This is a genomic window from uncultured Endozoicomonas sp., from assembly GCF_947495845.1.
Taxonomy (GTDB): domain Bacteria; phylum Pseudomonadota; class Gammaproteobacteria; order Pseudomonadales; family Endozoicomonadaceae; genus Endozoicomonas.
The window spans coordinates 1-57671 of record NZ_CANMAO010000026.1; the positions used below are offsets into that span (position 1 = coordinate 1).

At 44.6% G+C, this 57671-nt stretch carries 40 protein-coding genes (1 of these 40 running past the window's edge); 17 read left to right on the forward strand and 23 right to left on the reverse strand.

Features of this window, described 5'->3' with window-relative positions:
* Positions 1 to 92 precede the first annotated feature (92 nt).
* From Q1B11_RS15495 to Q1B11_RS15520, 6 genes are all read left to right on the forward strand, one after another.
* Entirely contained in the window at positions 93 to 638 is a 546-nt protein-coding gene (locus tag Q1B11_RS15495; protein ID WP_299734227.1) for a TIGR00730 family Rossman fold protein, read from the forward strand.
* Positions 635 to 1237 (forward strand): YqiA/YcfP family alpha/beta fold hydrolase, encoded by a 603-nt coding sequence (locus Q1B11_RS15500; RefSeq protein ID WP_299734228.1) that lies wholly within the window; start codon positions 635 to 637, stop codon positions 1235 to 1237. The genes Q1B11_RS15495 and Q1B11_RS15500 overlap by 4 nt, the downstream gene beginning before the upstream one ends.
* Positions 1238 to 1306: 69 nt before the next feature.
* A complete protein-coding gene (parE, locus tag Q1B11_RS15505) occupies positions 1307 to 3199 on the forward strand; it encodes a DNA topoisomerase IV subunit B (protein WP_299734229.1) in 1893 nt (630 codons plus the stop codon).
* Positions 3200 to 3338: 139 nt separating this feature from the next.
* Entirely contained in the window at positions 3339 to 3980 is a 642-nt protein-coding gene (locus Q1B11_RS15510; RefSeq protein WP_299734230.1) for a Tn7 transposase TnsA N-terminal domain-containing protein, read from the forward strand.
* Positions 3977 to 5980 carry a transposase family protein gene (locus Q1B11_RS15515; RefSeq protein WP_299734231.1) on the forward strand — a complete coding sequence of 668 codons (2004 nt, stop codon included), beginning with the start codon at positions 3977 to 3979 and terminating at the stop codon, positions 5978 to 5980. Before Q1B11_RS15510 ends, Q1B11_RS15515 begins: the two co-directional genes overlap by 4 nt.
* Complete coding sequence (locus Q1B11_RS15520) at positions 5970 to 6959, forward strand: TniB family NTP-binding protein (RefSeq protein ID WP_299734232.1); 990 nt, start codon at positions 5970 to 5972, stop codon at positions 6957 to 6959. Before Q1B11_RS15515 ends, Q1B11_RS15520 begins: the two co-directional genes overlap by 11 nt.
* Before the next feature lie 146 nt (positions 6960 to 7105).
* Here the strand turns inward: Q1B11_RS15520 and Q1B11_RS15525 are convergent, their stop codons facing one another.
* The 14 genes from Q1B11_RS15525 to Q1B11_RS15585 all read right to left on the reverse strand — a co-directional run bounded on the left by Q1B11_RS15525 (position 7106) and on the right by Q1B11_RS15585 (position 31816).
* Positions 7106 to 8236, reverse strand: a complete 1131-nt coding sequence (locus Q1B11_RS15525) for a TniQ family protein (RefSeq protein WP_299734233.1) — start codon at positions 8234 to 8236, stop codon at positions 7106 to 7108.
* A 6-nt stretch (positions 8237 to 8242) separates the two neighbouring features.
* Positions 8243 to 10054, reverse strand: coding sequence for a TniQ family protein (locus Q1B11_RS15530; protein WP_299734234.1), 1812 nt, complete (start codon positions 10052 to 10054; stop codon positions 8243 to 8245).
* A gap of 251 nt (positions 10055 to 10305) precedes the next feature.
* Complete coding sequence (locus Q1B11_RS15535; RefSeq protein ID WP_299734235.1) at positions 10306 to 20619, reverse strand: calcium-binding protein; 10314 nt, start codon at positions 20617 to 20619, stop codon at positions 10306 to 10308.
* 5 nt (positions 20620 to 20624) lie between these two features.
* Entirely contained in the window at positions 20625 to 21128 is a 504-nt protein-coding gene (locus Q1B11_RS15540) for a hypothetical protein (protein ID WP_299734236.1), read from the reverse strand.
* 1 nt (position 21129) lies between these two features.
* Positions 21130 to 21534: a hypothetical protein gene (locus tag Q1B11_RS15545; protein ID WP_299734237.1), complete on the reverse strand. Its 405-nt coding sequence runs from the start codon at positions 21532 to 21534 to the stop codon at positions 21130 to 21132.
* A 60-nt stretch (positions 21535 to 21594) separates the two neighbouring features.
* On the reverse strand, positions 21595 to 21735 hold the full coding sequence (locus tag Q1B11_RS15550; protein ID WP_299734238.1) for a hypothetical protein: 141 nt from the start codon (positions 21733 to 21735) through the stop codon (positions 21595 to 21597).
* Entirely contained in the window at positions 21728 to 22210 is a 483-nt protein-coding gene (locus Q1B11_RS15555; RefSeq protein ID WP_299734239.1) for a hypothetical protein, read from the reverse strand. Before Q1B11_RS15555 ends, Q1B11_RS15550 begins: the two co-directional genes overlap by 8 nt.
* Entirely contained in the window at positions 22200 to 23618 is a 1419-nt protein-coding gene (locus Q1B11_RS15560) for an HlyD family type I secretion periplasmic adaptor subunit (RefSeq protein WP_299734240.1), read from the reverse strand. The genes Q1B11_RS15555 and Q1B11_RS15560 overlap by 11 nt, the downstream gene beginning before the upstream one ends.
* A gap of 1 nt (position 23619) precedes the next feature.
* Positions 23620 to 25755, reverse strand: coding sequence for a type I secretion system permease/ATPase (locus Q1B11_RS15565; protein WP_299734241.1), 2136 nt, complete (start codon positions 25753 to 25755; stop codon positions 23620 to 23622).
* Between the two features lie 528 nt (positions 25756 to 26283).
* Positions 26284 to 26730, reverse strand: a complete 447-nt coding sequence (locus tag Q1B11_RS20465) for a Mov34/MPN/PAD-1 family protein (protein WP_366139479.1) — start codon at positions 26728 to 26730, stop codon at positions 26284 to 26286.
* Positions 26718 to 28382 carry an E2/UBC family protein gene (locus tag Q1B11_RS15570; protein WP_299734242.1) on the reverse strand — a complete coding sequence of 555 codons (1665 nt, stop codon included), beginning with the start codon at positions 28380 to 28382 and terminating at the stop codon, positions 26718 to 26720. The genes Q1B11_RS20465 and Q1B11_RS15570 overlap by 13 nt, the downstream gene beginning before the upstream one ends.
* Positions 28383 to 28403: 21 nt before the next feature.
* Positions 28404 to 29606: a CBASS cGAMP synthase gene (locus tag Q1B11_RS15575; RefSeq protein WP_299734243.1), complete on the reverse strand. Its 1203-nt coding sequence runs from the start codon at positions 29604 to 29606 to the stop codon at positions 28404 to 28406.
* Between the two features lie 13 nt (positions 29607 to 29619).
* Complete coding sequence (locus tag Q1B11_RS15580) at positions 29620 to 30651, reverse strand: CBASS cGAMP-activated phospholipase (RefSeq protein ID WP_299734244.1); 1032 nt, start codon at positions 30649 to 30651, stop codon at positions 29620 to 29622.
* An 85-nt stretch (positions 30652 to 30736) separates the two neighbouring features.
* The gene (locus Q1B11_RS15585) at positions 30737 to 31816 is read right to left on the reverse strand and encodes a WYL domain-containing protein (RefSeq protein ID WP_299734245.1); all 1080 of its coding nucleotides are present in this window, start codon (positions 31814 to 31816) and stop codon (positions 30737 to 30739) included.
* 157 nt (positions 31817 to 31973) lie between these two features.
* Between Q1B11_RS15585 and Q1B11_RS15590 the strand changes: the two genes are divergently transcribed.
* The 4 genes from Q1B11_RS15590 to Q1B11_RS15605 are packed head-to-tail and all read left to right on the forward strand — an operon-like array spanning position 31974 to position 37757.
* A complete protein-coding gene (locus Q1B11_RS15590; RefSeq protein WP_299734246.1) occupies positions 31974 to 32801 on the forward strand; it encodes a Wadjet anti-phage system protein JetD domain-containing protein in 828 nt (275 codons plus the stop codon).
* A complete protein-coding gene (locus Q1B11_RS15595) occupies positions 32788 to 35769 on the forward strand; it encodes a hypothetical protein (protein WP_299734247.1) in 2982 nt (993 codons plus the stop codon). The genes Q1B11_RS15590 and Q1B11_RS15595 overlap by 14 nt, the downstream gene beginning before the upstream one ends.
* Positions 35766 to 37211 carry a hypothetical protein gene (locus Q1B11_RS15600; RefSeq protein ID WP_299734248.1) on the forward strand — a complete coding sequence of 482 codons (1446 nt, stop codon included), beginning with the start codon at positions 35766 to 35768 and terminating at the stop codon, positions 37209 to 37211. Before Q1B11_RS15595 ends, Q1B11_RS15600 begins: the two co-directional genes overlap by 4 nt.
* The gene (locus tag Q1B11_RS15605; RefSeq protein WP_299734249.1) at positions 37212 to 37757 is read left to right on the forward strand and encodes a hypothetical protein; all 546 of its coding nucleotides are present in this window, start codon (positions 37212 to 37214) and stop codon (positions 37755 to 37757) included.
* Positions 37758 to 37850: 93 nt separating this feature from the next.
* Here Q1B11_RS15605 and Q1B11_RS15610 read toward each other — a convergent pair whose 3' ends face one another.
* The gene (locus Q1B11_RS15610) at positions 37851 to 38087 is read right to left on the reverse strand and encodes a hypothetical protein (protein ID WP_299734250.1); all 237 of its coding nucleotides are present in this window, start codon (positions 38085 to 38087) and stop codon (positions 37851 to 37853) included.
* 664 nt (positions 38088 to 38751) lie between these two features.
* Here Q1B11_RS15610 and Q1B11_RS15615 point away from each other — a divergent pair.
* Both Q1B11_RS15615 and Q1B11_RS15620 read left to right on the forward strand, forming a co-directional pair.
* Positions 38752 to 43551: a protein kinase gene (locus tag Q1B11_RS15615; RefSeq protein WP_299734251.1), complete on the forward strand. Its 4800-nt coding sequence runs from the start codon at positions 38752 to 38754 to the stop codon at positions 43549 to 43551.
* Between the two features lie 340 nt (positions 43552 to 43891).
* Positions 43892 to 44755, forward strand: a complete 864-nt coding sequence (locus tag Q1B11_RS15620; protein ID WP_299734252.1) for a tetratricopeptide repeat protein — start codon at positions 43892 to 43894, stop codon at positions 44753 to 44755.
* Between the two features lie 45 nt (positions 44756 to 44800).
* Here the strand turns inward: Q1B11_RS15620 and Q1B11_RS15625 are convergent, their stop codons facing one another.
* The 4 genes from Q1B11_RS15625 to Q1B11_RS15640 form a co-directional block, all read right to left on the reverse strand.
* Positions 44801 to 45049 carry a YfhL family 4Fe-4S dicluster ferredoxin gene (locus Q1B11_RS15625; RefSeq protein WP_067516754.1) on the reverse strand — a complete coding sequence of 83 codons (249 nt, stop codon included), beginning with the start codon at positions 45047 to 45049 and terminating at the stop codon, positions 44801 to 44803.
* A gap of 45 nt (positions 45050 to 45094) precedes the next feature.
* A complete protein-coding gene (gene coaD / locus Q1B11_RS15630) occupies positions 45095 to 45577 on the reverse strand; it encodes a pantetheine-phosphate adenylyltransferase (RefSeq protein ID WP_299734253.1) in 483 nt (160 codons plus the stop codon).
* 232 nt (positions 45578 to 45809) lie between these two features.
* The gene (locus Q1B11_RS15635) at positions 45810 to 46679 is read right to left on the reverse strand and encodes a hypothetical protein (RefSeq protein ID WP_299734254.1); all 870 of its coding nucleotides are present in this window, start codon (positions 46677 to 46679) and stop codon (positions 45810 to 45812) included.
* 289 nt (positions 46680 to 46968) lie between these two features.
* A complete protein-coding gene (locus Q1B11_RS15640) occupies positions 46969 to 48426 on the reverse strand; it encodes a coniferyl aldehyde dehydrogenase (RefSeq protein ID WP_299734255.1) in 1458 nt (485 codons plus the stop codon).
* 114 nt (positions 48427 to 48540) lie between these two features.
* Here Q1B11_RS15640 and Q1B11_RS15645 point away from each other — a divergent pair, with 114 nt between their 5' ends.
* Positions 48541 to 49194, forward strand: coding sequence for a TetR/AcrR family transcriptional regulator (locus tag Q1B11_RS15645; RefSeq protein ID WP_299734256.1), 654 nt, complete (start codon positions 48541 to 48543; stop codon positions 49192 to 49194).
* A 166-nt stretch (positions 49195 to 49360) separates the two neighbouring features.
* On the opposite strand, the gene Q1B11_RS15650 is transcribed toward Q1B11_RS15645, so the two are convergent.
* The 3 genes from Q1B11_RS15650 to rsmD form a co-directional block, all read right to left on the reverse strand.
* A complete protein-coding gene (locus tag Q1B11_RS15650) occupies positions 49361 to 50308 on the reverse strand; it encodes a hypothetical protein (RefSeq protein ID WP_299734257.1) in 948 nt (315 codons plus the stop codon).
* A 161-nt stretch (positions 50309 to 50469) separates the two neighbouring features.
* Positions 50470 to 51564 carry a malate dehydrogenase gene (locus Q1B11_RS15655; protein ID WP_299734258.1) on the reverse strand — a complete coding sequence of 365 codons (1095 nt, stop codon included), beginning with the start codon at positions 51562 to 51564 and terminating at the stop codon, positions 50470 to 50472.
* A 248-nt stretch (positions 51565 to 51812) separates the two neighbouring features.
* Positions 51813 to 52421 (reverse strand): 16S rRNA (guanine(966)-N(2))-methyltransferase RsmD, encoded by a 609-nt coding sequence (gene rsmD, locus Q1B11_RS15660; RefSeq protein ID WP_299734259.1) that lies wholly within the window; start codon positions 52419 to 52421, stop codon positions 51813 to 51815.
* Between the two features lie 183 nt (positions 52422 to 52604).
* Here rsmD and Q1B11_RS15665 point away from each other — a divergent pair, with 183 nt between their 5' ends.
* Complete coding sequence (locus Q1B11_RS15665) at positions 52605 to 54074, forward strand: hypothetical protein (RefSeq protein WP_299734260.1); 1470 nt, start codon at positions 52605 to 52607, stop codon at positions 54072 to 54074.
* A 274-nt stretch (positions 54075 to 54348) separates the two neighbouring features.
* The gene (locus Q1B11_RS15670) at positions 54349 to 56001 is read left to right on the forward strand and encodes a hypothetical protein (RefSeq protein WP_299734261.1); all 1653 of its coding nucleotides are present in this window, start codon (positions 54349 to 54351) and stop codon (positions 55999 to 56001) included.
* Positions 56002 to 56030: 29 nt separating this feature from the next.
* Here Q1B11_RS15670 and Q1B11_RS15675 read toward each other — a convergent pair whose 3' ends face one another.
* On the reverse strand, positions 56031 to 56222 hold the full coding sequence (locus Q1B11_RS15675; protein WP_299734262.1) for a hypothetical protein: 192 nt from the start codon (positions 56220 to 56222) through the stop codon (positions 56031 to 56033).
* A 164-nt stretch (positions 56223 to 56386) separates the two neighbouring features.
* Between Q1B11_RS15675 and ftsY the strand changes: the two genes are divergently transcribed.
* Both ftsY and ftsE read left to right on the forward strand, forming a co-directional pair.
* On the forward strand, positions 56387 to 57631 hold the full coding sequence (gene ftsY, locus Q1B11_RS15680; RefSeq protein WP_299734263.1) for a signal recognition particle-docking protein FtsY: 1245 nt from the start codon (positions 56387 to 56389) through the stop codon (positions 57629 to 57631).
* A 37-nt stretch (positions 57632 to 57668) separates the two neighbouring features.
* Positions 57669 to 57671, forward strand: partial view of a cell division ATP-binding protein FtsE gene (gene ftsE / locus Q1B11_RS15685; protein ID WP_299734264.1) — the beginning only. 666 nt of this gene lie beyond the right edge of the window; 3 of the gene's 669 nt are visible here — the first part of the coding sequence; the start codon lies at positions 57669 to 57671; the stop codon falls past the right edge of the window.

Genomic DNA, 57671 nt, shown 5'->3' on the forward strand with positions numbered 1-57671 from the left:
TATCAGAAATTGATCGCTGGTGCTTTTTTTCATTAAATCAGTTCATTTTTTACCCACAGATATCCCTGAAGAGCCAAAAATAGGAAGAATATATGAAGTCAGTAGCAATATTCTGCGGTTCCCAATCAGGACGACAGGACAGATACCGTCAAGCGGCTGAAGACCTGGTGGATGCTTTGATGGAGAGAGATATTTCTATTGTTTACGGTGGTGGTAATGTCGGGTTGATGGGTATTGTTGCGGACAGAGCAATGGCAAAAGGCGGTCATGTTATTGGCGTTATTCCCAATGCATTGGTAGAGATGGAAAGAGCTCATAATGGCATTAGTGAGCTGATCCATGTGGACAATATGAGTGATCGCAAACAGAAGATGTGTGAATTGGCGGACAGTTTTATCACCCTGTCCGGTGGTACAGGGAGTATGGATGAGTTATTTCAGGAGCTGACCCACAGGCAGGTGGGTTACCACAGTAAAACTTGTGCAATATTGAATACCGGAGGCTATTACAATCATTTGCTGGCTTGGCTTCAAAACGCTGTGGACGAAGGGTTTATTGATAAAGCGCGTTATGATCAGCTTATCGTTGAAGCGTCGCCGGAAGATCTGATCAGCCGGATGATAGAGAGCAAACAATGAAGCCATTATTGGTTTATCTTCATGGCTTGAACAGTTCATCACAATCCCTTAAAGCGATTCAAACGACAGAGTACGTTAAAAAGTCAGCGCTTGATCTGGAATTATGGATACCCGATCTACCCATCTTCCCATCCGATATTGTCCAGTGTTTGCAGAATCGTGTGACGCCATCGATTAATCAGCGTGATATCTACATTATGGGCAGCTCGCTTGGTGGCTTTCTGGGTACTTGGTTACAGAGTTGGTTAATTGAACAAGGGCATGAGCAGAAGCTCAGGCTCGTTTTGGTAAATCCGGCAGTGGTGCCTCATGAGCGCTTCGACGACTATTTGGGGCCGCAGAAAAACTTTCATACCGGTGAGGAATGGGTGATGACTGAAGGCTATGTTGAGCAACTGGTGCAGTTGGAAGTAAATAAACTGCCAGCTCCACAAGATACGCTTCTTCTGGTACAGACTGGAGATGAAACTCTGGATTACCGGCAGGCCGTTCATAAATACCAGCAATGTCGAGCTATAGTTCAGGAAGGCGGCAGCCATGGGTTTGATGATTTTGAAAAAATGTTGCCAGAGATCTTCGATTTTCTGACATCCGTTTGAACAAATCCCCCGGCTTTCGTTACACTCTCATCTTTCACCCTTTTTATCCGACCCTGTCAGCAAGGACTCATGGTTAAGAACGATTACAATGCCGAGGCGATTGAAGTCCTCAGTGGCCTCGACCCGGTGCGTAAACGCCCCGGTATGTACACCGATACCACTCGGCCGAATCATCTCGCCCAGGAAATCATCGACAACAGTGTGGATGAAGCTCTGGCAGGGTTTGCCTCTCAGGTAAAGGTCACTCTTCACAAAGATCAGTCCCTCGAAGTGGTGGACGATGGTCGGGGTATGCCGACGGATATTCATCCTGAACACGGCATCTCGGGCATTGAATTGATTCTGACCCGTCTTCACGCCGGCGGTAAGTTTTCCAACAAAAACTACCAGTTCTCCGGTGGTCTGCACGGTGTGGGTGTCTCCGTTGTGAACGCATTATCCACACGCCTGGAAGTGACGGTGCGTCGTGGTGGTGTTATCTCCGCCATGAGTTTCAAAGATGGCTACAAAGATGAAGAGCTGCGTGAAACCGGCACTTGCGGTCGTCGCAACACAGGAACCACCGTTCGCTTCTGGCCCGATGCCAGCTATTTTGATTCTCCTCGATTCTCTGTACCCCGATTAATGCACATCCTTCGTGCCAAAGCAGTACTTTGCCCTGGCCTTAAGGTGGAGTTTGATGACCAGATTTCCGGCGATGTGACTGAGTGGTACTACGAAGATGGTCTGAACGATTATCTTAAAAGTTCTACCCATGGTTACAGTGTACTGCCTTCCGAACCGTTTACCGGCACGCTAAAGGGTGAAAGCGAAGCGGTAGACTGGGCGGTGCAATGGTTGCCAGAAGGGGGCGAACTGCTCACCGAAAGTTACGTAAACCTTATCCCAACCCCCATGGGCGGAACGCACGTCAATGGCTTAAGAACCGGTTTGCTGGAAGCCATTCGGGAGTTCTGTGAATTCCGTAACCTGCTGCCCCGTGGTGTAAAGCTTGGCCCGGATGATCTCTGGGAAAACTGCGCCTACGTGCTCTCGGCCAAACTGGCTGACCCACAATTCTCGGGTCAGACGAAAGAACGACTGTCTTCCAGAGAGTGTGCCGGTTTTGTTTCCGGCGTAGCCAAAGATGCGTTTAGCCTCTGGTTGAACCAGCACACAGCGCAAGGTGAGCTGCTGGCTGAGTTGTGCATTAACAATGCTCAGAAACGCATGCGCAAAGCCAAAAAAGTGGCTCGTAAAAAGGTAACCCAAGGTCCGGCGCTGCCCGGTAAACTGGCAGACTGCTCGAGTCAGGATCTGGCGAGAACTGAACTGTTTCTGGTGGAAGGTGACTCCGCTGGTGGCTCAGCAAAACAGGCGCGCGATCGTGAGCATCAGGCCATCATGCCTTTGCGCGGTAAAATCCTGAACAGCTGGGAAGTGGATTCTTCTGAAGTACTGGCTTCTCAGGAAATACATGATATTTCTGTAGCGCTGGGTGTTGATCCAGCATCCGATAACCTTGAAGGTTTGCGCTACGGTAAAATTTGCATCCTTGCTGATGCGGACTCTGATGGCCTTCACATCGCAACACTGCTTTGTGCCCTTTTTGTACAGCACTTCCGCCCACTGGTGGAAAAAGGGCATATCTACGTTGCCATGCCACCGCTCTATCGAATTGATATTGGGAAAGAAGTCTTCTACGCTCTTGATGAAGCGGAAAAAGATGGAATTCTTGAGCGCATCAAGGCTGAGAAAAAGAAAGGCAAAATCAACGTACAGCGTTTCAAAGGGTTGGGTGAAATGAATCCGCTCCAACTGCGTGAAACGACCATGTCTGCTGATACCCGCCGCTTGGTTCAGTTAACTCTGGATGATGAGTTGGAAACTACTCAGCGAATGGATATGCTGCTGGCTAAAAAGCGAAGTGGAGATCGTAAAACCTGGCTGGAATCCAGAGGTAATCTGGTTGAAATTGCCTGATGATCTTTTAAAAATAAAATGACATTTATTAAAAAAAGATTGTCATTTGTTAAAAAAAGATTGTCATTTGTTAAAAATAAAGTGACAGGACTATTGTATAGGTCCATACTTCGCTCTAAACGGTACGTGGGTGCGAAGTATGCGACCAGGACAGTATGCCGATAAAAAAAGAGATCTACGCAAGCAAAAGGGAAAAAGCATAACAACATTCCCTAGTAAGCGTAAGATACCATTCCTTACTGAGAGTCCACTTGAGGCTGACTTCTGTTATCACTTGGATTATGACCTTGATGTGATCAGTTATGAGCCTCAGCCACTGGGCTTTTACTACCTTTTTGAGGGGAAAGTCTGCTTATATACGCCGGATTTTCTTGTTCATGACAAAACCGGATTCCATTACTACGAAGTTAAGTATAAAAAATATACGCAATCGAAATACTTTTCATCAGGTAGATTTGATGCGTGTGTAGAACAAGCTAGAGCTCTTGGGAAGTCCCTGTCAATAATTACAGAGGATTACATATATCAAAAGCCAAAATATAATAATTTAAATGTTCTTCATCAATACTTTGGTATGCAAGATATACCTTCTGAATTCATCAATAAGCTTAAAACTGAACTGCTTTCGGGAAATAAGAAAATAGAAAGTCTTTTAGATATTGAAGATCGAGGCTGTCAGTTAGGTTATATCTATCAACTTATAGCAGAAGGTTTTATAAAAACAGATATCCAGAATAAAGAATTGTCTATCGACGCTGTTGTCTCAATGGGGGGAGTATGAGACCAATTAAAAAAGGGATGAAGCTGAAAATTCAGACTAATGGCAATGAGTCACTAGTTATGATTGAGTCAGTAAATGGATCTAAGATACATCTTATTGATCTATATCTTGGGATGAAGTCTATTTATAGCTATAGTGAGCTGGCAGAATTAATTGATAAAGATATAGCGAGTTATGTCTTTACCGACGAAGATGAAAGTGAGATCAATAAAATTGGTAATGTTGACTTTATGTCATTGCCAGGGAGGTATAAAAAAGAAGCAAAAAGGCGCCTAGAATACATAGAACAAATAAAGGAAGATAGTATATCCGTATTTACAGAGAGTAAAATTCTTCCTTCTATCAAAAAAGTATCTCAAAGGCTAGAAGAAAAACCTCCTAGTTGGAGGACAGTAATCAGATGGATTAACTCATACAATAAAGCAGGTCAAAGCATAAGAGGATTGATTCCTAATTTTCACAGAATAGGAAGAGAAAAAGGACGCTTTAACAATTCGGAGGAAAAATTCATTGATGATGCTATTGAATCGTATAAAAAAATGGAAAGGCCTTCAATCAAAACAGTATATTGTAATCTTAAAGCTACTATTGAAAATCATAATCAAGAGGTCACAACTACACAAGAGTTGAAAGTTCCCTCATACCATACTTTCTACAGTCGAGTTAAGAGAATGGCACCCTTTGAATTATCTCAGGCCCGTGAAGGAAAGCTAATTACCCGAGCAGTTTTTAGAGAAAGGCAAGGCTATAAGAAAACCACAAGAATACTGGAGCGGGCAGAAATAGACCATACCAAGCTTGATTTGTTTGTTGTTGATGATGACAATGATATCCCACTAGGAAGGCCGATTATTACATCCATTATTGATCACTATTCACGTTCAGTTCTAGGGTTTAATATCGGTTTTGAAGCAGCTGATCATGTCTCTGTAATAAAAGCACTTAAACATGCGATTTCTACAAAATCATATATAAGAAAAATTTATCCTAAAATAATAAACGATTGGCCAGTTTATGGTAAGCCAGCAAGGCTGGTTACAGATAGAGGGAAAGAGTTTGAAAGTGCTTCCATGGATGATATATGCCTTGATCTAGGCATAGTACTACAGAGGAATCCTGCAAAGATGCCATGGTATAAAGCAAGGATAGAGTCTCACTTTAATGTTATCAATAGAGAATTGCTTGATGACATTCCTGGAAAAACCTTTTCTAGCATTCAAGATAAAAAAGAATATGATCCTGTAAAAAATGCAACGATTAGGTTTTCAAAGTTTATAGAATTGTTTCATATTTGGGTAGTAGATATATATCAACAAACGCCTAGAGCTGAAAGTACACTTGTGCCTGATAAATGGTGGAGGGATTCTGCTGAAAAATACCCGCCTATACCAGTATCTTTTAAAAAACTCGATGTTCTTATTTCACTGCCTGGAAAGAGGAAGATACAAAAATACGGGATTAAGCGTGATAATATAATCTATGATTCTAAAGAGCTTTTTGACTATCGATGTAAATATGGATTTGTTGAAGTTAAAATAAAATATAATCCTGATGATCTGGGTAAAATATTTGTTCTCAATGAGAATGATGGCTCGTTTTTTGAAGCACGAGCTGTTGATTTTGAGTATGCTGATGGCCTTAGTGTTTATCAACACAAGAAAATAAAGGAGCATCGGAAAAAAGAAATAGATAGTTGTATTAATCCTGTAAATCTTGCTAAATCTAAAAAAATAATGCAAGAAATAGTTGCTGGAGAATTGTTTCATAAGAAAACGAAGGCTAGATATCAGGCGAGCCGATTTGCAAAAAAAACTCAAACAGAAACTATTTCGAAAGTTAAGATAGAAAAAGAGGCGAAAAAGAAGAAGGATAAAAAAATAGAAAATAAGAGTAAAAAGACAAGTAAGAGAAGTGATGCAGGAAGTGCCTCTTTCGCTCCTAAAGATGACATTCAGGGGTGGGGGGATAATATCAAACTAGGGGGTTCAGATGAATTCTGATATTGAAAGTAAACTCGGAGATCTTGAGAATTTATTTATTGGCACTCCATATTTGCAAGAGATTATTGATGATATTGAAGACTTTAGAAAATTTGCAAGGTTGAATAATTATAAAACAGAACCGGATAGTATACTTATTACAGGGGCATCAGGTTCAGGAAAGACTTGGCTAATAAATGAAATAATTAGATTAAATCCAAGAATTGAGGAAGGCGATAGAACAAAAATTCAAGTTCTCAGTTCATCAATACCTAAGGCTAAAAGTGCTAAGCCTGTAGTGCAGACACTATTAAGCGATATAGGTGACCCACTCCAGGGAAAAGGAGATACTATTTCCGGCTTAACAAGTAGACTAGATACACTGATAAGGAATACAGGTACAGAATTAATTATCATTGACGAATTTCAACACTGCCTTGAAACTGATTCAAAAAAAGTTATTCATGCTATTGGTGACTGGGTTAAGACTTTAATCAACTTAAGTAAGAGGCCAGTAATTTTATTTGGTATGCCATGGTCAGATATTATTCTAGAAACCAATGTTCAGTTGGCAAGGAGATTTTGTATACATCATAAAATGCCAAGTTATGGTGTTAATAATTTTTCAGATTTTCAATGCTTTCTTTATGCTGTTGACAGGAAATTACCGTTTCCAAAAATATCTGGCCTAGCCGATAAGGATCTAGCTTTTCGATTGTTGTGTAGTACAGAGGGTAATATTGGAAAGCTTATGAAGAATGTTATAAAAAAAGCAGCAAGAAAAGCGATCATATACAAGTTTGATAGTATACCAAGGGAATATCTTGAAGATGCAGTTGGTAAGTATTGTGGCTACTTAAAGAATGATAACCCAATGCTTCTTCCAATCGATCAAATTAAATTTGAAGACAATGACAGTTTTGATCTTTATCCAAATAGTAAAATAATTTTTTCAAAGTCTAAAAGCATTAAAGGTAGCTTCTACTATTCAGATATATAGTGTGCTGGAGTGATTTACTAAAGATCATGTGTATAAGTAACGATCTGATCTGTAGTGTAGTAACCAAGAGGTAATATGACAACTCTGTTGTTAACTGTTTTTTTACTATTAGGTTGGGTTTATATTTTATATAAGTCTCCATAAAATTAATCTAAGTAGTTTATCTTTTCATAAATTGGTTTTGTTGTAATCTTGCCGCAGAAAAATCTTCTATCATCTATATGCTTTTGAATATAAAGCTTGTCTTTCGACTCTAGGTGGCTGGTCTTGATGTTTTCAGATGTGCATAAAAGATAAAGTGCTTTGATGTTTAAATCATCCTTTTTCCCAAAAAAAAGTCTGGTGTGTATTGATTCTTTGGATATGTCGGGAAAAATATTTCGTGCGAAATCTTCAGTAATATTTTTGTTTAATTTTCTTTTTATGAATCCAATCTCATTATAGTCAAAATCTTGTAAAAATGATCGTGTGAATTCTTCAACTGGAAGGCTTTTATGTTTTATTAGAATGTAGTCAAATGGGCGTATTAAGTATGAATATATTTTGACCAATGCATGATCTTCCTTGTAATCCAAGGAGGTTAAGTCTGATAGCAGTCGTCTCAATCCCTGTTTTGGGTTAATTATAATTTTTTTTGAAAATTGCTCGCTATCATAAGAAAGTATGTGCTGTTCTGAGGCTCTTTTTAAGGATATGGCTAAATTCTTAATTTGTCTTGCTAACATTCGATTTAGCATGAATAGTTCATGTATTTGAAATCTTCCAAATAACTCAATCTCAATATCGCTAAATGATTTTAAGATAGCCTGGTTGTATAAGCTATCAATGCTTTCCATTGACCGGCTTTTCCTTATATTCTGAACATTGGTTTTAAGTTTGATTGCTTGTGAGTTGATATCAGTTAAGTATTCATAATCTGTTAAATGCACTGGGCAAAATTTAAAAGCTTCCAGATGACTATGTATATGGTTATAACCTGTGCTTTCTATACATGCAGGGCAATAACGTAATAAAATTTTTTTACTTTTTGGTTTTAAGCTTTCATGCAAAAACATTGATTTTATATCATGCTTCTGAAGCTGCATCGAATTCTGCAAGAAGGAAACTATCTCCTGATCTTTTACCCAAATTAATCTATCAGATATGAATGGATTTTTTTTATATATATGCCAGTACAGAAGACCTATATTTTTCAATCCATTCAACTCTGCAACTCTTCGAAGATACCAGAGTATACTTTCATTCTGATAGCATCTTGGCCGGACAAGAAACTGCATACTTCTTTACCTTTTGTAGAGATTGACAGAGCCCCCATCGATCTTACCTCCCGATACCAAAGTCATGTAGCCAGTATTTTTAGATTCATAAAGGGTACCAGCTGCTCTTTGGGTGTAATATTTTTTTAAAAATGATTTTAAGCTTCTTTTATTGATTAATTTTACAGGTCTCTTGTTTCCAGTTAATTGACACATATCAAAATCTATGTAGCCTTTTTTCATCCATAAATAAATGGCATTTATGTTTACATTTAATACCCTTGCGAGCTCTCTGGGTTTGTATGCGTTAGTCTTATTCGAAAACCTTTCTGGCATAATCGGCAATGCTTGTTTGATTGATAAAGGTTGCTTTTTGTTGTTAATGAATTTATATTTTATTTTTCCATTCATCATTGATGAAATTGTATCGCATAGAGTAAGGCCAGTGAAATAATAATTCTTGATTACTTTTTCATAAGAGTAATCTTGTGGGAACTCTATATTTTTTTTTGAGTTTCTATTTAACTTTTTAATTAATTTCTCGATATCATTTTTAACAAAGAGATAGTCTCTAGTGTTTTTGGAACGAGTTATAATAGCTTTTATTAGGCCAGCTTCTACAAGATCTTTTAAGGTTTTTCTTTTTATTTCAAGTAAACTACAGGTTTCTGAAAATGTTAGTTTTTCTTTCAAATTCTTCTTCAGAATTCTCAATTCTTCTGTTTTATATAACGCACTGCCGTTCTTGGTGGTAGTTTTACTGATAAGGAGGTTGTCCTCATATGTATCAATCATTGCTAATGTACAATCTAAATAATTTGCGGATTGAATTTTTGTTTGGTAATTAAGATTTTCAGTGTCGATGTATATTTTTTCTGTATTACTCATGATTCGATCTTTCCAATTATTGATAATGTAGTTATCAAATTCATTGCTAAGTATTTTTTTCCATGGTGCTTCAGGAGCTTTCTTTATCAATGTATACAAATCACGAAAGCATTTCATTATCCCACTAGAGCCTTTAGATGACATGGGGTTTTTTGCATAGTAATCAAGTAATTCGTAATATCCATTTGGCCATCTTTCTAAAATGCTCCAACCTTTCAAGAAGAAATTTGATAGTTCTTTATTTGTCCAGCTTTGAATAGAAGGTTTTCCTGAGGATAGCTCCTTCTCATTATTTTTAGATCTGAATTTCCATAGAGACAACCAATACAGTAGGGTTAGGAAATCACTACTATTCAGCATTTCAAGTTCTTGATGAAGCAGGTAAGAACTATCATTTTTCCAGCTGATTATTTTTTTAGACATCTTTAGACTTTGTTGCGTAACAGGCCTTCCTAAATAAAGGTGTATTTTTTCTTTATCTTGGAATTGATCCAAATCTCCACGATACCAATTCAATCTTGTTGTTTTATCGCTATTTTCATCAATCAAGTTACACCTATGCTCTGGACATGCTGTAATTGCAGCTATATTCCATATAGCCCGTGCGTATCCATAGTCTCTTATACATCCGGGGCATATCCTTGGATGATGAAACCTAACTAGTTGTGCAGGTATTTCTATATCATCAATTATATATGAATCACTTCTTGGCCTGTGTGTGAAGCAAAGCTGTTTTATAACACATACTGGCAAATTCAGACTTTTGGCTATTGCTTTTACTTCAGCCTTTCCTGTAAAAATATTTTTAGCCGCAAGGCGGTTATTCTTCATTCCACCCCCGGCAATACTAATGACAGTTGAAGGGGACTTCAGGCCATTTCCTCCTGCCACACGTATCAGGTAACTGATCAGGCATTCATCTTCAAAGGGGAGCGGTCGGTAGAGTAGCATTCCTTGCCCTCTCGAATGTATTTGGTTTTAGCTTTTTTCAAAACCAGAAGTCCCACATCATCTTCTCATTGTCGTAACCTTTGCTCCCAACTGTATACAATAGATTTATAAAAAAGAGTTTAAAACGTAAAGAGCAGCAGTTTAGCCAGCTACTGGCATACTGTAAGTATGTACTTCTTCATCCCAAAGCAAAAGGCAGCACTAGTTACCCAGTACTGCCTTCATTTAAGCATTAATATAAGTTATGGATCTCAACTCCCTGTTGATTGCCAGTTCGCTGCAATCACCGGAGTGACCTGCTGACGAACATCCTGCGACAGTTGCGCCTCTCCGGCTGGAGGGGCATCAAATCCGGCCATGGCGTTGACCAGGTTTTCTACCTTATTAGCCAGCAGAACAGCATCACCGGTGCGGATTTCATCGAGCTTCTGGGCATCATTGCTGAACCAGTCCTGCACCGTGATCTGATCATCGGAGCCGATAACATCAATCAGAAGATCATCACCGGTGCGAGTGAACCAGAGGTTTTCCTCTTCAATGCCCGACAGTTGCAGTACATCCTGATCTGCGTCTGAATTGGAGAGGTTGTTAATGGTGTCAGCGCCACCACCGATACCGAAGTGATAGGTATCATTACCATCACCACCCATCAGGTAGTCATTGCCGCCGTTCCCCTGCAGGTGATCATCACCGGCACCACCATCCAGCATTTCAGCGTCGGAAGAACCAAGAATGATTTGATCACCCGCCTGCCCATTCAGAACCGTGGCGTAAGCCCGTTCGTCCGGCACACCCTGGTAGTCCGGTGAACCATTGGTATCGGGGTTGCTACCACCAAAAGCACCAAAGATCTGATCTGCTGTGATTTGACCGCCGGCTGCGAAACGGATGGTATCCACCACGTTGTCGCCACCGAGGAACCAGTCTTTCAAGGTGACCTGATCAGTGCCGCCTTGAATTTTCAGAATCAGATCCGTACCAAAACGACTCAGCCCAGAGGCGACCTGGTTGAAGCTGATCCCTTCAAACAGCAAGGTATCTGCACCACCGCCAGCATTATCGATCACATCCTGACCATCGCCAGCAGCAAATACGTAAGTGTCGTTACCACGACCACCTTTCAAAGTATCGTTACCTGCCTGCCCCGTCAGAGTGTCGTGACCATTGCCACCTTCCAGCAGATCATCACCGGCATCACCAGATAGTTGGTCGTCGCCGTTAAATCCACGGAGATGATCCGCAGCGGTAGTGCCTGCCAATGAACCATCGGCGCTAGCCGTACCATCCACGGTATTCAGCGTGCTTTCAGAAGGTGTAGGAATCGCCAGCCCAAAGGCGCCAAAGATTTGTGCAGCACTTAGCTGTCCACCGGTTTCAAAGGTGAAGGTATCAATCAGATGCTCTCCACCCAGGAAGAACTTCTTCAAGGTAATCTGATCAGGACCGCCATTCACCTTGAGAATCAGGTCATCACCCGACTTGGACAAACCTGAAGCCACCTGGTTAAAGGTAATACCGTTCACAAAGTGTACGGTGTCGGTACCGCCACCCGTGCTATCGACCACATCCTGACCGCTGGAGAAGTGATAGGTATCATCACCAGCACCACCTATCAGACGATCGTCGCCTGCACCGCCAATCAACGTGTCGTTTCCGGCACCGCCCAGCAGCACCTCATTGGCAGAGGTGCCTGTGATGACATCGTCACCGCCTAAACCCGGCACCGTTGGCTCGCCAGTCTCTCCACCCTGGTTGTTCTCTTCACCAGTCTCTTCACCAGAATTGCCACCGGTTTCACCACCGTTACCAGTATCCGGCGTGCCGGTCTCTCCGCCATTACCATTTTCACCACCCGTCTCACCGGTACTGCCATCACCACCATCAGGCAGGGCTGTCAGTAACGATTCAAAGCGGGAAGCCGGTATGGCGTAACCACCGTCAGAAGGTTGCACATAGCTGATGGCTTTCTCACCACCCAGGAAGTGATCTTTCACCCGCAGTTGTTGCTGCAGATCGTTATCCAGCAGTATGACTAGGTCATTGCCGTCTTTATGGAAACTGATCTGGTCACGACTAATGCCGCCGTTGAACAGCACCCAGTCAGAGCCACCTCCGGTAGCATCGATGGTATCTACACCATCACCGGCTTTATAATAGTAGTGGTCGTCGCCAGCACCGCCATCCAGCGTGTCGTTACCGTCTTCCCCGTTGATCACGTCGTTGCCGGCACCACCCATCAGAGTGTCATCACCGGAGTTCTGACCAGAGCCATTACCTCCAATCAGGCGATCATTTCCATCGCCGCCTTCAAGCCGGTCATTGCCCGACATTCCGAACAAGGTGTCATCGCCACCTTCACCCAGAATCTTGTCACGGTTAGCGCTACCCACTAAACGCTCACCGTCGTCCTTGCCTTTCACTACGGAATCAAAGTCCGGATCGCTGCCACCTTCAACCAACTGATTGATCTTGTCGGTGTTGATCATAAAACCACCGTCCGGCTGCACAGCATCCAGCGCCCAGTCACCACCCAGGAAGTGGTTCTGCACACGAATGGACTGACCTTCCTGATCTTTAACCGCGATCAATAGGTCATCGCCATCACGGCTGAAGTCCAGAGATTCCAGGGTTGCACCGCCCTGAAGTAACAGCAGCCCTTGTCCGCCACGGTTATCAATCACATCCGCGCCATCGCCTATAGCCCAGAGGTAGGTATCCTGACCAGCGCCGCCTATCAGGGTATCATTACCCCCTTCTCCGCGGAGTTGGTCATTGCCCTCACCACCGAGCAGCGTGTCGTCCCCGGCACCGGCATCCATGTAGTCGTTATCCGCACCGCCTTCCATGCGATCATTGCCTTCTCCGCCAAACAGCTTGTCTTCGCCAGACTGCCCAAGCAGTGTATCGTCACCACTGCCGCCGGAGAGGGAGTCACCACCCAGGCCGCCTTCCAGATAGTCGGTACCTTCTTTACCCTGCAGGTTATCGTTGCCATCGCCTCCAAATAGACGATCATCGCCGCTTTCACCGTCGAGATAGTCATCACCGGCATCGCCATGAATTTCATCATTACCGGCACGACCCCAGACTTTATCGTCTCCGGCACCGGCATGGATTTCGTCGTGATGATCCCGATAACCAAACAGCTTCTGATCGTCTCCATCGGTTCCAAACGTCACCACCTGCTCTTCCAGGTCGGCATCGGACAGGATGGTGCCATCGGCAAACTCAAAGCTGTTGATCTTGAAATGTTCGGTGGGTTCCTGGAACCAGTTCTCGATGGTGATCTGGTCACTGCCATTGCTGTGGCTGATGATCATATGGTCACCACGGCGAGCGTAGGAAAGATCGCTGGCGGCAATGCCTTCACCAAAACGCAACCTATCAAACGACGCATCGCGATTGGTATAAGCTTCACCCGGACGCCGCTCAATCACACGGTCAGCACCGTCACCCAGATTGAACAGGTACAGGTCATCGGTGAAGCCACCATAAATAGTGTCGTCACCTGCGCCACCTTCCAGGGTACTCAGAACACCTCTTTCCCAAGGCTGGCTGTTCACAATCAGGGTATCATTACCTACATCCCCCTTCAGGGTACTGCCACTCTGGCCGGTGATCACATCCTGACCGTCGCCACCCACTAAAAGACCACTGCCTTCCAGAGTGTCGTCACCCTCGTTACCAAACAGATCACCACGGCCAGATAATTTGTCATTACCTTCACCACCACGCAGGGTGTTATTACCAGTGTGGTCGGTGAGCACATCATCGCCAGTGCCGCCATGCAGTGTGTCATCGCCCCAGTCACCGTTCAGCGTGTCGTTGCCACCGTCACCAAAGAGCTGGTCATCGCCGTCGCCACCGCTGAGGTCGTCATTCTGATCACCACCAAGAAGCTGATCATTGCCATCCTGGCCGAGCAGGGTATCGACACCTTCACCACCTTCCAGGCGGTCATCGTCATCTCCACCTTCAAGACGGTCATCGTCCTGACCACCCAACAGAACATCCCGACCGCTTTCACCATAAAGCGTATCGGCTCCGCCACCGCCGTCGATCTGATCATGGCCTCCCTGACCATGAACCACATCATCTCCACCCAACGAGGTGATCGCATCATTCTCAGCATGGGCAAGAATCTGATCATCAGCTTCAGTGCCTTTGACCGACTGAACCAGAATGTCGTCTGTATTCCAGCGGGTACCGTTGGCAAATGTGATGACATTAATGGCACCAAGGCTGACAACACCCGCCTGGTCGGTAAAGTGGTTGAGGACACGAACACTGTCATTACTGTCCGCATGACGGGTAATGAGCAGATCATCGCCCTGTCGGCGAAGTAACACATCATCGTCGTTCAGATCTTCAAAGATCAGGGTATCGATGCCGGCACTGTCTTCAATAACGTCGCTGCCATCACCGGCTGCAAAATGATAGGTGTCATCACCAACGCCACCTTCCAGTCGGTCATTGCCAGTACCACCACGCAAACTGTCATTACCGGCATTACCCACCAGAGTATCGTTACCAGCGTCACCGGAAAGCACATCGTTTGTCGTATAACCACGGAGCAGGTTATCGCCACCATCGCCAAGCAGTGCTTTATCCAGTAGGAGCTCTTTGTTCCAGACAGTGCCATCAGCAAACGTCACTGTATCCAGAGCGTATCTGGAATGCCCTTCATCCTGGAAGAACCGGGAAACAGTCACCTGATCAGTCTCGCCGTAACTGAGCAACAGATCATCACCAGCCCTTGATACCGCAACACGGTCCGGTGAAACACTCTCTGCAAAGCGAATAGTATCTGTGCCGTCACTATCGTAATTATGAATCACATCCTGCCCATCTCCTGCAGCAAAATGATAAGTGTCAGCACCTTCACCACCTGTCAGGGTGTCATTACCCAAGCCACCGGTTAGTTGATCATCACCGGCTTCGCCTTCAAGGGCATCGTCACCGCCATCACCAGAAAGTATGTCATTACCAAAACCGCCCTGAAGACGATCCTGGCCTTCACCACCACTGATAACGTCATCTCCGTCATAACCCAGCACATGGTCATTACCATCGAGAGCAGCCACCTGATTCACCAGATTATTGCCCTCAATCACATCATCAAGGCCGGTGCCTTCCAGTGTTTTTAGGTTAATCGCTGTTTTATCGAGAACCTGTGTAATGTTTTCAGAGCCAACCAGCGTCAGACCGCTCTTTGGCAAATCATTGTCAAAGAAATACTTGAGCGTCACTTTGTCTTCAGGGCTGTCGCGGAAGGACAAAGTCAGGTCATCATCCACCCGGCGGAAAGTGATCTGATCCAGATCAAGACCTGTCAGCAATAATCGAGTCTGATCCTGATAGTTATCTCGAATCTCATCCTTTCCATCACCCTTGGCAAAGTAGTAATCATCAGCCCCATGGTCGCCACTCAGAGTGTCATTTCCCTTGCCCCCTGTCAGTGAATCGTTACCATAACCACCGTAGAGCCGGTCATTACCGGCACCACCGGTTAACTGGTCATCATTCTGGCCACCATCAAGGTAATCGTCCCCTTCGCCGCCCAAAAGCTGGTCATTGCCGGCATCACCATAGAGAGAATCATCATTCTGGCCACCATCAAGATGATCATTACCAGCACGGCCGTAAAGAGAATCTTCACCCTCTCCACCTTCAAGATGATCATTCCCAGACTCACCATCAAGGTAATCCTGACCTGCACTGCCTTCTAAGTGATCATCACCTGTGCCACCATAGAGATGGTCATCACCCTCTTCACCCGTCAGGCGATCATTGCCTCCCTTACCATAAATACGATCATCACCAAGGCCGCCAGTGAGCTCATCGATAGTTTCATAGCCATAAAGCGTGTCATCACTGTCGGTGCTCTGCTGAACCAGCGATTTCACGGTAGCAATATCCCATTGCTCACCACCGGCAAACTCAATGACATCCAGAGCATAACCACCGACGGCGTCCCGACTGAAATAATCACTGACCGTGATAACATCACCGGTTTCACTGAACGTCAGCAACAAATCATCCTGTGAACGGGTTGCTCTCAAGGCATCGGGGGCAATACCTTCCTTAAAGCGCAACACATCATGGCGACCTTCACTGAGGTCATGGTTATTAATAGTGATGTTGCCATCACCGGCACCGTATAGATAGACGTCACTGCCAATACCACCATCCAATCGGTCTGTACCTGCACCTCCGTCAAGAACATCGTCACCAGCACCACCAAATAACTGATCATCGCCGCCAAGGCCGCTCAGTTGATCATTGGAGCTGTCATAGCCACGAATAATGTCGTTACCCTGTGTAGGCAACAGTACTTTTTGTTTAACCGTTTCAATATCCCAGTGGGTACCGTCAGCAAATAGAATGGTGTCAACGGCATAGTTACTGGTGACATCATTGTTAAAGTAATATTTGACCCGAATTGACTGACTATCGCCGTCTATCTTGATCAACAGGTCATTATTCTGTCGATGCACTGAGGTATTTTCTGGCAGAATTCCTTCACCCAGCTCGATCAGATCGACATCATCACCCAGGCTGGCTTCAGTGATCGTATCAAAGCCATCTCCCTTGGCAATGCGATAAGTATCATTACCAGAACCACCCTGAAGAGTGTCACCAGCGCTTCCACCTACCAGAACATCATCACCACTGCCACCGTAGAGCTGGTCACTTCCACCATCCCCAATAAGCTGATCATTGCCGTTCTGCCCATAAAGGCGATCAATACCTTCTCCGCCGGTCAGGGTATCCTGTCCATCTCCGCCATATACCGTATCGTTGCCTTCACCGCCCTCTACAGTGTCGCTGCCTGCCCCGGCATGAATAACATCATTGCCCTTCAGGCCACTCAGTTGATCATCCGATGCATACCCCCAAAGTTCATCATTCCCGTCTGTTGCCAGAAGTACTTTGGCTTTGATGGTTTCAACATCCCATTGTGTTCCATCAGCAAAATCAATCGTGTCAACCGCGTAATTGGTGCTCCCATCACTGTTAAAATAGTTGCGAACCCGAACTATCTGGTCGTCTGCTATGTGCAATAAAAGATCAGTATTCTGTCGTCGAGCCACCACACTCTCCGGTGAAATCCCTTCACCCAATTGAATGCGATCCGTATCACTGCCACGCCAATATTCGGTAATGGTGTCGTGTCCATCTCCTTTGGCAATCACATAGGTGTCGTTGTCTGCACCGCCTTCCAGGCGATCATCACCAAGACCACCACTTAGCGAGTCATTTCCACTGCCGCCATACAGTTGGTCTGAACCATCATCACCGGCCAGTCGATCATTACCATTTTCACCATAAAGGCGATCAATACCGCTGGCACCGTCCAAAATATCCTGTCCGTCACCGCCATAAACGGTATCGTTTCCTGCTCCCGCATCAACAGAATCATTACCACTCTGGGCACGAATTACATCATCCCCTGCCAGACCAGAAAGAGTATCGTCCGAGCCATAACCCCAAAGCTCATCATTGCTATCGGTAGGAACAATTACCTTGCTCTTGATGGTTTCGATATCCCATTGGGTACCATCGGCAAACTCAATGGTGTCCACGGCATAGTTCGTGGCAGCATCGCTGTTAAAGTAGTTATTGACCCGAATAGATTGACCATCGCCGTCTATAGAAATCAGCAAGTGCTGACCATGACGATGAACCGAGGTATGTTCTGGCAATATACCGTCACCCAGGAGAATACGATCAGAGTCATTTCCGCTGCGGTTTTCGGTGATAATGTCCTGCCCATCGCCCTTGGCAATCACATAGGTGTCGTTGCCGGCACCGCCCTGTAATTGATCATTCCCGGCGCCACCAACCAGCCGGTCATCACCACTGTAGCCATAGAGCGCATCATTCCCCTCTAAGCCCGTGAGTTCATCGCTGCTGTTGTTATAGCCTCGAATGACATCATTCTGCTCAGAACCTTTAAGAACCACCGCCTTAACATCATCGATACTCCAGGCAGTACCATCCGCAAACTCGATCAGTTGCAAGACATATTCACTGGCAGCGTGATTTTTAAAATAACGTTCAACCCGAATGCTGTCAGTTTCTGAAGTGTTCAGAATCAGGTCATCATTCTCACGAATAACCTCGACAGATTCAGCATTAATGGTGTCATTAAACCGGATACGGTCAACCCTGCCGCTGCCATTGTCGTAGTTATGAATCACATCCAGACCATGGCCGGCACTGAACAGGTAGGTGTCATTACCCAGACCACCGTTCAGCTCATCATTACCTTCACCTCCAATCAGTTCATCGTTACCCGCATCACCGGAGAGTGTGTCATTACCTGTTTCACCGGCAATCACGTCATCGCCGTGGAAGCCGTACATCTGGTCGTCGCCCGCTTTGCCAGCCAGCTCATCAGCCAGCCCCGTACCAAAAATCAGGTCATTCTCTTCCGTAGACTCTGATACCAGTGAAGCAAGAATTTCCGCCTGATTGAGTACAGTACCATCAGCCAGCTCTACCGCTTCAATCGCCCCTTCTTTTAACGTACCATCGAAATCAAAGTAGTTATCCAGTTGAATTTCATCGCCGGTATATTGACCTTCACTGTCTTTCAGTTTGATCCACACCGTGGTCAGGTTGCGGCTGAACTCAAGATTCTCCCGGTTCACACCTGCACGGAAGACGATCTTGTCGTTGCCGGCACTGTCGTATATGCGATCTTTACCGTCACCTTTATCAAAGAAATAGCTATCATCACCAGCACCACCAAATAAACGGTCATCGCCGCCTTTACCGTAAAGCACTTCATTACCACTGCCTGTGGTCAGATAGTCATTGCCGGCAGTACCCACCGCATTTTTGCTATCCAGTAAGGCAGCCATCACCGGCGAAGTCACGGATACACGGTTCAGAGAATCTTCAACACCACGGGCAAGCTCAGGGGAATAACTGCCCAGTCTGCGAGCCATATTGGCCAGTTCAACGATCCTGTCATCACTGGTGCCCAGCAGTCCGGTCAGGTGTTCTTCAAATCCTGTCCAGTCTGGCACAAAGCTTTCACTGGCCTCATCGTACTTCAGAGTAATGGCATCAAAAGCACTTTTATAATGACTCTGAGCCAACAGTTGCGATTCAACAAAGGAAGCAAACCGGTTAAATTGCTCAATCAAAACCGGTGCAGCACGGCCATGGGGGTTCGGGTCTTTCTCACCCCAGCACCAGGTACCGACATAGGGGGTGCCGGTCAGCTTCTCCAATGTTTCCAGCTGGCGGGCATCCATCACATGGCCGTAAACTTTGGTCGGGTCACGGCTATAAGGATCAATATCACTGACACCGGCCCATTGATAAATGATCGGCTCCAGCAATTTCTGCCGCTCTCCCGCATCCTCAGTATTGATGTATTGAGTCACCAATGCCTGCAGAGTTTCATCGGAAGCCATGGCCACCTGCAAATCTGGCAGCTCTCCATAACCGACAGCATTGGGAAGTGCCTTGAGCTCATCACTTAACTCAATATCGCCTACATAACGGGTACGTGCCGGGTCAACCTTGAACCATACGTCAGTCGCCGTTCCTTCACTGCCATCCTCTCGGGTAAAGCTGCCAGTTTCGCGGTGTTCATTACCAGCGGCGTCTTTGGTTTTACCAGCAGCGTATTCGGTATTAATGGCAGCTACACCAGCATCCGCCATAGACAGCAACTCATCACTGTCTACCACGCCATTACTGTTGGCATCTTTCCAGACTTGAAGTGTCGCCCAGGCATCATCGGACTGGTTAAGAACACCATCACCATTGCTATCAAGATCCTTAAGGGCTTCAAATCCATTTGCCGCTTTTTCACCATTACTGAGTGTCGTCTGGTTGCCAAAAAGCTCGGTGCCATTGGAAATCTGGCCATCTTCGTTTCGATCGATCACCAGGAGGCCATCGTCTTGGCCAACCCAACCGGTTTTTTCTGCCAGCAGGTTGCCATCGTGATCGAAGTAAACGCCTTCTGACTCATTGATGGTTTCTACACCATCGCCGTCTAAATCAAGGATAATTGGGGAGGTGAGGTTTTCAGCTCCATTGAAAGTAGGGGTTTCAAAAATGGAGTCAAATAGACCCAAAAATCGTTGGAACGCCCCTGATGCATACATCTCATCATAAGCACTTGTTAATGAATCAAAGATATACGTACCGCCCTCAGGCCTCACAAGTGAATATACTCCTAAAGCTACACCGGCAATTGTTGCTATCAAAGCTGCAGCGCCAGCGCCTGCGGCTAAAGCAGCCCCGCCTAAACCTGCTAAGCCTAGGCCTAAAACATCCTGGATAGTATTATCACTAACGTAGCCTTGGTCTATTTCCCCCTTTAGTTTTTCAGCCACGATGCCTGCTTGTATAGCTTGGGCTGCTGGAAGGCCTTTGCCGGCAAGTTGTGACATAGAGTCTAAGGCACCATATAAGTCAGCTGCGGCGTCCAAAGCCTTGCCATCTGAGTAGTTTTCAGCAGCTTTTGCTATTGAAATACCAGATGCTTTTCCATTAATAATATTAATAGCCGCTTTTGTATTACTTAAATTTGCCATGATAGTTACCTACTTTTTTTTAAACACAAAATTAACAGAAGAGATAAAAACAAAGCACTCAAAAACCAATTCAGGAACGAGACCGGCTTCATGTACTCTTTAATCATCATTTCTTTGTTGATAACAGGTTTAGAATTTAAAAAAATCTGACTTATAAATAATTCCTGTGTTATCAAATTTGACATTAAATACTCGATACAGACACTATCTCCTTTCTTGATCTTAATCTCAGAAAGTGGAGAATGAATATATTTATCACCAACCTTGAAGACTTCAGCTGAACCATTAACCCCCATTACCTTCATTCTCCACGTAGCTATACTCAGCCCCGGCTCACTAAAATGATAGCTTTGTACATTTCCACATATTTTTTTAACCCCTAGCAGGTCACCTTCCTTTCTAAGACTTTTCTCCACGCATGAAGAGAAAAAAATAACAAAGAAAACAATAAGTAGAGATGAGAAATATCTCCTCCCTTTAGACATAGGTACTGATAACACTAAACTCATGTCATACTCCTTTTTTAAATTTTCCCACACACAATTCGATTAATTGAAACAGAATGAGTGTTAAGCAAAATACGTAGACTGAGAACCCAAATTCACGAACACCTCCATCAAAGTAGTTGTCATGAGATATGAAAACTACATAATAAACTCCCAAGCTTGCAGCAAGGGCATGCCAAAAATAATTCATTAAAACCTTATCAATGACATAATCAAAGGAGCCTGCCTCTCGCAGCTCTCTTGAATAAAAGAACTTTCTGACAGCTACTACAAAAAAACCAATAGAAAACATCAATATCAAATCAATGAATTTCTTATCCAAACTAAGGAGTACATAAATGTTATCAGAGAGAAAGAACTTAACCCCCCAGAACCCAAGCATATAAATTAAAAAGAAAAATAACTCCATACTCACTCCAAAAAAAATAGCCAACTATACATTTAGTGACACACCTAAAACCTATTTCTGTCACACCGCACTATTAAAATCTTGTTCAGTTGCTTTATCCGCAATTACAGTTAAAACAGAAGATAAACCACTAGCAGTTTCACCCCAATATTTGTCAAAGTGATTTTGAAATCTTCCATTATGGCCTGATGAATTACTCATTTATTTCTCCTTTCACTTTACTAAAGGTTATTGACAAAAATATCGTTACAAGACTTAAAGAAACGAATATAAGTAGGACTGCTCCAACCCAATCCATCATCTGAGTTACTCGTTGTAATAACTTTGTATACATACCCTGCTCAGTCAGTGGTATTAGTCCAATGCCAGCAAGAAAAAAACATGGAACTAGCAGAAAAAAAATAACTCTTTTCTCTATAGATAGTGGTGGGTCTACGATGACTTGATGTCTAATCATAAAAAAAATTATTGGAAGTGAAACAATATAAAAAGCTACAGACCAACAAAATTTTTCATTGTTGCTGATATAAGTTTGAAAATCACTTAATAATGATACGGTGAAAACACTGAACCCTTGTTCACTAGAGAACAAAGTGGAAAACAATATTCCACTGACAAACCAGAAGAACAAAATTATTGCACTTCCTTTTTTCAGCACTATTTGTTTACCTTTCACGAATACTCTCCTGCTTAAACCTCAACAGCGGACTCAAAAAATACTCAATCAGTCGTCTTTGCCCGGTTTTGATCTCTACCGCCACACTCATTCCGGGTGCCAGGTTCACCTTACGGCTTTCTACCTGCATCCATTCTTTTTCAATTTGCACATTGGCAAGATATCTCAGCCCTAACTGCTCATCGGGCACGGCATCGTTGGAGACAGTGATTAACGTGCCATCGATCAAACCATATTTGGTGAAGTTAAAGGTGTCGATTTTCACTTCGGCACTTTGGCCTTCGTGAACAAAACCGATGTCTTTGTTCAGTATCCAGGCTTCCACTTCCATCTTCGCTTCGGCGGGGACGATCTGCATCAGTGCCTGTGCCGGTTGTACAACGCCACCAATGGTATGCACTTGCAATTGTTGTACTGTGCCATCGATGGGTGAGGTAATCTGTTGCTGGTCGTGCAACTCTGCTGCTTTGATTCGTTCCTGTTCCAGAGTGTCCAGCTGACGGCGCAGTTGTTCCTGTTGATCGAGGCTTTCCCTGCGTGTCTGGGCGTGGAGGCTGGCCAGCTGGTGTTGCAACGCTTCTGCCTCTGCACCCAGTTGGTTGACGGCGGCGGTTTGCGCCTTGATATCTTCTTCCAGCTCGATGCGCTGTTGTTCCAGCTCCAGGTATTGCACTTTGGAGCCGTAACTTTTGTCGTAAAGGGCTTTTAGCGACTGGGTGCGCTCTTCAATAATGGGGAGTACCCGTTTGAGTTTATTCACTTGAGCGACAATGGTTTGTTGTTCGGCACGTTTGCTTTTTTCCTGGCTGATTAGGGCGTTTGCCGAGGTTTTGTAATCTTCGATTTGTTGGAGTAATAACTGCTGTTCGAAGGTTTGTGCTTCTGTATCCAGGGAGATATGCATTCCCACGGGGAGCCCAAAAGGTCTTGAAACCATGGCAACGAGGTCGGAGGAGTGATGATCAAGATAAGCCACAAACGCCTGCTGCCTGGCGAGCTGCAGACTCAAGGCGGTAATTTCCTGCTGCAACCGAACACTCTCTGCTTCGGTGACTGTGCCCACCAGAGTAATCAGTGCATCACCGGCTTTGACCTCATCGCCTTCGTGCACATGAATGGCCTGCACCTCACCAATCACAATGGGCTGAATGGTTTTCACCCGTTCGCCCGGTATGATTTTGCCTTGCGCCGTAGCCACGATATCGATTTTTCCAAAACAGGCCCAGAGAATAGCGATCACAAACAGCGCAATAATGACTTTAACAATCACACGGCTTGCCGGGCTGGCGGGGGTATCTTCCACTTCCAAAGCCGCCGGCATAAACTGACGGCGAGTGTTGTCCAATGCTTCAGGTCGCTCGGTTCGGCTCAGCAGTGCTTTGGAGGCTTTTGAGAACAGTGATGTCATTTTATACTGCCTCCCGCAAACCATGCTGATGGGCATTCAATCTTGCATAATGACCACCTTGTTTGACCAACTGATCGTGACTGCCTTCTTCGACAATACGCCCTTTATCCATCACGATAATGCGGTTGGCATCCCGCACCGTGGAAAGACGGTGGGCAATAATAAAGACCGTTCGACCCTGGCTGATTTTTTTCATGTTCTGCTGGATGATGTGTTCCGATTCGTAATCCAGGGCACTGGTGGCTTCATCAAAAATCAGGATTTTCGGATTGGTGAGCAACGCACGGGCAATAGCAATGCGCTGTTTCTGTCCGCCGGAAAGCGAGCTGCCTTGTTCACCCACATTGGTGTCGTAACCTTCGGGCAATTCCAGGATAAAATCATGGGCACCGGAGAGTTTCGCCGCTGCCATCACCCGTTCGATGGATGCACCCGGATCGGCCAGGGCAATGTTGTCCCGCACCGATCGGTTGAACAGGAAATTTTCCTGCAACACCACACCCACTTGTCGGCGTAACCAGGCGGGTTCGACCAGTGCCAGGTCAACACCATCCACCAATAGACGACCAGACTCAGGTACATACAATCGCTGAACCAGTTTGGTCAGCGTACTTTTACCCGAGCCAGAACGACCCACAATACCGATCACTTGCCCGGGGTTGACCGTGAGCGATACACCATTAAGTACAGCAGGCCGATCGGGCTGATAACGGAAGGTCACGTGTTCAAAACGTACCTGACCTTTCAATGCAGGTAATGTGGTTCGGTTCGGATCGTGCCCCGGTTCGGTAGGGGTATTCAGTACATCACCCAATCGTTGCACCGAAATGCCGGCCTGCTGGAAATCCTGCCAGAGCTGCACCAGTTTCAGGATCGGCGCACTCACCCGGCCGGCAATCATATTAAAAGCGATCAGCATACCCACGGACATCTCACCATTGATGACCAATGTGGCACCGACCCACAACGTCAGCACCGTGACGACTTTATTGATTAACCCGGCAAACTGGCTGGCAATATTGCCAAGGTTCATGGCCCTGAAGGAGGCAGACACATAAGCCGCCAGCTGATCTTCCCAGTGCCGCTGCATCTGGGGTTCTACGGCAGAGCTTTTGATGGTTTCTATACCGGTGACGGACTCCACCAGGAAGGATTGATTTTCGGCACCGCGTTTGAATTTCTCATTCAGCCGCGCACGGAGAATCGGGGTGACGATTAAAGAGAGCAGGATATAAAACGGAATGGAACCCAACACGATCCAGGTCAACGTTGGGCTGTAAAAATACATCACGACGAAAAAGACGACGGTGAATAACAGGTCGATACACAATGTCAGGGCAGAGCCGGTAATAAACTCCCGAATGGTGTCCAGTTCCCGCACTCGGGCCACCGTATCGCCCACTCTACGAGTCTGAAAGAATGCAATGGGTAAGCGCAGTAAGTGATTGAACAACCGAGAGCCAAGCACCACATCGACTCTGTTGGTGGTGTGACTGAATACGTAATTCCGTAGGCCGTTCAGAACAATATCAAAGAATGAGAGTACCAACAGGCCAAATGCCAATACGTCCAGCGTCGTTAATGCCTGATTAACCAGCACCTTGTCGATAATCACCTGAAAGAACAGTGGGGTGATCAGGGCGAACAGTTGAATAAAGAAGGAAGCCAGCAATACTTCAGAAAGTAACTTCTTATGCTTCAGCAAAGCGGGAATAAACCAGCTGAAATCAAACTTGGCAAAACTGCTCGGCAGTAAAGAACGTTTTGTGAATAACAGCACATCACCAGAGAGTAAGGTTTCCAGCACATCCAACGATACCGCCTCGGGAGACTGTTTCAACGGGCTTTGAATCAGAGCCTTCCCTTCATGCACCCGGGCAATGATGAAGTAGCTGCCATCCACCTGTCGTGCAATCGCCGGCAACGGCAGGTCCACCAGCTGATCCATCGTCACCTTGATTTTTCTGGCTTTCAGCTTCAGGGATTTCGCCGCCCGAAGCATGGCAGTATCGTCCAGCGCGGCATCAGCACGACCAAACTGGTGATGCAATTGTTCAGCCTCTGCCGCTACGCCATGAAATTTAGCCAGCATCACCAGGCAATGAATACCGGTATCGGTTAATTGGGTTTGATTCACTACAACGACTGTCCAAGTACTTAGCTTTATTCGTGGACACCGTGCCATTCATCCGAAAGCACGATTGAGTAGAGGCAGCCTGAAGCACTAGCACATTTGCAGAGCATAACAAACCCACCAGAATCAGATCACTGAATCCAGAAAACAGGTAATTAAGCCATTAAAATATAGCGGTAGCCCCTCAGACTTGAAGGGGTTGTTTAGATATAGGCGTTACGGCCACGCACATAGGCCATCATTGCTGGTATCATCCCATAAAACCTTGTCAGTATGTTTTTGAGAATGGTTGTTATTTTGTGATCGAGTTCGCATTTAAACAGCTGTTTTATTAGCTGTCAATGGTCGCTTATTGATCATTGTCAATTAAGTTCAGGATTAAAGAAAAGCCAGTAGAAGCAACATCGCTGCCTATGAGTGGCGGGCTCGCCATGTTAAATAGTGAGTGCAGTGTCATTTAGAGGTTTTGTATATTCTCAGCTACCCTAGCAAGGCAATAAAGTAATTTACAGAAAATCTTCTTCATGACCACTATTCTTCCAACAATAGACAGCTATTTCTTACTTGAACATATAGTCTGCCGCGACCAACGATAACAAACGATAGTGGACGGTTATACTTCGATTGAATGACCTTCCATTCCCTGCAGTCAGTCAGAGATGGCGAGGGAATTTCTTCAGGGTGTGTATGCCATTCACCCAGATAACAGATTTTCTGCTGTGATGAGTTATGAAGAGCCTGTGCCAACATCATGTGGTGACGATCTTTTCGCAAAAACGAGAATCTGCTTTGCTTGTCTTCTGGCATTGGGGCGGTGCATTTGATGATTTCTAAATGAGGGTCCCTCCAGTAGCCAAGCATTAGCCCTCCGGATTCAGGTCCCTCAACTTGACAGTGACTTTGAAAAAAAGCCAGCACATCAGATGACATAAGCACCATATGGGGGGACTTCAAATTGTAGAATGCTAAATCCCGCATACTGGACACCCTTTGACTTGTGACAGTTTCTTGTTCGGAAATACTCTCGTCGTCGCTTTTAAAGCCATGGATTTAAAGGTGTAACGAGTATCCCCCTGTAACCATTCGTACAACATGTCCAAACAAAGTGCGGCAGCATGATTCGGTGCTGAAGGAAGGTAAGGTTGAAAAGACTCCCCACATGCATAACTCCTTCTCACTTGAACAGTATCATTACGCAGGGGAAATCTGGGCTGGCCGTCAGGCAGTCTCAGACAACGGTAACAAGCACCACCTTTTTGGTTCCACAAACCTCGAACGGATTCTCCATGTCCTTCTATCCAGATGTGCAATAAAGAAGTATCTTTTATAGATAGGTTTTGCTGAACCCATCTTCGATTTAACTGCTCTGAAAACCCTTCAAAGCCTGTGGCATCGATAATGAGATGGTATTTATCAAAGGCTTCTGTTTCAGACCAGTTATATTGTTTCGCTACAACATCTATGCTTGGAAACTCCTGACTGAGTTTATGTGCACAAGCTGATGACTTTGTGCAATAAAGGTAGCCGGCGTCGAGATAGTGGCGACCCAAATTGCTTGCATCCAAAACACCGTTATCAAAAATGGTTAGTCTTCCACCTCCAACACCAGCACCACACTGAGCAAGCAGCCTCAACAAACCACTTCCAATTGTGCCTGCACCGATGATGGCAATACGTTTTCCCATAAATGATGCGCTGGAGGGTAGGTTTCTACTTACAATATGTTGCTGATGTGCTCTTCTCAATGAGACTTTTTCAAACCGGAGTAGTCGTTTTGAGTTTTGAATCCGCTTTCGATAGTGGGTGGGCGGAAGGTTTTTCAGTTCATGAAATAGTTTTTCCTGCAGCAGAGTTAAAATAAAACCCCATTCACCAGCCTCTGAGCTGAAAATTACGCCTAGTGTTCTCTTTCTGTTTTCCTTCATGGATAGAGCGTTGAGAAGTCTGTCATAGAGGCTTTGGTCATTCGTTTTGAGCCAGCTCAGAAAACCGGGCCATGTCTCGATTGACCAGCTAACCCTATCTTCCCATGGAATGACAGGCTCTTTATTCAGTTTAAAACACAAGCATGAATGGTGATTGATATCTGTCTCGCATCCCCATACTTTGAGCATCCTGTTGATGTCTGCTGCACCGCCGACGAGTATCTCCTCTCGTTGATTATTCAACCTGTCGTAAAACACAGCTGTCACAAGTTTATAGGAATGACTACTCGTCACTCCTGATACCAGGGAGCCGTACATTTTTGCGCCCCAATACGCAAGAAACTCCCTGGGGACATCGTTATCCAGATTGCCATTCAGTATGTGAGTTAATGTATCTGCAGCTTTGGCAAGAAGAGATCTAATGACCTTGACAGGCTTGGAAGGATCAAGATAAACCTCCTCACGCTCCAAATAGCAAAGCTCTCCATCGCTCGATACATGGGGTAAAGGTTTTTGAAATGCTTTTGGGCGATCATCAAGCAAATAAATTTTAGGAGCCTGAATAAAGTCACAGTCTTCGAGCTTGATGCAAATGGGTACCTGTAAATTTTTTACTGGTAAATACCCCTCAAAGGCGAAAGCAGTCCTGGAACCAGCTTGCCTTTGAAAGCCCAGCCCTGAAAGCTCCCGACTGATCTTTAACAATGAGTTATCCGTGTTCAAACTTCACCCGGAGCGTACGTTTGAGGGAATAACGTTGTCAGTAATACTTAATGCGGGTGTATTTCTGATTTGCTCAACTCTACTTTCCGAATCTCTTACGGGTTCAATCCAGTCAGGCCTGTCGGGAACTCGATCACCAAACAACTCTTGCATCAACATCACCGACTCATCCGGGGATCCTGCACCATCGATAGTGTCAGTAAGCTTACTTTTAAGCGTGTTTACTTCCCGTATGACCTCTTCGAGGTTCTCTTGTCCTCTTGGATATACCACTTCAAGCTGTTGATCATCGCCTCTCGTCGTTGGGTTGGTCACTTCTCTAATGCTGTCAGACAGCTTTTTCACCACTTCCAATAAGGCGTAGTCATCCCTCTCTCTATCCTTCAAAACAGGGTATGCATCTGCAGCACAGATCATCAATGCAATTGATGAGGGGCCTCCAGATGGCCAAGTGTTGTCCCGCCAGGCTTTCAGGTAACGACATAATCGGCGTAATCTTTCTCCTTTGGTAACGACCTCATCATGAAACCAGTCACTGATAGCCATTGGGTCGGAGGCACGCCACTCAGCCCCCCTGATGGCCAACCACACCTGATCCTCATCGAGTCTTGTGAGTTTTCTACTTTCAAGTGAGGTGTATGAATCCATGACAGACTCATTGAGTGTCCAGCTACGAGCAGAAGCGTTCAAAGCAACCAATTCGCGGTATCTGTCATCAGGAATCGCGTATAGAGGTACATCAATGTGAGCTCTGTCAGACAATATTACTCTGGAACAAGTAGCTTTCTTTGAAAATACCCATCCCTGACTTTTTGCCAATGCTTTTAATGCACCATCGACAACATCAAACATAAACTGATTTGCCAGAGTAGGACTGCCGTTAACAACGGACATTGGTAAATACACACCATCATCAAGGTCGATCTCCTGTCCGGGCTGACAAGGTGCATTCAGAGTTCGATACGCAAATGAACCTTGCGTAAAAAACTTGGGTTTTATATTTTGAATATTTTCCAACTCATCTTCGGCTACTTGTTGTGAGAGGTAGTTTCGGGCTTGGTGAAACGCCTCCCTAATAGCTTTTCGAACCTGTTTTCTGGCCGCCAAAAGCATCGTTTCCTCAGAAGGTTTGATATTCAGACGATGAAGGAACCGGTCTTTCTCCGGAGTTTTTTTGTAATAGATCGGCGATGTGTTTTTATTCAAGGTTGCTACTCCCTCAGCATTTTTGGTTAAAGAACTCTGGAGCTGCTGCACAATGATCGAGCATCTCCCGTAACTTATGGTTAGCAAGGTGCTTCTGCCCAGAGATTGAAGCCATTCCGAGTAAGGTTTTAGTGGATGCTTCAGTCACCTTATCAAGATCTATGTTACGACTCTGATCTACTGTAATTTCCTCATCAATATGGATGTACCTATCATTTCCCAGCTTTTGCTGGAGCATGTTATTCGTTATGCCTTCCTGACATGCCATCATCAGATCAATCAACTTTGGTCCCCACTGCCAAAGCCCTTTATTGGGTGTCAAACTTTGGTCTGCCCGGCTTATAGAAGACAGTGTTCCAATAGATAGGAGATGTATTTCTTTCTCAATAGCGGAAGGTATATTGATCTCAGCTTCATGACAGGCGTACAAGCCTGGAGCATTGCCCACCAATCCACCGTCAACATAGATTTGATTGTTAAATTCATAGTTGGGGAAATAGACCGGTGCTGCACTTGTTGCCATAGCCACATCCACCAGTTTGCGTAAACCATCCTGATCGTACTCTGGATTATGCTGTGTCTTAAAAAACTGGCCCAGACCTTTTGTCCAATTCGCAGATGTAATTAATACTCGCGTACTGAGATCATTGATGGTCTTATCACCAACCACTTCAAAAATGGTTTCTTTAAGTGGCTCAGACTGATATTTGGCTCCCATGAGTCCATGGCTGTAACTGAATTTATGGCCTGAACATTTCCAGACGAGTTTCTCCATAAATTGAAAAGGCTTAAAAGAGAAAGAAGGGAAGATCTTAGATCCATTCTTTTCAAGTAATTTAACCAATTGTTCGCCAGTTACTCCGGATGCCAGTGCTAGCCCAAGAATTCCTCCAATACTTGTCCCGGCAATCAAATCAAACGAGGCTGCAAGTGGTTTGCCGGAACGTTGTTCCAGCATATCAATAACCTTTGCCGTATATAGTCCCCGGTAACCTCCTCCGGAAAGGGACAGTATTTGAAATCGCTGAGCATCATTATTATTCATCGCGACCTCCATTTGTCTGCGAATATTTACCATTGGGGCAGTAATCTGAGATTTAATGCTCTCAGTACTATGTATTAGTGGATGATCATTTTTCGAAAATGACTTTCAACTCATTCAAACCATTGACGGACAACTGTCTTAAAACCGAAGCAACCGCTTGATCAAAACTAAAGTGCTTTCTTTTAAATTTCAGAGATACAACACCATTTGACTCAGATAACACCCCATCATTACATCCTGACTGAAAAACCCTATCTTCCAGATGGCTGGTGATTTTATCTACACCGCATAGAACAACAGTAAAGTTGAAATCAGTGACCTCATACCCTGGTGCAATCGTCAACGAAGGCACGTCCTGCAGCTCTTGCCTGTTTATCAGGGCAAATGGGTATTGGATAGGTTCCAACAAGCCCGCGCCAGAGCAGTCAACACGCCACTCTGCAAGCAGGTAACCAGCAAAGCCTGAAATCACTGAGAAGTTCTTCACTCCTCCTCGCGGTAGGTCATGGTCACGTTCGACACTTTCCTTAGATGAGTGATTAGGGTGAGCACCTATCGTTAATATAATTTCTTTTGACCACTCTTCATCAACTGACAAATGAATAGGCTGTGGGAGTTTCTCAAGTTTTGAAGATATAACCCTGGTCAGTTTTAAGGTAATAAAACGGTGACGATCAATTTCATAGACACGGACATAGCGAAAACCGCTCGCAGCAAAAAGGGCAACAGGTATCACAATACGTTCCAACCCATTACGACCAGCGGTTTGGTATAAAAGTCGAACAGGTTCTTTTAACGACAACGCTCGGGTAATCGGAGCGATGACATCAGCATCAAGAGCCGGATATGACATAGGCTGGGTATATCCAAAATTAGGCCTGTCAACCCATTGCTGAACAAGGGAACTGGTCAGTAGGTCCAGTATTACTTCAGGGTTATGATCAAATTTCGGGCTGTACTCTTCACTTGCCCAGTAACCTTCTCTACCTCGCCCCAATACACAGCTGGAGTCTTGCAGAGTTCCGAGGAAAGAGGATATATCCCGGCTGGCTGTAGCTACCCCTACTCCAAAGACTGATACCAGGTCACTACGGGATAGACGCCCCGTGAAATACAGCATCTGATCAATGAAGACATGCCGTGGACAGTCTTTAGCAGAACTCATTAATAGCTACTCCACAACTCATTATTTCAACCTTTCAGCTTTTGAGTTTTTAAGGTAACACGCAATTACTTAACTATCAAATGATAGTCTTTGTTGTTTTTATTTGTATCAATTGATACGATTATTTCGTTACCAATACTTTGGTGGTCATTTACGCATGAGTCAAAAGATTGCTTCCATGCTGAATCAGGTTGCAAACGGAGAGCCCATAAGGTGGATAACTCTGGTTAGAGCTTTTGTGAAGGAAGGCTTTCAGCCACCGGATATAGAAAAAATACTTGTGCCTGTAATGCGTAGAGGATTAACGCAAGTGACCATCGTTGAGCAGTTAGAGTTTGATGCTTTAAGGCGTCATTACCCGCTGAAAAATCTCAGTTCTAAAGCAACAGCAGCCTTATCGGGTAACACTCACGACGCAAGGAATCGTTCATCCCTATTGAATGTATCCCTACCAGGTAATGAATTTCCTGTATGTGCAATAGCCTTGAGTAGAGAGGGCTGGACTTACCCTTTCGAAGATGGAGAGTTTGCGCACGATGCAGTGATTATCGAAAATCTGGAAAATTTTCTATTCAGCAAAAAGACACGCCATTTTATTGCTCAAGCGTGCTCCTTTCATTTTAGCGATCCGCTAGTACTGATTTGGGGAGGAGGTCGTGCAGCGGAAAAAGAAGAACATCTTGAATTTCTCCAACGCTTTCATCGGGTGCATGTGTTGCCTGATTTGGACTTCGAAGGGTTGGCTATTGCATCGCGGCTGTCAAAAAAGCTGAATAACTTTGGTGAGTTTCTTTTGCCGGTTTACATCGATTTTTATATATCGATGTCATCTCGACATATGTCGCCTGAAGAGGCTGAAAAGCTTCAAAAACTGGCACTGAGGGAGCCGGATCTTTCGAACATTATCAGCAAACTTGTTAATGCAGAAGTCACCATTGAGCAGGAACTCTATCTTTTGGAACCATGCGACTATGACCACATTTGATGCTTTTGCGGATGCTAAAGAATACCGCTTCAATAAGATTGTGCTTGTTCACTCTGCCAGTGCTGCGTATATCGAGTTACCCATTGATACCTCATGTGCCATTTTGGGCGGAAATAATAATGGCAAAACCAGTTTACTTCATGCGTTCCTGCTTTTTCTGCTGCCAGAAGTAAACTTCAATGAGTGTGAGAAAAAGTTTGGGTTTCAATCCAATGGGCAAGTACACACAGGTATTGATTCGTTTAACTATTACTTTCCTTCTCGAGATAGCTACATCATTCTTGAGGCTACTAACCCAAAACATACTTTTTGTATCGTACTGCATCAAAGTAAGGAGCAGCTGGGGTATGGGCGTATTGCGGTAGCGAAACCGTATGCAGAAATAGAGCACCTATTTTGGGATAAGCAGAGTCCTGCCAATGGTGGAGAGGGTGCTCCGTGCTTTGATATTGGCTTCGCTGATGTTCAAAAGGCGCTATTGGATTTGGGTGGGGCAAAGCAGACCCAGCGCAGTGATTTGCGGGAACAGCTTTATAATCGGGTGCAAGTCGGGCGAAGTGATACTCAGTACTGTCTGGTTCCGCTGGGTAATGTGTCGGATTCGTCTATCGCAGCTCTTAAAACATTGCTGCAGTTATCAGCAGGTCTTCTTCCAAAGGGCAATGGTTTAGCAAAAGCAGTAGCCAGTGTTATCAGTAGTTCCATGAGTTCATCTAAGGATAAATCTGAGATTGACTTTGAACGCATACAGGAAGAGCGGGAGGAGTTGAGAGATAAACAGGATCACATCCAGAAACTGAAAAATAATAAACTAACGTGGGATGATCTGACTTCGGAGCGTGAAAAGTACAGGGCACTGAAAACCAAAGTGACCAATGATCTGAGTACGTTATTTCAGAAAGCTCTTAACCAGCAAGCATATCACCGTGCAGTAATTACTGAAAATGGTGAGCGGCTTCAAAGTATCGGTGCTGAAGCGGAGCGCCTGAGAGAGGAAAAGAGGCCTATTGTTGCTACTTTGGAAAAAGTCAAAAGTGACTTTGGTGTCATCACCGGACAGATAAAGGTAGTTGAAGAGCAAGTCAAAAGGGCCGAGGACTCAATAGCATCAACCACACCAGTAGCTCAAAGTAGCCATCATCAGGCAATCATTAAATATCTGGCTCAGTATCAGAAGGATTGTGAGGAGCGGCTTGATGATCTTCAGAATATCGACAGCGCTCGCTCCCGCCTCCAGGCCAACCTCAATAGACAAAAAGCAATAAATACTCGAATAGGGCAACTCGAGGCTCTTCTTACAACGGATAAAAGCTTGCTGGACGAACTGGATAGTCGAACGAGCGGGCTCATCTACTCCATCAATACCAATTTTGGCAATGTTCCAGCCCTTAAAAATGCAGAAGTTATCGAAGCTTGTCAGCATTTTGCTTCTGCTCTTGGTCGTGAAAATGAACAACTGACTGTTGGTGGTGCTGCAATACCAAATACATATTTCGCAGAACACAATGCAGAAGCTATCCGATTAAAGCGACAGGAGGAAATAAAGACTCTGGATAAGGAGTACGAGCAGCTAAAGCAGCAAATAACCAAAGATAAGCGCTTTCTTCAGGGCAGTGAAGCGGATCAGAATAATGAGCGCAGGGAAATTGAAGAAGAAATTCAGGGTGCCAAAGCTGATATTTCCAGCATTTACAGCTTTGAGGAAAACTCAAAAAAACTACAGGCTAATAGAGAAGAGCTGGAGTTGCTGACTCTGAATAGGGATGAACTGACAGTACAGATTGAAGCACTTGACGACGCCATCGACGCTCAGAAGCAGTTACACACAAAAACGCAGAGAGAGGCTAAAGACTCACAGTTAGCCAATAGTCTGCTTGATAATACACTCAGCACTCTTGATCGTTATTGGCATAACCTGACAAACGGGGTGTTTAATCACACTCCACAATCGACACCGTCAACATCAAATGATGCAGAGGCCATCAATAAAGAGGTCCATATACTGGATCAAGCCCTGTCAAAGGATCTGCATTCAGGGCGAGCTTATTGCATAGGGCTGCTTCGGAAGTTAGCTATGGCAGAAATAGTATCCGGTATCGATGATGTGCATTATGTCGAAATAAACAGCGGCGAGTTTCAAGAGGCGTACAACCGGTTGCATACCGAGTTTCATAATCTAGATATGTACGAAAAGGAACTTTCTGACAAGATTAAAAAGCACAATGCCAATACCTCTAGAGAGATCAGCTTGCTTGAACAGATTAACGGTGGTATTGAAGCATTCACTAATGAGATTAATCAGTCGTTTGCCGGAGTTCAGGTATCGAATCTTCAGTCTGTAGAGCTAAGGGTTCAAAAGCATGAAGGTTTTGTCACCCTTATAGGAGATGTTGCCCGTTTCAGAACGGATATGGATTCGTTAGCGTCTGATTCTTTTTATGATCGCCTGCGAAACTTTAGCGATAGATACCTGCAAAAGGGTGGGAGAAAAGGACTACTGGATATTGAGAGTATTGTTACAGGGGTGGAGTACATCTACGGCTTTGATGGACGTAAAGAAAAAACTCAACAGAGTAACGGCACGACCATCATGATCAATACCGTTGTATTGAGTATCCTGATAGATAAGCTTACTTCTGGCGACCTGAGAATGAGAATGCCCGTCATCTTTGATGAGGCGGCTGCCATTGATGAGAAAAATTTGCCTGCCCTTCATGGCATTGTCAACCGTGTTGGCCTCACCCTGCTGGCAGCCACTCCCCATTTTCAAATGCATATCGGCAACTCACTTGGTCATTGGCACTATCTCTTTGATCATAAGGTGGTTGATACCGAGCAGGTGGGAGATAAATGCACAACGATTTATTACAAGGAAAGTGAGTACCTTAAGCGCATTGAGCCGCTTCAACAGGACAAATTGGAAGAAACTGAGAAACCTTCTCTTATGGTCGAGAGTGGCACGGTATGAGCACTGCTACCCATCTTACCATTGCCGCAATTTTCGAGAATAAGCGACTCTTCTTTGAATTAATGGATCGCCACGATACGAGCAATCACTCCAGTGGATTTTTATTCCTGCTATCTGAATATGATCATGCCTTGAATCGGGCCAGTAAAGGAATGGATTCAGCCACAAGGAATAAGTTTATTGATGCACTATCGATTGATAACCTCAGATACAACGAACTCCTGGAGACACTCGACTATAACGAGGGACATTTTTCTCTGAATGCCCATGTTGAAGGGCTTCTCCGTCAACTTGAATCCAAACGAATTCGCGAGCTTTCTGACTATGACCTCAACCTTCTGATTGGTCAGATTGATGGCGCGCATGATATGGCAATGCGTGTAGGTCACTATCACAGTCTTGATTCAAGCTATAAAGAGATGTTCGAGGCAGTGAGGGATACTTTTTACAGTGTTGCCGCAAAACTGAGGGTCAACGTTAAGTCGCTTAAAGGTCATGCCTATCAGCTGAGCGAAATAGTCGAGTCAGTTGATTTTTCAGTGGATGGTCAGTATCTGAAATACCGGAAAACCATGGATCGTATTTCACAGCTGTATCAACGAAATGTGCTGCCGACTTTGATGTTCCTTAACCCTGACCTGGATATAAAACGCGTTCGAAATAGCAGTGCAATAGTCACATTACATCGTGAGTCTAATAAAGCCCCCATGCGTGTCATGCAGGAGATTGTTAATCACTTTGACCTGTTCAAAGCTCATGAGCAGTCACTCGTTCTTAACCGGTTACTGTTAGATATTAAAAGCCTCGGACGTGAGATTGACTTTGTGGCCGAGCAATTGAGCCGTTACCTTAAAATGGACGAAGAGGATCGTCGTTTTTACAATGCGGCAGAGGAACGTTTTAACCGTCTTAAAGACGTTGTTCGTGAAAACCAACGGGGGCAACAAAGAGGTTATCTACTTCAACCTACAGAAGCTGTATTTAAAGATGCAAGTATTCTTGGTCTTCTTAAAGCCTACCGCAGTGCGTATTCTCAGGCTGTAAACTGGCCCAAAGAATCTGCCAGGGAGAGTTATAACGAGTTACTACGCACTCGGCTTGAAGCTCTGGAGAGCAAGAGCGTACGTCAAAAGCCCAATCCAAAGGCAAATTTTACCTTTATTGATGCTCGAAAATCCGAACGTCTAATGACCACCTTGGATGAAATGGTTCTACCGGAAAAAAGTGACAATCTTCATTTGTTCCTGCATGAGCATTTGGCATGCAATATTGATGATTACGACTTGTCGTGGCTTGGCGAAGCGGTTGAATACATCAGTACTAAAGGGCAAATGACTATGATCCTGAATCATAAGACCAGGCTGAAGACGCTAGAACATAAGGGGTTCCAGCTTGGGTATCGCCCAAGAGCATTCCAGGTTTCCGCTAAAAAGGCAGTGTAAATGGACAAGTTCAAGAGCAAAGAAATATACGACATTTTTATGCAAGGGGCTTTCATTAACAAAAGTACTATGCAAGGAGATCGATTAGTTCCGAACCCGCTATTTGATGAGCTGGCTAATGAATATTCCCGAGAGCAGTATAGCGCTCTATATCAAGCCATTGGTTACGAGTTAATCCAATTAGGCGACAGTTTTTTTGTGAATCGAATAGGAGAAGTAGGTCAGTCAGGAGAGGTTGCCATGAAAATCATGGCTCTGTTTGACTTGTTGCATCGAGCCATGACATTTATGTCATGCAGATACTTGCAAATTACAGAGTTTTCACTTGGCATCGAATGGGCCACACTTCAGCAATATAACCAGAATGAAGAGTTTCAAAAAATACTGCAAGCAGTAGGGCTCAAGGACTCCTTTACCCGAGAGATAGAAAAGATATTGTTTACACGCAACTTGGCACTCAAAAATCATCGTGAGCGATTGGTCCTCAGTGATGCAGGAATTGCATTGTCTACACATTTTTTGAAAAGTGTTGAGGTGGTGGAGTAATCGAACGACGACGGGTAAGGCGGAACAAACCTGGAAACAGTCCTTTGGCGTAGTTAGCAGGAACGATTGATACTGTCTGATAGGTTCGAACTGTTAACACACTGCTTCGGGATAGAGACGTTTTATGATTTGAACATGGTTTTTTATAGCTAATATTTTTGACTGATTACTTTCCGATGTACGCCACTTCTCTCGAGCGCGGAGTTCTTCGCTTAGCTTGATGTATTCAGCCTTTGCAATTAATAGGCGAACTTGCATAGATGGGATTTTGGGGTAGTCTACAAAACCATCAGCTGTTGAAGGAACTTTTTTCCAGTCAAATTGTGTCATGTGCATCACTCGTAAGGTGCAGTGATCATACTATAGGTTCATGGTCGTTTATTGATTTTAGTTAATCTTTTAGTTGAATCTGACTGCACTAGATTTCCAAGAGCACTAATCGGGTTAGTAAGGGCTGAGACAGTACTCACAGGCACACAGTGGTGAGGGAGAAGTATCTTGGTAAGTCCTGCTGAAAAGTTGGGAAGGATTTTGTTATTTAGGAGCAATGTTGCTCTCAATAAATTATATATATTTCAATGAGTTATTGTCCCGTGAAATTAATTGTCAATCTTTTCTTAAAAAGTGGATGGTATATGACAATCTATTTTTAAAAAATGAATAAATGGGAAAAATGATGGTGGTCTAACCTGTTGAAATAAAAGAATAATTTATTTTGTGTTTTGACAATCTTTTAGCAAAAGATCACCTGAGTTATTCTTTTTTAATTGATGAGTCTGTTCTTACCAGCTTTTAATATTCTAATAGAAGCTGGTAAGGAGTTAGTTTTTCAATAGTTAGCATTGACAAAACTCTACATGGATAACTGAGGTGAAAGATAAAGTCACTGCTCTGTCAGGTATGAATCATATCAATCTTCTCAAATATGAAAAAAATGATTGGTAAATAGATTTAAACAGGCAGAGGTGAGAGGGATGACAGGAAAATATTTATTATGCAGCGAGATTTAAATGTCACTTCGGGAAATTCAACTACGAATATTCCTAAAAAGGAAGTTGAGCCAGATTCCAGTGATCAAGTAGCAGGGGAAGATGATCAGTCGGTAAAATCAAATCCTACTTTTTCAGGACGATCAATAACTCTGAGGGAATACATCGAGGAAAGCTGTCAAACTTATCACCCGGTTTTATCTGAATGCCAAAAAGAAAAAAAACTCCAACCTCTATTTAACTACAGCGTAACATCAGCATCAGCACGCCCAAGAATTAATCCAATGAGCAGTGAGGATGTGAAAATATTTGATAGCAGGCTTGCTACCAATGAAGAATTAGCCAGGTATAGAGAGTATCTGAAAGAAAATCATAGTGTTTTTATCAATGGAGTGGAATACAGTGTTGAAAATCTTTCAGAAAAAACACCTCTGCTGTATCAGTTTTTTTCGAAATCAAGTGAAAGTAAAATTACTGATGAGTATGTTGAGATATTTAGAAATAATTGCAGAATAGAAACAGGGCGAAGAATAATTATTTTTACAGATAGCTTTCATATTAATGAATATGATCGAAGGGTTTTTGAAGGTTTGGCTCAGGAATTTGATCATGTTAAATTATTTGATGCCTCTCAATTACCCGATGAGACATCCATTGATGATGTTAAGGTGGTTATAGATAGAGCGTCTGATGGTAGACCAGAGATTGAAATAATATCCGGTAGTGATGATTTTTTTCCTCAATATTTTAGACAGCATTGGGAGTATATGGACTGTGCTCGTAACTTGGCATTGCTCTTATGTGACCAGATATTCGAAGAAGCTTTTGGCGAGAAGAGTCAAGGGTGCATTTATATGGATTGGGATTTCATATTAAAAAGAGAAATTGGCGAGGTAAATCTTGTTGGTGGCATAGGGTGCTATATACAAGATGAGTTTGCTTCACAACTTGATGGTACCGTTGAACATCAGCTTGGAATTGATAATTGTCTTATTGCTGTCAGTCAGGGACAGCACCCTGCCATCAAGAGAATTTTCACAAATTCAAGTAGTACGCCATTTCGATCATTTGTATATGCAGTCAATAATTTTTTTTCTGAAAGGAATGAGGATGACCAAAAAAAAATTACAGTGGATGTGCGGATAGAAGTCGTACCGGAGGATTTCATCTCAAGAAAGTATCTTAACCCTCTGGAAAAAAGGTTTGGTAAAATAAAAGATGGCGAGCTGATACAATGGAAGGGTTTACAATATAATCCAAGTACAATATGGAGGCAAATGATTGCGTTTCCAGTGTCAGAAAGTATGGTTTCTGATGTCAGCCGTTTTCTTGATATAAGTACGTGGCAATCACAGAATACAGGGGGCAGAGTTGCACAGTCTTCGACTAAAAAAGCGACATCTGAGTCAGGGGGAAGTTCAGGAATATCAAATGATAGTTCTGTTAATACTCTCGAAGTTACCAGGCCTAAAAAAATATTAGTGGCTTCTTCTCAACAAAGTACCTCAAACGCTTTTAAATCTGAAGGACAGAAAAACTCAGATATAATTACGGTGAGAAGTCAGAAAGGTCAGAAACTATGGCGTAATGCTTTTCAAATAATAAAAGCAAAAAACACCCTAAGGTTAGAAAGAATTGACGAAGAAGACCCTGACCCTATCATTACAGATAAAAGCCCGTCTCCAGATCAAGAAGGCTCAATACTGACCGGTCCTCCCAGGTTTTCAAGAATAAGCCATCAATTTTCTTTACATCCCCATGAAGTAGCAGGGACTGGTAATTGGACAAAAGATAACCCGGTTATTGCTGCCAGAAGCATCAGTCGAAACGTTTATCATGTAGCAAAACCCTTGGGTGCTTTTGGTGAAAATGAGCTAGCCATTCTTATCGCATTACAACAGGATATGCACGAAAATATCGCTAACTATCTCGGCACAGAAACAGGTAAAAGCGGTAAAGAATATGTCATCCTTCAACAGGGTGGTGAGCCGCTCGGAGACTTGATTCGCCGAGGAGGAATGAGCTTAGAATTAATTGATAATTATATTTGGCAGTTGGTTAATGTCGTTGGCTACCTGAATAGTCGAGATGTTGTTCATAGAGATCTTAACCCCAACAATATTCTTTGCCAGGATGGCCAGATTAAACTTTGTGATTTTGGCCTCAGTAGCCAAGATGAGAATGATGCTCCTGCTAATGCTCCTCTGAGTTATGCTCCTATCGAGGCTTATCTTGGAATAAATCATGCTACCTATGATATGTGGACTATAGGCTGTCTCCTTTATGAATCAGTGACAGGGCGGCGGCTATTTCCTACGGAAATTATGAGACCCGTTGCACGTGCAGCGCTGTCTGCAAGGAATAGCAACACTCAATTCATTTTGGATGATTCTAATCCTTACTATAGAACCCTTATGGGTGTGATAGAAAATGCACAGCAGGAAATAAATCGTAGAGCAGGTAGCAATGCCGCTGATTTTTTCTCTCAGGTCATGGCGGTGGATTACAGAGAAAGGCTTACCGTTCAGCAGGCAGCGCAACATCCTTATATAGAAACGGCAGAGTCCAGCTCTTTTCAATTCGGTGGCGTTGAAAGACCTCTGTCAACAACGAGCAGCCCAGAGGCTACGATAGCAGCAGGTTGTGTTTTTGAAGGCAGTGCATCTCCAATTCATTATACGGAAGTGAGGACTGAAGAACTGCCTCAACAATCAACCGTTAATCGAGCAACTGTCAATTCAGATGTCTTATATAACAATCCTGATGATCTGGTACTTCGGGTGAATTCATATCAGAACATTAGCGGGACGAATACACAGGTTTCAGATAATGACGGGATAATTGAGATTCCCATTGTCCCAGGGCGCTCCTATAACAACCCTGACTATATGCTGCTTCAAACGGATGAATACCAGAATATCGATGAAGCAATTGCACAGACAATAGGCGAGGGAGGCGTTCCGAGTGTGCATGCTACTTCAGAAGTCTCTTTTGAGAATCTCGAGTATCTGTCACAGCAAACAAGTGCTCAGGTTGCAGCTGAAGAAGGGGTTTCCGGTGTTTCTCAGATTTCAGGGCGCTCATATGGGAATCCTGAAAACTTACTGGAAGCGAGTGCAGGCAGGAATGTAGCTGAAAGAAATGTACTCTACGCAGCTAAAGAAGAGAAATCCGGTATTTCTGAAGAGAGTAAAGTTAAAAAGCAAAAAGTCCGTATTCGAAGGCAACGCTCATCTCGAACGAAAAGCTCAGTGGCATTAAATAGTAATAACAGGCTAAGAACCATTCCTGAAGGTAGAGCGTTAAAAAACTTTAATCAAAATGGAAGAAATATTCAATTTGCCGAGATATCTACGTTGCAGCACATGAGGTGGTTGCCGGAGCAGAATAAGTTTGCAAGAAAGCTAAAAGCCATCACAAGAACTGAACGTGATGCAATAGCCACCTCATTGCAAGAGATATTAACTTTGGGAGGGGAACGAGTTCGACATACTAGTGCGGATGAGGGAATTCCAGATTCGGTTAGACGTGAGGTAGACATTCTTATCAAGGAGGCTGATCGTAATCTTAAGTCTAAAATGCGACAGGAATCGCTTTCACAAAGATGCCAGGTAAAAAGAGAAAAAAGTATAGCGACTTCAGCACGAACTCATAAAAAAACAGTTGCCTCAACTGTTCAGGCAGGCAGTTCGTCAAGGGCTGAGAGTTCGACAAATAAAAAGGTATCGAGAACAAAGAGCCGTGTTCGTAATTCAGCGCTCAGAGTTCCTGAAGTAAAAGTGACCTTGTACTTTTCTGAGACGCGGGCTCGGAACGGAAAAATAATGGGGTATCGCTATTACGCACAGTTTGATGATAATGAGATTGAAGAGATTGATAGAAGCACCTTTAATCTATTAAATCGACAACGAGAAAGTCAGCAACCTCAGCAAACAAAACGAGTGACGTTTGCACCGGAACTCGAGGTGTTTGAAGCGCCTGCAGCCAGTGAAGAAGAGAGCGGAGAAGTAAATACAACGGAGAGAAATACTCAGCAAACGCTTATACCCCAACCAGCAACGACATCTAATCGAGTGACGGTCGAAAGGCGTGTTCCTCCAAAGAAAAGAGGCTTTTTTAAGACGTTATTTAGTGTATTAAAGGATATGTGGTCAAGCCTTGACGAAGTTAAAGTTACACATCGTATAAATTACCTAGAGTTTATGGAGGGGTGGGGGGATGAAGCTGACTACTGGTTTCAGAGGAGTAATGCTTCGGGTGACCCTATGGAAGCACGTAACGCAGAAGATGCAGCAGATGAGGCGGAGTACGAAGCGGAAAAAGCGGCAGAATTAGCCTCTTGTCTCAGTGGTACGTCGTCGTATACAGGAGGGTTGTCATTATCTGGTTTATTTGGTTCTGGTGGAACCAGTAGTTATAGTTCTAACCATGCTGCAAGCAGTTCTTATGTTCCGTCATCGGCAAGTTCTGGTAGTGATGCACCACCGAGTTACTCCAGGTTAAGCAGCATGAGTGAGACACCACCGCCAAGTTATTCTGCATGGAGTAGTATTAGCGGTGATCCACCAAGCCACTATTCACCGAGTGAAGCCAGTAGCTCTACCGTGGGGCCAGCTTCGTATTGCTCCAGCTATGATTCAGGGAACTTCACGGACTCTACTTATGTTGGCTCAGGCAGTACAGGTTGGAGTGATGCCAGCAGTTTTGTCTATGCTCCAGGCGATGGTTCTGCCAATAACACGACCTGCTGTGACAACTACAGTGATCATAATATGGACTCTGGCTACAGTTCTCGGTCTCGATGATGCTGAGAAAAATTGAAGTCCCTAAGTAGTTGGTCATTTGGAATCGAATATTTCTGGCTTGTTGGCCAGGTTCTCTGCAAGGCGTAACGGCAGGAGCATAGCGAGCTATGTGACCAGAGTTGCAACGCAGTCAGAGAGCCTGATAAAAAAGTCAGAAAATATGATTTCAGGTGGTTAACTACTTAACCACAGAATAAGACGTTTATTGTCTTTTTAACGTAAGATTGGGTCTTGGTCTTTTTTAAAAATGTATGATGAATATCATTTATTTATGGGTATGGAGTAGTATGCCTTCTGACCGATAACGCTTATAGAATAACAACTCTGTTTGAGACCAGTAATGCCGCATAAATCTTTTAAACTGATCACAGTTATCCTTTGGTTAGTACTAAGCCCGTTGCCAGCCTTTGCTGAACAACCACCCTCCAATATTGATGAACCACTCTACAAACCTTTTATCGAGCGCTATATTCTTGATGAGCTGAAAATGCTTCGGCAAGATCAACAGTTTATGCGCACCGAGATGACCACAAAGGTGGCGGAAGCCCGCTTGGATGCGTCCGATCGGGCGGTGCGCTATACCACGGACACCGTCAATAATATCTTCTTTATTATTACGGCAGCGGCGTCCATCTTGGTGTTACTGGGCTGGCGCTCTTTACGGGAAGTTCGTGAAACCATCAAGGCTCAGGTAGAAAGTCAGGTTTCACAATTGACGTTGGAATATGAGCGTCGATTGAACGAGTTGGAAAATAAGCTGGTGCTTCGTTCTGAGCAGATTATTTCGGCTCAGGAAAAGATTTCCCAGACGAACCAGGTGCACTCGCTCTGGATGCGCTCCGGCCTGGAAACGAATCTCCATGAGCAAATTAATATTTATGATCAGATTCTGGAGATTTATCCCAATGATGTGGAAGCCCTCACTTACAAGGCGGACTCACTGCTGGATCTGGGTGAAGCGCGCTGGGCATTGTCACTGAGTAATCAAGCCATTGAGCATGATCATGAGTATGCGCTGGCCTACTGGCAAAGAGCCTGTGCAGAGGCATCGTTGGGGCAGCTTGATGAAGCAGTGAGTAACTTGGAAACAGCTATTCTTAAGTCGCCAGCTTTGAAGGATGAAGTGGCTACTGAAAAGGCATTTGAAGTGCTTAAGGATAATCTTTCTTTTCAGAAACTGGTTGACGCAGAGGGTGAGGAGTAAGGAGAAATTTGCCGAAAAAGCAAAGATGCTTTTTCGGCAGAAGTATCAGGCAGCAGTAATGATCTCGTACTTCTCCATCAATTCTTCCTGAGTTTCTTCGCAATCCGGATTCTTTGGAATGCAATCCACAGGGCAGACCTGCTGGCACTGAGGCTCATCGTAGTGACCTACGCACTCAGTGCAGAGTAAAGGGTCGATTTCGTAAATCTCTTCCCCGGGTGAAATGGCACTGTTAGGACATTCCGGTTCGCAGACATCGCAATTAATGCAGTCTTCAGTAATCATTAAAGCCATAAGTGACCTTTATTGGCTATTTAAAATTAAAAGAGCCGCAGTATCTCAGTTTCCGCTGAATTTTTCAGTCAGTGCTTTCTGAACACAGGGATGAACAAATTTCGATATATCCCCACCCAGAGAAGCAATTTCCCGCACCAGTGTAGAAGAAATATAAGAGTATTGCTCTGCGGGTGTCAGAAACAGGCTTTCAACTTTCGGGGCAAGAACACGATTCATGTTTGCCATCTGAAACTCATACTCGAAGTCTGAAACTGCGCGTAAACCGCGAAGAATGACCTGGGCATTCTGTTCTGCAACGAAATTAGCCAGTAGTGAACTGAAGCCAGTAACCTCAACATTAGGGAGGTGGGCAGTGGACTCTTCAGCCAGAGCAACCCGGGTTTTCAGGTCGAATAGTGGCTGTTTTTTTGGGCTTTCGGCAACAGCAATAACAATGGTGTCAAACAGCTTGGCCGCTCTTTCAACCAGGTCCATGTGACCCTTAGTGATAGGGTCGAACGTTCCAGGGTAGATTACCTTAATCATTAAAAATGACTCTCCGGCCATATATCAGCGACAGGCTGTGGAATAACAGCTGTGAGATAGTGTGAGATAACAACAGTCTGCCCAAACCAGAAACACTGTCTTCTATTCTGGCAGGCTTGATGACAAAGCGCATGTTATCGGAATAGTCAAATGGGTTCAAATTGGGGGGGCAGAGGAGGCATGCTTTTTGTGAGGCGGGTAGCAGTTGCTACCCGAAAGCTCTGTTCTGTTATTACATGTTTGCAAGTTGTTTGAGGTGATCCTGAATTTGGCGTTGATGGTCAGCTGGCATCGCTTTTGATACGCCTCCTCCGATTGCAAATGGGGCGACAGTATTTCTGTGAGTGAGTTGATTTTGCCAACCTAGTATGTGCCAGTTATTGTTAGTCAACTGCTTAATATTATCTAGGCTGATCGCGAACTCATCATTAGTGGCAGATGAACCATCATGCTGCATTGTTGTGATCGGAGCTATGCGCATTTTACTCTGGAGGTGCTTAAACTGGCCTGTTTCTAGCAGTTTTTCCATTTCACGCATCACATCCGCTTGGTTGGCTCCATTCGTGCCGGTAAACCAATTTCCTTTATTGTAGGTGTCAATAATTTTCAGAGTTTGCTCATGGTTAGCGGAGTACGTGACAGCAACACCTGACAGGTCAGGGTTATTCTGCAATAACGTTTGAGCTTGTTGAAGGATCTTTTCAGCTTGAGTCTTGTTGTCGTCTTTTTTGAAGTCCAGAACAATGGGTGTCACAGGGGGCAATGGATTGATGTTGAGCTCTTTTTGAGAAGGAGTAATCCGCTGAGGATGATTGACGACTTGTTTGGGTTGAGCTTGAGCTGGGAGTGTTTTTGGATCATCAGGTTTATTACTCAAAGCCGCGCTCAGGTAGCAAAAGGGCGCTTTAACGATATAAACAACAAAGCTAGCGATTGCTTTAATAGCGATCCAGATATGTTTAGCTAAATACCATATGGGATTAGTTACTAAAGATATTCCCCAGCGAAGCCAGCCTACGTTCTGCTTATCGTTCTTTGCAGGATTTTGAGCTGCAGGGTTGATGGCGTTGTTGGCTGGTGGAGGTGCTGTCTGGGGTGTCATAGTAAGCCTCTGATTGCTGGTCATTAATTGCTGGCTATTGATTGCTAAAGGACATGGAAACCCCAAAAAGTGCTAGTCGAAGATTGTTTCCTTTCTCGATTACATGCTCATCAGGCATATTTACTCGAAAAATGTTAACCCTTGATTAAATCAATAATTTGATGAATGTCAGAGTTATAGACACTTTTGTTCTACATCAGTTCCCGATTATTCATGCCTATAAAAAAGGCTCCAAGTTTAGGTATTGGAGCCTTTAAGTGCTGTATTTCAATATTTTTCAGGTTACGGATTATTTTCCACCGGACAGGAATGCCAGCAGCTTAGATTGCAACCACCCACCATAAGGCGGGAAGATCATCTTCGCACCGTTAATTCTGCCTTTAGACAAAACGGCCTTGGCTTTCGAGAACGTCAGGAACCCTTCGTAGCCATGATAGTGCCCCATTCCGGAAGGCCCGATACCGCCAAATGGCAGATCTTCAACTGCAACGTGGAGCATGCACTCGTTAATACAGGCGCCACCGGAGTGGGTTTGATCCAGCACTTTTTGCTGGTTTTTGGCATCAGAGCCAAAGTAGTAAAGCGCCAATGGTCGTGGTCTCTGTTGCACAAAGCTAATGGCTTCGTCCAGGTTATCCACACCAATAACTGGCAATAATGGGCCGAAAATTTCTTCCTGCATCACCGCCATGGCATCGGAGGTGTTTTCCAGAAGATGGATCGGAATTCGACGGCTACCGTCGTTAATTTCTTCATCGGTGGCAGAGTGCACTTTGGCGCCCTGAGCTTTTGCGTCTTCAAGCAGGTTTAACAAACGCTGGTGATGGCGAGGGTTAATAATGGACGTGTAATCTCCGTTGCCATTCACCGTTGGGAACATCTTCCGGAAAGCCTTTAAATACTGCTCAATGAACTCAGCCTTCTGCTCATTTTTAATCAGGATATAGTCTGGAGCGACGCAGGTTTGCCCGGCATTCAATGATTTCGAGTAACAGATTCTTTCGGCCGCTTCTGCAAGGGGGAAATCGTTATCCACAATAACTGGTGATTTACCACCCAGCTCCAGAGTAACTGGTGTCAGATGCTGAGATGCCGCCTTCATCACATGGTGGCCCACGTTGGTCGAGCCGGTGAAAATCAAGTGATCGAAGGGAAGTGAACTGAATTCTGTGGCGACGTCAGCATCGCCGCAAATGACGGTCACTAAATCCGATGGGAATGTCTGCTCAATCAATTTGGCGAACAGTTCTGATGTTTTGGGGGTAAATTCCGACATCTTGATCATTGCGCGGTTGCCAGCCGCCAGCACCGTCAGCAGCGGACCAAGAGCCAGAAACAGTGGGTAGTTAAACGGCACGACAATACCCACGACGCCTAAAGGCTGGTAGATAACTTTGGCAGACGCAGGCTGGAGTTGCAGGCTCAGGGAACGGCGGCTGGGTTTCATCCACTTCTTCAATCGCTTGCGAGTGTAGTGAATGCCACCAAGGCTTGGCATAAACTCCGTCAGTAAGGACTCATTGGCGGAACGGCCTGCAAAGTCTTCATTCAGTGCGGCCAGCAGAGCATCTTTATTGTCCAGAAGTGCGCTTTCCAATGCTTTTAATCGAGCAATGCGTTCTTGGTGATCAGGATTCGGATCTTTTAAAAAAGCAGTCTTCTGGGCGTTTAAAACATCTTGTAGGGATATGGTGATTTGCTGAGTCACGATTCGGTGCTCTGTGGTTAGGGGTTCAACGGCGCTCATACGCTCTCCTTGTTTTTCATTATCATTTATCAACGTTTATTCTAAAAGGTGTCTGTGCTATTTTTAGAGTAATTACTCTAAATCGTCAATAACTTTATTTCGGCACTTCTGAAAATGGCTGGTAAAACGCGAGACAATATTCTGAAAACGGCGCTTCGCCTCTTTAATGAGGAAGGCGAAAGGCATGTGACCACGAACCACATTGCCAGCAATGCCGGCATTTCTCCCGGGAATCTCTATTATCACTTCCGCAATAAGGACGCGATTATTCTGATCCTGTTTGAGCAGTTCCAGCAGGAATTGATGACAAAGATTGTATTTCCACAAAATCGAGCCATCACGTTTGATGACAAGCGCGAGTATCTGGAGCTGTTATTGGCTTCGATGTGGCAGTACCGTTTTATCTTCCGGGATTTACACGGTGCATTAGCTCGAAGTGAAACGTTACAAACCCTCTATCGGGATTTTGCACGACTGTGTATTGGTATGGTGCAGCAGGTCTTCCGTGGGCTGATTGCCGCCGGGTTAATGGAAGCAACCGATGCCGAACAGGAAGCGCTGGCGCTCAATACATTTATGGTGCTTACCAGTTGGCACGAGCTGGTGTATAGCGTGTTGAAAGGCGACGAGAATGAACCACCCAGAGCGTTACTGGATCGGGTGATTTATCAGGTGTTGATTTTAGATCGGGGCTTTATTACCAAAAAGGCATTGGATTCCTTCAAGGCAATGGAAGTCAGCTATTTCTTTCCGCTGTCGTCTAATTGATCTTATGGCTGATGAAAACATAAACCATCAGTCGGCAATGTGCTTTTTAAGGAGGTCTTGATTTTTATCTTTGTGTAGTAAGCTTCACCGGTATCGATGCCAGCGTCAAACTCAGTCTGACCTGAGTTCAATGTTTCTGGATTGGTCAGTTAAGGATTTTCAGAATTTATAAATCCAGCTTCAGTGCCACTATGTCTTTTAACAAGGACGCCCCATCAGCATGCTGCTTTAGGGAAAGCTCTATATCGGGCTCTTTAGGGAAGGAGAATACATTTTCTGTAAAAGAGTCGAGAAGGGCATGTTTAGAGATCACAGGGTTCTCAGCAAGATTGTCTGATCCTTTTTCTGGAGCTTGGCTATAAGCTTGCCTTATTACTGAAAGTCCAATCTCCAAGTTATCTGCACGGTCTTCTGTTAGTTGATTGATAGCTTCCAGCAACTCTTCTTTGAGGGTGTTTTTGTGTTTTGAAGTTAACGACTTGATAAAGGCATTAAATTGAAGTGGAGGCTTTTGCTTCAAGATCTCTTTAAAAAGGTGCGCACAGGAAAGTGGGTCAGCAAGCAATTTAACTGGCAAGGGCTTTTTACTGAAGTTTTTCACTGCAAATTTGATCTGATCTATTAATCCATTGATTCGAAATAAACCTGATACCTCATTAGAAATTGCCTGCTGAAGCCGTTCAGACAATACTCGACGATTCAGGGCGGCTTGGGCAAATGGAGGGAATTTTTTCTCCTGTGATAAAGCTTCTATTACGTCAGGCTCTGCTTCATCGAGAAGCTTTATTGCAACTGTCAGGCTTTTCTTATGTTTGACGTCGTTAATAAGTGCATTCACTTCAGTTTTCAGGACGGCCTTCGAGCGTGGGGTTGGCACGTTTGCATCATGGGTTTCACTCAACTTGTCTCTTCTTTGTGCAACGCGCCTTTTTTTTACATCTGTAGTGCGAGGAGAGTTTTCTAAACCATCTGGTGTCAGCAGTATATTGGCAGTTTCACTGTGTTGTATAACGTGCTTTTTGTTTTTGCCTGACCTTTCTTTTGGTACTGGCTTATTGCTAGGTTCAGTGCTTTGTGGCTTATAGAATCCGTTATTGCCTTCGATTGTTGGCATCACCATCTCCTTGGCTACTTGAGTCGTATTTCAAGTATAGCTATTTGACCGTAGTGGTATTGTGTTGGAAAGGTGATGAAAATGGGGTTGTGAGGTCGTAGAGAGGTTCTTAACAATAGAGAGCTTGGTAGCCAGCTGGCCACCAAGCTAACAGGAGGGAATCAGCAGATACGATCAGCTTTGTAGTAAGCTTCACCAGTATCGATGCCAGCATCAAACTCAGTCTGACCAGTACGGCTTGAGGTGCTCAGCTCTTCACGGGACGCAGCGGTTTCCTTTGGCAGCAGATGATCAACAGCGGCTTTCTCTTCCAGCAGCTCCTGTTCGGTTTTCTTCATCATTGCCTGACCATATTTATTGATATGCAGGTTCTGAATGATCTGGTAGCTGCCGAACTCGCACACTACCGGGAAGGAGTAGTAGATACCTTTGGCAACGCCGTAGCTGCCATCGGAAATAATACCCATGGAAACGATGCGACTATCGCTGCCCAGAGCCCAGTCATGCATATGATCCAGAGCTGCCTGTGCAGCAGACGCCGCGCTGGAGAGACCGCGCCATTCAATGATTTCAGCACCGCGCTTTTGAATGCGTGGTGTATATTCTTCCTTGTACCACTTCTCATCGATCATATCGATGGCTGCTTCATCGCCCAGCACCTGAGCGTGGTGCAGATCAGGATACATGGTTGGTGAGTGGTTACCCCACACGCAAACGCCTTCGATATCGGAAGGGTTAACGCCCAGTTTGTTGCCCAGAATGCCTTGAGCACGGTTGTGATCCAGACGGGTCATGGCGCAGAACTGGGAAGGTGCCAGGTTTGGTGCGTTGCGAGAAAGAATCAGACAGTTAGTGTTGGCAGGGTTACCCACAACCAGCGCTTTAACGTCGCGATTAGCTACTTCGTTCAGTGCCTTGCCCTGTTCAGCAAAGATAACGGCGTTGGCTTCCAGCAGGTCAGCACGTTCCATGCCTTTGGAACGAGGACGTGCACCAACCAGCATGGCGTAATGAATGCCACGGAAACCATCGAATGGGTTGTCGTGCAGGCTGATGCCGTGAACCAGTGGGAAGGCGCAGTCTTCCAGTTCCATGGCAACGCCGCGGAGTTTGTCCATGGCTTGTGGAATTTCAACCAGCTGCAGAATAACCGGCTGATCAGCCCCCAGCATTTCACCGGCAGCAATTTTGAACAGCAGAGAGTAGCTGATGTTGCCAGCGGCGCCGGTAATGGCAATACGTACGGGTTGTTTCATGGGGAACTGCTCCTTTTGATCAGGTTCGTTCTTAGTTCAGGTATGCGTCCAAACTGCCATGAGCCGTTCTTTCTTGTGTGAAGGGGCGACCCACTGCTTCCTAAGTTTTAGCAACAGCGTTTTAGAAAAACGTTCTGTGGATCTTACAGCGTTCAGACGCACCATTTATTTGATAAAGATCAGCCGCGCCAAGATTACTGATAACGTTTCGGTAAGTCCATATGTGAACCTGTGTTTATTGTTGTTTTTTAACCGTTCGCAGCCCTTGACCAGAGGCTGAAGGTCAGTTGTCCTGCGGTTTTTACCTTTTCCTGCTGCCAGTTGTCAGGAGCGGGCATTGGGCTCAGCTCCTTTTCGACTTCTATATAGAGGTAGCTATTTTCGTGAAGATAACCATTGCGCTCCAGTAGTTCGCAGGCGGGTTGGAGCAAGTTCATACGAAACGGCGGGTCAAGAAAGATCAGGTCATAAGGTTGGTCCGCAGGGCGAGTTAGCCAAATGAGACTGTCGGTTTCGATCACCTGCGCCTTGCTGGTTTTTAAGGTCGCCAGATTACGCTTCAGCATGTTGGCAGCCACCGGGCTTTTTTCCAGAATGGTTGCTGACGCTGCACCACGGGATAACGCTTCAAACGACAATGCACCGGTACCGCTGAACACATCCAGCACGTTGGCTCCGGGAGTGATCATGCTTAACCAGTTGAAAACCGTTTCCCGCACACGATCTGATGTCGGGCGTAACCCGGGAACGTCTGCCACTGGTAGCTTACGGCTGCGCCATTCTCCGGCAATGATTCGGAGTTGACCTTTGCCGGTGTGAGGCAGTGGTTGTTTAGGTATCCTGAATTGACGTGGCATTTAATGAATCCAGCAACGAGGTATGTGACAGGGATGATTAGACCAATAGTATCAAATGAGGCGTTTGTGCTGTTAGTCAGGCGTTGAAAATGTTTTTTAGGTTGATGGAACCAACAGGTATTTGGATTGTCTTAATCGTTGTTGCATAAACCTACAATCAATTTCAACAAAAGAGGTGCAAGCATGCAAGTTCGCTCAAACTCGGCCCATGGGCCCTATAGAGTCGTTACGGAAAAAGATCCCGGTCAGTCAAGTGAACCTAAAAAAACGGTGAGAATTACCACGTGGAATGCGGAATGTGGAGTAGCTCGCCAATTTGTCCACAAATGCATACCAAAAGATTCATCAGATGGAAATAGTAGTAACGGAGTGCTTCTTGGGCAGGCCTCAATAAGCAATCGGCTCGTGGGTTTACTGGATGCAGTTAAAAAAATGGCGGCTGTATCAGATGTTGTTGTCTTGCTGGAACTGCGAAAGCAAATTCCGGACAATGAGGGCGATGTTGAGGTGCTTGGTCCCGTCGAGCAAGCCCTGCGTGAAGCTATGGGGGATAGGTTTTCTAAAATATTCGAAGTGCCCTACAATATTCACGGTTACCCAGGCACAGGTGTTGACCAAAGGCTTTATTACATGGTTGCAGTGAGTAAAAAATGTGAGGAGCTATTTGGTGGAAAGCCTGAACTCAAGAAAATTTTCTTTACTAAGAATCCCACGACCGATAGGCCACCTGAAGGGCAAAACCAGAAAGATTTTAATTTTGGTGAGAATTTTGCTAGGTGTGCTTTGCAAATTCAATATCAAAAAGTAGATATGTTCTTTTCGCACTTCTACCCTTTTGATCCAAAATCCAAAGAACCATCTGCTGAAATACTGACTAAAGCGACCCAGAATAGTATAAATTGCGGCAAAGCTGTTATCAGCGCGGGTGATTTTAATAGGTTTGGTGATGCCCCTGATACGGTGCATGAAAAGTTTATAGAAGCAGGTGCTGACGACCTTACAGGGGGGATGGTTGAGAAGCTTTCTGGTCAGCATTGTCCACACACTTTTCACCCACGGTCGGAAGATTTCTGTGGATTCAATGGCGCTCAACTAATCCGTGGCGCTCTATCGCCTAAGGTTTTAAATCAACCCTGTACAAAAGAGGATCGATTGAAGCATCTTGAAAAGTTAGTTGACCAGGCGGCTACCCTATCCTTGTTATGCGGGATTAAGGAAGAGGAAAATGGTAGTAAACTATCTCCAGAAGCTAGAAATGATTTAAGTGGCGAAGTTGAGACTTTGATAGAAAAATATGGTTCATTTCCTAAGATTATGCAGGCTCTTGAGATAGACCAGGAACGTGCGAGTGACCTACTTGCTAAAAGTGGGTATCCGGCAAGCACCAGACCTCTCGATAATGTGTACACATATGGAGATATTAACGTTGTTGATGATCAGATTATTCTGGATTTCCATTATACATCCGCAGTGAAGAACAAAGGTATAACACCTCTGGATACCTACGAACGGCTAATAGAAGCTATCAGAAATGATGAAGTTGCAACTGTTAGTGATCATGCATCACTTGAATTCTCTGTCGCGCTGACAAACAAGACCGAAGATGCTGGTGTTGGCGAAACGAATCAGTCATCTTTGACGGGCTCCGAATGATGATTTGTATGGTTTTGACGTTATAAGTAGTTGGCCATTTGGAATTGAATATTTCTGGCTTATTGACCAGGTTCTCTGCAAGGCCAACGACGGGAGCATAGCGAGCTATGTGACCAGAGTTGCAACGCAGTCAGAGAGCCTGGCCAGTGAGTCAGAAAATATGATTTCAGGTGGTTAACTACTCAGGTCGGTTTCCGAAGGAAGCCGACTCTATGCTAAATAATTTTGAGCCGCTTAATGCGTACCTGAAAATTGCAAGTCATGTGGTTGTGTAATGATTGAGGCGGGAGGCGGTGTTAGATTTTCGTGCCAAGATGGAGAAGGCAGTTCTAAGCAGCATAAAGAAGCTGAAGGGCGTTATTCCGGGCGAATGGTTACTACTTCTCCTGACTCAGAGGGAAAATGTAATGCTTCTGTGAGTCAGCCTGCCTCTAAAGTCTTTGTTACTAAAGAAGGGTTGGGTCGTGAGTTTTTGATAAAAGATTTACCGTCATTTCAGTGCGATATTATTGAGGGTTCAAAAGAAATAAATTTGGCAGTCGTCGTTTATAGTGCTGATGCTGCTGTTAGAAATGAGCATGATAAATATCCAAGCTATGGTTTAGTAAATAGAATGCGCTTGTCTAATACAAAGACGAACATCATTAAAGAGATTGTTAATACTGAGTTGAAGGGGATGTTTGGTGAGGATAAACCCATAATCCTGGGATCATTTTCTGAAGGAAGAGCAAAAACTTACCCATTTGATTGTATGAGAAAATTTGTGCGGCCTATGGTAGGTGTGGAGAGTGATGATATCGTTTATCAACCATACAATGACAGCGAGTTGTCGCTGGCCTGTGCTCTCACTATAAACAGTAAAGAACAACAGGATTATAACTCCATTACGTTGCATGAGTCTGGTAAATTTAACCTATATATTGATCAAGACGGTAGCTTCTCTGGTCGATCTATGCCCTATAGAGTCTACAAGCTTTCAGATAAAAAAAATGAATCCAGTGTTGAAGAGTATTTAGCGCTTGTTAGATACCATCCTCATCCAATTTATTCTGTGCGGTGCCAGGCGATGGTGCTTTTTGAGCAAAAAATGAATAGCCTTAAGGATCAATATAAATCACTTAGATGTATCGTAGTGGGAGAAATTAATCACGAAAAAAAAAGGTACGTGAGTGATAAATATAGCAGGCGTCTCGAATCCAAAGCGGCAGAAGCCTCAGCTGGATTATTGGAAAAGTTGTGTTTGAGTTCAAATGATCCGGGAAAGTTGTTTGTTGTTGGCAAAGCATGTATTGATCAGGTTCCAGTTCAAATTAAAGGGCCAACCATTTGCTCATCTTTTGATATTATTCCGGGCTTATTTGAATTGAGAGAGATTGAGTCGAGTAGTATGGATAAGCTAAAGAATGACATTATTAAGGATTCGTCGACGGTGTTAAAAAAATTAGGGCCGGTGTTGGAAAACTTAATGAAACGGGAGGCTAAAGGTGATGCAATTTCAGGGCATCTAGCAAGCCTTGCAAAAAACTATGATCAAATGAATGCTGATGAATTCTTCTCTTTGTTCGCTGATATTCCCCCTGATGAGTTCTCCTCTTTGTTCGCTGGTATTCCCCCTGAGGAAACTCTCAAGATATACCGTATGCTATCTGCTGCTGAAACGCTGAAATTTCCTTATCTGGGCAAGAGATCTTGTGTTTATAGCAATGGTACAGCGAAGGTTGATGTGACCTCTGTGATAATGACGAACCCAGAGCTAGGTGATATGAACATAAGAGATTGCAAGGATGAGTCGGACTTTATTAGGTGTGTAAAAGAATATGCAGTTAAAGCCGTAGATGCGAAAAAACCACCCTTTCTTAGTGATCACCCTATAACAATTATGGGGCTTAAAGGCTATTCTTTGTCGGATTATGACAAAACAGCCTGAATTTTGTGTAAAAAGTCACCTGTAAAGAGTCATCGAGAAGATGTCTCCCCTCCTTCTTTGACAGCTAATTGATCTAATGACATCAGGTTCGTCGATGGCGCTGAAAAAACATTGTATTCAGCTGCCTCAGCAGAAACCAGGTAGGCCAGTAAAATAATGGCAATGCCCCCGATGGTCAGGAGTAGCAATCGTCGGGTGTGAATAGGCTCGTTATGATCCATGTTCTGACTACTTAACAGATAACAGAGAAGTTCATTTCGTGAAAAACTGAATTAAGATAGGATAGATAATTTTCAGCCCTGCATGGCAGAATGTCAGCAAAGTTAACCTATTTGTTATCCATACTGTCCTCAGGCAACTCCCACCAAGGTTATTGAAGTAGTCTATGTTCGGTTCGCGCAAAGACGATGAAAAGAAGGCCAAACGCAGTTTTTGGCCATGGGGCAAACGTACCCAGGAAGACACCGCTGAAGAACAGGTTGAGCAACAAGCTGAACCGGTTGAAGATGCGTCAGTAGTTGAAGCGCAGGTTGTTGAAACACCGGTTTCAGAAACGGCTGCCCATTCAGAGCCGTCAGTGGTGGCACCGGTTCAGGAAACCGTAAGTGTTGAACCTGACACTGTTAAATCAGAGCCTGAAGCTCAACCTGTTCAACAGGTTGCAGACGTCCCGACGCTAGCGCAACCAGAAACCAAAACAGAAAGTACCGGCTTCTTTTCCCGCATGCGTCAGGGTTTGAATAAAACCCGAAGTGTTCTGGTAGAAGGCGTTGCTGAACTCTTTATTGGTAAAAAAGAGATCGATGACGATCTGCTGGATGAGCTGGAAACCCAGTTGCTGGTGGCAGACGTCGGTGTGGAGGCCACTACCGAGATCATCGAAAAACTCACAAAAAAGGTGAAGTATAAAGAGCTGGATGATGCCGAAGCGTTAATGAATGCATTGCAGGTAGAGTTGGCTGAAGTGCTAGCGCCCGCAGATGAACCGCTGGTGATTCCAAAGCAAGATTCTCCTTTCGTGATTTTGGTGGTGGGTGTGAATGGTGTGGGGAAAACCACCACCATTGGCAAGCTGGCCCGCAAATTCCAGTCCGAAGGCCGCAAAGTGATGCTGGCAGCCGGTGATACTTTTCGTGCGGCGGCGGTTGAGCAGTTGCAGGTTTGGGGTGAGCGAAATCAAATTCCGGTGGTTGCCCAACACACGGGTGCAGACAGCGCCTCGGTTATCTACGATGCGTTTGCAGCAGCGAAAGCCCGAAATGTTGATGTGCTGATTGCAGACACCGCCGGTCGTCTCCACAACAAAGATCACTTGATGGAAGAGCTGAAAAAAGTGAAACGGGTGATGGGTAAGTTGGACCCAACCGCGCCTCACGAGATTCTTCTAGTTCTGGATGCCGGCACTGGGCAAAACGCCCTGAGCCAGGCGAAGGTTTTCCATGAAGCCGTTGGCCTGACAGGCATGGCGTTGACCAAGTTGGATGGCACTGCAAAAGGTGGCGTGATCTTCGCATTATCTAAACAGATGAAGCTGCCTATTCGTTTTCTGGGTGTAGGTGAGCAGATTGATGATTTGCGTCCATTCTCTGCCCCTGAATTTGTTAAGGCGCTCTTTACTCGAGAGAGTTGAGTGGTCGGCAGGCGATGATCAAGACAGGGAACGCTGAATG

Excerpts from the sequence above, each read along its gene's own strand:
- Q1B11_RS15670 (WP_299734261.1), top strand. The coding sequence starts at position 54,349 with ATGATTGAGGCGGGAGGCGGTGTTAGATTTTCGTGCCAAGATGGAGAA.
- Q1B11_RS15625 (WP_067516754.1), bottom strand. The coding sequence starts at position 45,049 with ATGGCTTTAATGATTACTGAAGACTGCATTAATTGCGATGTCTGCGAA.
- Q1B11_RS20465 (WP_366139479.1), bottom strand. The coding sequence starts at position 26,730 with ATGCGGGATTTAGCATTCTACAATTTGAAGTCCCCCCATATGGTGCTT.
- coaD (WP_299734253.1), bottom strand. The coding sequence starts at position 45,577 with ATGATTAAGGTAATCTACCCTGGAACGTTCGACCCTATCACTAAGGGT.
- Q1B11_RS15615 (WP_299734251.1), top strand. The coding sequence starts at position 38,752 with ATGCAGCGAGATTTAAATGTCACTTCGGGAAATTCAACTACGAATATT.
- Q1B11_RS15495 (WP_299734227.1), top strand. The coding sequence starts at position 93 with ATGAAGTCAGTAGCAATATTCTGCGGTTCCCAATCAGGACGACAGGAC.
- Q1B11_RS15675 (WP_299734262.1), bottom strand. The coding sequence starts at position 56,222 with ATGGATCATAACGAGCCTATTCACACCCGACGATTGCTACTCCTGACC.
- parE (WP_299734229.1), top strand. The coding sequence starts at position 1,307 with ATGGTTAAGAACGATTACAATGCCGAGGCGATTGAAGTCCTCAGTGGC.
- Q1B11_RS15500 (WP_299734228.1), top strand. The coding sequence starts at position 635 with ATGAAGCCATTATTGGTTTATCTTCATGGCTTGAACAGTTCATCACAA.
- Q1B11_RS15515 (WP_299734231.1), top strand. The coding sequence starts at position 3,977 with ATGAGACCAATTAAAAAAGGGATGAAGCTGAAAATTCAGACTAATGGC.
- rsmD (WP_299734259.1), bottom strand. The coding sequence starts at position 52,421 with ATGCCACGTCAATTCAGGATACCTAAACAACCACTGCCTCACACCGGC.
- Q1B11_RS15600 (WP_299734248.1), top strand. The coding sequence starts at position 35,766 with ATGAGCACTGCTACCCATCTTACCATTGCCGCAATTTTCGAGAATAAG.
- Q1B11_RS15605 (WP_299734249.1), top strand. The coding sequence starts at position 37,212 with ATGGACAAGTTCAAGAGCAAAGAAATATACGACATTTTTATGCAAGGG.
- Q1B11_RS15580 (WP_299734244.1), bottom strand. The coding sequence starts at position 30,651 with ATGAATAATAATGATGCTCAGCGATTTCAAATACTGTCCCTTTCCGGA.
- Q1B11_RS15535 (WP_299734235.1), bottom strand. The coding sequence starts at position 20,619 with ATGGCAAATTTAAGTAATACAAAAGCGGCTATTAATATTATTAATGGA.
- Q1B11_RS15640 (WP_299734255.1), bottom strand. The coding sequence starts at position 48,426 with ATGAGCGCCGTTGAACCCCTAACCACAGAGCACCGAATCGTGACTCAG.
- Q1B11_RS15645 (WP_299734256.1), top strand. The coding sequence starts at position 48,541 with ATGGCTGGTAAAACGCGAGACAATATTCTGAAAACGGCGCTTCGCCTC.
- ftsY (WP_299734263.1), top strand. The coding sequence starts at position 56,387 with ATGTTCGGTTCGCGCAAAGACGATGAAAAGAAGGCCAAACGCAGTTTT.
- Q1B11_RS15585 (WP_299734245.1), bottom strand. The coding sequence starts at position 31,816 with ATGAGTTCTGCTAAAGACTGTCCACGGCATGTCTTCATTGATCAGATG.
- Q1B11_RS15525 (WP_299734233.1), bottom strand. The coding sequence starts at position 8,236 with ATGCAGTTTCTTGTCCGGCCAAGATGCTATCAGAATGAAAGTATACTC.
- Q1B11_RS15610 (WP_299734250.1), bottom strand. The coding sequence starts at position 38,087 with ATGACACAATTTGACTGGAAAAAAGTTCCTTCAACAGCTGATGGTTTT.
- Q1B11_RS15590 (WP_299734246.1), top strand. The coding sequence starts at position 31,974 with ATGAGTCAAAAGATTGCTTCCATGCTGAATCAGGTTGCAAACGGAGAG.
- Q1B11_RS15635 (WP_299734254.1), bottom strand. The coding sequence starts at position 46,679 with ATGACACCCCAGACAGCACCTCCACCAGCCAACAACGCCATCAACCCT.
- Q1B11_RS15650 (WP_299734257.1), bottom strand. The coding sequence starts at position 50,308 with ATGCCAACAATCGAAGGCAATAACGGATTCTATAAGCCACAAAGCACT.
- Q1B11_RS15545 (WP_299734237.1), bottom strand. The coding sequence starts at position 21,534 with ATGGAGTTATTTTTCTTTTTAATTTATATGCTTGGGTTCTGGGGGGTT.
- Q1B11_RS15550 (WP_299734238.1), bottom strand. The coding sequence starts at position 21,735 with ATGAGTAATTCATCAGGCCATAATGGAAGATTTCAAAATCACTTTGAC.
- Q1B11_RS15560 (WP_299734240.1), bottom strand. The coding sequence starts at position 23,618 with ATGACATCACTGTTCTCAAAAGCCTCCAAAGCACTGCTGAGCCGAACC.
- Q1B11_RS15530 (WP_299734234.1), bottom strand. The coding sequence starts at position 10,054 with ATGCTACTCTACCGACCGCTCCCCTTTGAAGATGAATGCCTGATCAGT.
- Q1B11_RS15620 (WP_299734252.1), top strand. The coding sequence starts at position 43,892 with ATGCCGCATAAATCTTTTAAACTGATCACAGTTATCCTTTGGTTAGTA.
- Q1B11_RS15655 (WP_299734258.1), bottom strand. The coding sequence starts at position 51,564 with ATGAAACAACCCGTACGTATTGCCATTACCGGCGCCGCTGGCAACATC.
- Q1B11_RS15520 (WP_299734232.1), top strand. The coding sequence starts at position 5,970 with ATGAATTCTGATATTGAAAGTAAACTCGGAGATCTTGAGAATTTATTT.
- Q1B11_RS15595 (WP_299734247.1), top strand. The coding sequence starts at position 32,788 with ATGACCACATTTGATGCTTTTGCGGATGCTAAAGAATACCGCTTCAAT.
- Q1B11_RS15665 (WP_299734260.1), top strand. The coding sequence starts at position 52,605 with ATGCAAGTTCGCTCAAACTCGGCCCATGGGCCCTATAGAGTCGTTACG.
- Q1B11_RS15510 (WP_299734230.1), top strand. The coding sequence starts at position 3,339 with ATGCGACCAGGACAGTATGCCGATAAAAAAAGAGATCTACGCAAGCAA.
- Q1B11_RS15540 (WP_299734236.1), bottom strand. The coding sequence starts at position 21,128 with ATGAGTTTAGTGTTATCAGTACCTATGTCTAAAGGGAGGAGATATTTC.